Here is a 55,987-nt window from a genome sequence, read left to right as displayed (position 1 = left end):
GCGGGCTGGCCTGTGCGAGCGTGGAGCCGTCGGTGAACTCGACCAGTGAGTGCAGCACCGACTGGGGATGCACCATCACCTCGATGTCGTCGTAGGGCACGCCGAACAACTCGTGCGCCTCGATCACTTCGAGCCCCTTGTTCACCAGCGTGGCCGAGTTGATCGTGACGACCGGGCCCATGTCCCACGTCGGGTGCTTGAGTGCCTCGTCGGGTGTGACGTTCGTCAGCTCGTCGCGACGCCGGTCACGGAACGCTCCCCCGCTGGCGGTCAGGATCAGCCGGCGCACCTCGGCCGCGGTGCCGCCGCGCAGCCCCTGGGCCAGGGCGGAGTGTTCGGAGTCGACCGGGACGATCTGGCCCTCCTTGGCGACCCGGCGCACGAGCGGGCCACCGGCGACCAGGGATTCCTTGTTGGCCAGGGCGAGGATGCGGCCGGATTCGAGGGCGGCCAGGGTGGGGGCGAGCCCGAGGCTGCCGACCACGCCGTTGAGCACCACGTCGCACGGCCAGCGGGCGAGCTCGGTCATGGCGTCTGGACCGGCCACGATCTTGGGAAGCTTGAAGTCGCCGGTCGCCCAGCCGCGGCGCTGCGCCTCGGCGTAGAAGGCGAGCTGGAGGTCCTGCACGACCGAGGCGCGGGCCACACCCACCACCTCGACGGCGAGCTCCAGCGCCTGCGAGGCGAGCAGTTCGACGTTGCCGCCGCCTGCGCCGAGCGCGACCACGCGGAAGCGGTCGGGGTTGCGGCGCACGATGTCGATGGCCTGGGTGCCGATGGACCCGGTCGAGCCGAGCAGTACGAGGTCGCGCATGCCGCCCATCTTCCCGGATGCCCGCACGCGGCCCGCGCTCAGTCCTCGTCGTCCTCGGAGTCCATCAGGTCGGCCGGATCGATCGCGAAGGCGAACGGATCGCTCATGGTGAACGTCGTTCCCGCCGCCGCGGCCACGATCGGCCGGTAGTCACCGTCGATCAGTCGGTGCAGAACAAGCGAGGGGACCTGGTTGCGGAACTCGACGCGCAGGTAGAAAGGCACACCGCCCGCCGCATACTCCCGTGGCCGGTCGATGACGTCCTTGCGCCGGCTGCCGGTCGAGACGATCTCGCCGATCAACACGACCTCGGAGATCGGCATCGTCACGTGTCCGCGACCGGACCGTCGCAGCACGGCGAAATCAGGAATGAAGAGATCGTCGCCGGAGACGACATTGACCTCCGGGTATGCCCACATGCGCGCGGCCCGGGCGGCCTTGTGCAGCAGGAAGGACAGCTGACGCTCGGCGGCCTGATGGTCATAGCCTGCGTGTGGTGTCACGATTACGCTCCCGCGGAAAACTTCGACCTTCGGGCCGTTGTTTTCCGGCAGCAGGTCGATGGCCATTTGAGCGGTCCATGGCTGATCGAGCTTGCCAAGCAGGTCGAACGAGGGTTCGAGCGATCCGAAGGAAGGATCGTGTGCGGGCGCTGCCATGGAACACCTCCGCGAGGGATCGTGCCGGACTCAGAATACCGCCGCGTGCCTTTCCGTCCGGGCTGTGGACAACGGGTCGGCCTGTGGACAACTGGGTATGAAGATCGTCATGACGGGGTGGGTGCGACGGGCCGGACAGACGCTGGCCAGGCCGTTCCGGTCGCTGCAGGGCCGCGATCTCGCCCTGCACGCCGCGGCCGTCACCTTCTATGCCGGCATCGCGGTGGTCCCGATCGCCCTGCTCGCCATCTGGATCACCGGGTGGATCGCGGGCGCCGACCGCGTACGCCGTCTCACCGGCCACACCATCGCGGCGCTGCCCGATCAGATCGGGGCGCCGCAGGCTTTGAGCGCCCTGATCGAGGCCGGGCTGCACCTGACGCCGCTGTTCGCGCTGGCCAGCCTGCTCCCGGCCACCCTGTACGGCGAGGGTCTGCGCCGCGCCTTCGTGTCGCTGCGCAACCGCGAGCCGGGCAGCGAACCGCTCGTCGGCTGGCGGGGCCGTCTGCTCTGGCTGCCCCTGATGGCCGCGGCCCCTGCGCTGCTGCTGGCGATGTTCCTCGCCCTGCCCTCGACCAGTGGGCTCTGGCTACGGGGCGGGTGGTACGCCGTACTGGGCGTGGTGTTGTCCTTCCTGGCCGCCTGGCTCGTGCTGACCCCCGTGGTGATCTGGGTCTACCGCTATGTCGCGCCGGGCCGCCCGCGCTGGCTCTCGACGGTTCTGGTCGGCTCGTTCACCGCGGCCAACCTGTCCGGTTTCCTGCACGGCTTCGTGCTGTTCTGCTCGCTCCCGATCGACCTCGGCGCGCCGTTCGGCGGGTTCGACGCGATCGGCGGCACGGTCGCGGTCGGTCTGTGGCTCTATCTGTTCCACGTCATCGTGCTGGCCGGCTATGCCGCGACCCGCAGCGCGAGCGCCTACCAGGCCCGAGTTGAATCATCTTCACGTACGAACAGTTGATAATCGTTCGAATCGCCACGCGCTACGCTCAGTCGTCATGACCGCTCACCCCGACACCGGACTCCCCACCCGGTCCGACGTTGTGATCATCGGCGCTGGTCACAACGGCCTGGTCTCCGCGATCCTGCTCGCCCGGGCCGGCCTCGACGTCGTCGTCCTCGAGGCCACCGACGTGATCGGTGGCGCCGCCCGCACCGAACACCCGTTCCCCCGGGTGCCCGGTCTCGGCCACTCCACCGGCTCCTATCTTCTGGGCCTGATGCCGCCCGAGCTGCTGCGCACGCTCGACGTCGACATCCCGGTGCTGCGCCGCGATCCGCACTACTTCCTGCCGACGCCGGGCCCGGCCGGCTCGCCCTATCTGCTGTTCGGCCGCGACCACGCGTCGACCCGCGAGCAGCTCGAGCGCTTCTTCTCGCCGCGTGACGCCGCCGCCGACGAGCAGCTGGGCGTCGAGATCGGCGCGCTGCGCAGCGACCTCGCCCCGTCCTGGCTCTCCGAGCCCGGCAGCGTCGAGGAGATCGCCGACCGCTACATCCGCCCGCAGTTGCAGAGCACGTTCATCGACCTCGTCCGCGGATCGGTCGCCGACTACCTCGCCCGGTTCGGCTTCAAGAGCGAACTGCTGGTCAGCATGTACGCGGTGACCGACGGGCTCTCCGGCCTCAACGCGGGCCCCGACGACCCCGGCACCGGCCACAACTTCCTCGTGCACAACATGTGCCGCCTGCCCGGCTCGGACGGCACGTGGATGATCGCCAAGGGCGGCATGGGCACGGTCACCCGCACGTTCGCCGACGCCGCCCGGGCCGCCGGCGCGCGCATCCTCACCGAGGCGCCGGTCCAGTCGGTCACGGTCGACGGCGGCGCCGCCAGCGGGGTTGTCCTGGCCGACGGCCGCTCGATCAGCGCGCGGGTCGTGCTCGGTTCCTGCGACCCGTACCGCCTGATGGACCTCGTGCCGTCCGGCTCGCTGCCGTCGTCGCTGACCGAGCGCATGGCCGCGGTGAAGCGCCCCGGCACCACGCTGAAGCTCAACCTCGCCCTGCGTGGCCTGCCGCAGTTCACGTGTCTGCCGCCCGGCTCGGCGTCCCCGTTCGGCTCCACGATCCACCTGCTGCCCGGTTCGGCCGGCCTGGCCGGTCAGCCCGGCGCCGACTCCCCGATGGCCGCGCTCCGCGCCATGTGGGCCGACGTGCAGGCGGGCCGGCTGCCCGACGAGCCGACCATCGAGTGGTACCTGCACACCACGGTCGACCCGTCCCTGCAGGACGCCGACGGCCACCACTCGTCGGCGCTGTTCGTGCAGTCGGTGCCCTACACGCCGGCCGGTTCGACCTGGGAGGCCGAACTTCCCGCGTACGTCGAAAGGTTGCTCGACATCTGCGAGCGTTACGCCCCCGGCACCCGTGACCTGGTGGCCGACACCATGCCGCTCACCCCGCAGGGCATCGAGCAGCACTTCGGCATCACCGGCGGCCACATCCACCACGTCGACAACACGGTCGCCTTCAACGAGCGGATGCCGTATTTCACGGGCCTCGACGGCCTCTACGCGGGTTCGGCCGGCGCCCACCCGGCCGGGAGCGTCATCGGCGCCGCCGGCCACAACGCAGCCCAGCGCATCCTCCGCGACCTGGCCTGAGCTGACTTTCGTACGCCTGGTGGGCGCGAGACGACAGCGGTGGCGCAGCCCTCGGCTGCGCCGCTGCCGCGTCCAAGACCATGCCGCAGCTCCGGGCCGCGTCGGCGCCGGCGAGCACCGCCTACTCTTGGCGGCCCCACCCAGGGTGGGGAACCTATCGGATTTCGGGCGATCTTGATTTGAGTTGTCCACAGGCCGCCCCGTTGTCCACAGGGCGGCGAACGGGGTTGCGTTCTTGGGCGCGACCGCTCACGCACGTCGCCCGGGTGGCTTTCGCGTTCTGGACGCGTCAGCGGCCAGCGAAAACCGCCCGGGTCCCCGCGGGAGCGACGGTCTGTATCCCGCGCCCCGCCGGGACCTGAAGATCTTGACCTTAGTTTTCGGTCTTCTCGGCCCTGATCTTGTGGCCCACGCTGGTCAGACACCGTCCGCTGGGCAGGTCGAACTTCCAGCCGTGCAGCTGGCAGGTGAGCACGTTGCCGTCGACCATGCCGAAACGGGACAGGTCGGCCTTGAGGTGCGGGCAACGCCGCTGGACCGTCCAGTCGCCGAGCACCGTGTCCTCGGCCTCGACGGCCTTCTCGTGCTCGTCGTACCAGCCCTCGGCGTACTGCAGGCGCTCCTCGCTCAGGCACTTGAAGAACGCGTAGACGTATTCGTTGTACTGCCCGATGCGCGCGGCGGAGAAGCGGCAGCTCAGGAACAGCGAGTTGACCCAGTCGCCCTCGTCGATGTGGATCAGGTGCTCGATCAGGGCCCGGCCGGTCTTGAAGCGGTAGCGCACCTTCTCGTCGGCGTAGGGCCGGACCTGCTTGCCGGGGAAGTCGACGACGATCGACTCGACGACCTCTCCGTCGGGGCCGAACGAGTCGGTCAGGTCGAAGCGGACCGGGCCGCCGACGCCCTGCGCCATGTAGATCGACTCTTCGAGCAGGGGCTCGATGCGCTTCTTGAGGGCGCCCAGCACGTCGATCTCGGGGTGACGCCAGCTCGCCTTCTCGGCGGCGATGACCGGGGCCTTGCGCTCGCGCATCTCTTCGAGATGGGCCTGCTTGTTGGCGAAGAACTCGTCGACGTCGGTCGGATGCGACGTCTCGATGGATGAGGCGGACAGTTCGGACACCGACCCGGGGAGCAGAACCACGCCGTTGGTGCCGCCGACCTTGGCGTACTCGGCCATGAAGACCGACTGGTCGGGGAAGATGTTGCCCTCGTCGCCGAAGATGTCGTTGAACTTCCAGAGCGTGTCGTCGAGGAAGCACGGCGGGCCGGCGATCGGGAAGACGTGGTCGGCCTTCAGGTCGTCGATGTAACGCCACGTACGGTCGAACTGGCGGTCACGCTTCTGCTTTCCGAACGCGGTCTTGGCCGCCTCGGGCAGCTCGTAGACCATCGGGTACCAGATAGCGCCGCTGAACTGCAGCATGTGGGCGTGCACGTGGCCCAGCTCGTTGAAGCGGGTCAGGTCGGTCGGCCGGGCGTCGTTCTGGTTGAGCACCCGGATGCCGTCGTATTCCACCCAGAGCGACGAGTCGCCGATCGGGCCGTCGGTGGGGCTGATCAGCGCCTGGATCATCACCTTGAGGCCGCCGTCGAGCTCGTGCACCTCGTCCGACTTGGTCTTGAGGAAGCTCGTGAAGCCCAGGTCGCGCAGTTCGTCCTCGAGCTGGCTGGTCGGGTATTCCGGCAGCAGCACCGTGGCCTTCTTGCTGATGAACCGCTTGAGGTGCTCGGCGTCGAAGTGGTCGCGGTGCAGGTGCGACACGTAGAGGTAGTCGACGTCGCCCAGGGTCTCCCAGTCGAGCAGCGAGTTGTCAGGGAACGGGAACCATGAGGCGAAATACGCCGGATTGACCCATGGGTCGCACAGAATGCTGCCGGCGGCGGTGTCGATCCGCATGCTCGCGTGTCCTGTGCCCGTGATCCGCACCGCTCTACTCCCTCGATCCGAGAAGCTGACCGCATCGAAGGTACCGGGTCCGGGTTGGTGGGCCGCGCGCGGAGGCGTCGTGCGAGACTGATCCTCAGATGAGATCGACCTTGAGGAAGGACTGAGCCGTGTCTGCCGAATCGGATCCGGTCTACGCCCCCGACCAGCTCAAGCCGGGCAACCGGAAGCGGGCGCGACGTGCGGCGATCATTTCGGCCGCGATCATGCTGCTGTTCTTCTGGGGCAACCACGAGGGCAACACCGAGAACATCTGGCTCGTGGTCTTCGCGGTCGGGCTCGTCGCCGCGGTGATCGTCGACGCCGTGCTGCGGCGCAACGGTCTCAAGCCGGAAGACCAGTAAGCTTTCGCGCAACAAAAAAGGGGCCCTCGGGCCCCTTTTTCGCGTCTTGTCACCGGCGCCGCGTGAGGATGTCCTTCACCTCGCGCAGGGCGGCGTCGACCTCGGCCTCGAAATAGCCGCCCGGCACCAGGCCGAACTGCAGCATGTCGAGATCATTTTCCGGTACGGGCATGGGCCCGCGCCCGGTCATCGCCTGCAGGATGCCCTCGAACAGGCGGTCGACCTGACTCGGGTCGTAACCACTGCCGAAGCGCCGCGGCTGGAACGTGCGCCGCAACTGGTCGACCCGGTAGAGCTCGCCACCGGGCTCGCCCATCGGCGGGGGCAACTGGGGCTGCTGAGGTTCGCCGTAACCCATCGGCGGGCCGCTCATCGGGGCGTTGCCCATCGGCGGACCGCTCATGGGCGGGCCACTCATCGGCGGGCCGCCGTAACCGCCGCGCGGGTCCTGCTGCTCGCGCTGCGGCATGCGGATCTCGGCGGTCATGTCGGCCTTGCCGTGCCGGCCCGCCTCGAAGCCGTCGAAGCCGCCGGTGGGCTGTTCGAAGCTGCCCGTGTCGTAGCCACCGCGGTCGTAACCACGCGGGTCACGCTGTTCGCGGGGGTCACGGTCGTAGGCCGGCGGGCCCGAGGGCCGCTGCGGAAGCTGGGGTTGCTGCGGCTGGCCGTAACCGGTCGGCTCGTCGTAGCGGCCGTAAGGGTCGGGCGGCATCTGGCCGCGTTGCGGCGGGCCCTGCTGGAAGCGGTCGTCACGCACCGGCGGAGCGGGCAGGCGCTCGGTGGGCGGGGCCATCCGGCCGCCCATGCCGCCACCCATGCCCTGTCCGCCCATGCCACCGCCGCCGCTCATGGCCGCGCCGAGGCCCGGCTTGGCCGCGGAGAGGCCGCCGCGCAGGGAGTCACGCATGGGGTCGGGCGGGGGCGCGCCCCGGCCGCCACGGTCCTCCAGCTCGGCCAGCTGTCGCTCGACACGGTCGAGGTGCAGGTCGACCTGCCACTCGTCGTAACCGCCGAACCGGACGCGGAAGACCACGTCGTGCACCTCTTGAGCGCCGACCGGCGGGCCGGTCTGCTCGCCGGACAGGGTGGCCTCGACCCGGTCGAGGAAGGTGTCGACCTCGTCCACCTTGTAGCCACGGCGCAGCGCACGCCTCCGGAAACGTTGCCCCTGACTCGTCACAACGTCTCCCACTCCGCTCGCTGGGACCTGAGCCCAGTCACTGTGCCACCTCCGCGTCGGCGGCGGCGCCCCCAGCGCTCGCCTCCGTGAGCTCGCCCGCGGCCAGCTGGCCGCACGCGCCATCGATCTCCCGGCCCCGGGTGTCGCGGACCGTCGTCGCAACTCCGGCCTCGCGCAGCCGGCGGACGAACTCGCGCTCGACCGGTTTCGGACTCGCATCCCACTTGCTGCCCGGCGTCGGGTTCAGCGGGATGAGATTCACATGCGCCAGCTTGCCGCGTAGAAGCTTGCCGAGAAGGTCGGCACGCCAGGGCTGATCGTTGACGTCCCTGATCAGGGCGTACTCGATCGAGATCCGGCGTCCGGTCCGGGCCGCGTAATCGAACGCGGCATCGAGCACCTCGGCCACCTTCCAGCGCTGGTTGACGGGCACTAGCTCATCGCGCAGATCATCATCGGGGGCATGCAGGGACAACGCAAGGGTCACATTGAGGTCTTCGGCCGTCAAACGGCGGATTGCGGGCACCAGACCAACGGTGGAGACGGTTATGTGCCGTTGCGAGAGCCCGAGGCCCTCCGGCGCCGGGGCGGTGAGCCTGCGCACAGCCTCGATCACCCGGGGGTAGTTCGCCAGTGGTTCGCCCATGCCCATGAAGACGACCCGGGACAGCCGCGGCGGTGAGCCGGTGACGGCGCCCGAGGCGGCCACGCCGGCCAGGTAGACCACCTGGTCGACGATCTCGGCGATGGACAGGTTGCGGGTCAGGCCCTGCTGGCCGGTGGCGCAGAACGGGCAGGCCATGCCGCAGCCGGCCTGGCTCGACACACAGGCCGTCACCCGATCGGGGTAGCCCATGAGGACACTTTCCACCAGCGAGCCGTCGTGCAGCCGCCACAGCGTCTTGCGGGTCGCGCCGTCGTCACAGGCCAGCTCGCGGACCGGAGTCAGCAGGGTGGGAAGCAGGTCACCGGTGAGCCGGGCGCGGGACGCGGCGGGCAGGTCCGTCATCGCGTCGACTTCGCGCACGAGGCGGCCGAAGTAGTGGGTGGAGATCTGCTTCGCGCGGAACGCGGGCTCGCCGAGCGCGCTCACGGCCTCCTTGCGGGCGGCCAGATCGAGGTCGGCAAGGTGGCGAGGGGGCATCGACGGACGGCGCCGGGTGGCGACCGCGTCGGGCTGGTCGAGGCTGGTCGGGATGACCGGAAGAATCGTCATGGCGCATCCAGTCTCGCACGCTCGCCTGTGTGCGCGCCGTTCACGTGTTGGCCCCTATCAGAGCAAACAGCAGGTAAGCGGTGGGAACGGCGAACAGGATGGAGTCGAGCCGGTCCATGAGGCCGCCGTGACCGGGCAACAGGTTGCTCATGTCCTTGAGGCCCAGGTCGCGCTTGAGCATCGACTCGGCCAGGTCGCCGGCGACCGCCACGACCGAGATCAGCGCGCCGAAGAGCGCACCCCAGTACCAGGGGATCTCCAGCAGGAAGTACAGCAGAAGGGCGCTGCCGACGGCGGACGAGACGACCGAACCGGAGAAGCCCTCCCAGGTCTTGCCGGGGCTGATCGACGGGGCCATCTTGTGCTTGCCGAAGAAGACGCCGACGGCGTAGCCACCTGTGTCGGAAAGCACCACGGCGAGCAGGGTGCAGAGCACGCGCCACCGGCCGTCCTCGCCGGCGTCGGGCAGCTGGAGCAGCACGCCGAAGCTCAGCAGGAACGGCACGTAGATCGAAATCATGACGCTGGACACAAGGTCACGGCGGAACGCGGCCGCGCCGTCGGCTATGCGCCAGATCACCGATGCGGCGATCGTCACGGCCAGGCCGAGCAGCAGCGCGTCGGGGCCGTCGTACCAGGCCAGGCCGGTCATCAGGAGGGCCCCGGCGACCAGCGGGATCAGCGGGGCGTCGGAGCCGGTGGTGCGCAGGGCGCGGACCATCTCGTAGACGCCGACGGCGGAGGCCACGGCGATGACGCCGAGGAAGGCGTCGGGCCAGATGACCAGGGAGATCAGAACCAGCAGAACCAGGCCGACGCCGACCCCGATCGCGGCGGGCAGGTTGCGGCCCGCCCGCCCGGGGCCCTTCGCCCGTCGACGTCCGATTTGTGGTTTCTCCTCCGTCGTGGGGATCAGAGGAAGCGGGCCGGTCGGAACGTCCTCGCCCGCGTGCCAGGCCGGCACGCTCGTGTCGTCGCCGGCGCTCTGCCCGGCACGCGGATCGAGGTAGGACATCAGACCTCGAGCAACTCGGCTTCCTTGTGCTTGAGGAGCTCGTCGACGACCGCGACGTACTTGTGCGTCAGGTCGTCGAGCTCCTTCTCGGCCCGACGGCCGTCGTCCTCGCCGGCCTCGCCGTCCTTGACCAGGCGGTCCAGCTGCTCCTTGGCCTTGCGGCGGACGTTCCGGATGGCGACCCGGCCCTCCTCCGCCTTGCTGCGCGCGATCTTGATCATGTCGCGACGCCGTTCCTCGGTCATCTGCGGCAGGTGGATGCGCAGCTGGGTGCCCTCGTTGTTGGGGTTGACGCCCAGGTCGGAGTCGCGGATGGCCCGCTCGATCGGGCCGAGCTGCGACGTGTCGTAGGGCTTCACAATGACCATGCGCGGCTCCGGGATGCCGACCGACGCCATCTGCGTGATCGGGGTGGGCGCGCCGTAGTAGTCGACCAGGATCTTGGAGAACATGGCCGGAGTGGCCCGCCCGGTGCGAATCGCGGCGAACTCCTCCTTGGCGTGCTCGACCGCGCTCTCCATCTTTTCCTCGGCCTCGAAGAGGGTCTCGTCGATCACCGGCTCTTCTCGCCTCCTTGCTTTCTTCGGTGGTTGGCGGGGACGTTAAGGCGTCAGGCGGTGATCAGCGTGCCGATCTTCTCGCCGCTGACCGCGCGGACGATGGTGTCGTCGCCTTGGGCGCCGAAGACCAGCATGGGCAGGTCGTTCTCCTCGCAGAGGCTGAAGGCGGCCTGGTCGGCGACCTTGAGACCCTGCTGGATCACGTCTTGGAAAGTGAGGCGGTCGAGCTTCTTGGCGTCGGGGTCGACGCGGGGGTCGGCGGAGTAGACGCCGTCGACACCGTTCTTGCTCATCAGCACGACGTCCGCGTGGATCTCGAGGGCGCGCTGGGCGGTGACGGTGTCGGTGGAGAAGTACGGCATGCCGGCGCCGGCGCCGAAGATGACGCAGCGGCCCTTCTCGAGGTGCCGGATGGCGCGCAACGGGATGTAGGGCTCGGCGACCTGAGCCATGGTGATGGCGGTCTGCACGCGGGTCTCGATGCCTTCCTTCTCCAGGAAGTCCTGGAGGGCCAGGCCGTTCATGACCGTGCCGAGCATGCCCATGTAGTCGGCGCGGTTGCGGTCCATGCCGCGCTTCTGCAGTTCGGCGCCGCGGAAGAAGTTGCCGCCACCGACCACGACGGCGACCTGGATGCCGCGCCGGATGACGGTGGCGATCTGCCGGGCGATGCCCTGCACGATGTCGGGGTCGACGCCGACCGCGCCGCCGCCGAACACCTCACCGGAGAGTTTCAGCACGACCCGGCGGGGCCGCGCGGGCGGGTTCGGACTGCCAACCGGTACTGCCTGCTCGGTCACCATCGTCATGAGACCCGCCTTCCCTTCGAATGCTCAGCAGAGACCTTATGGGAGAAGGAGGCCGGACGCAGAATCGCGTACCCGGCCTCCCTTGCCTCACATGGCGGCCCGCTTACTCCTGGCCGACCTCGAACCGGACGAAGCGGGTGATGGTCAGCCCGGCCTCGTCCGCGATCTGCTTGACGGTCTTCTTGTTGTCGACGACCGACGCCTGCTCGAGCAGGACGAAGTCCTTGAAGAAGGAGTTCACCCGGCCCTCCACGATCTTGGGCAGAGCCTTCTCGGGCTTGCCCTCCTCCTTGGCGGTCTCCTCGGCGATGCGGCGCTCCGACTCGACGACGTCGGCCGGAACCTCGTCGCGGGTGAGGTAGCGCGGGCGCATGGCGGCGGCCTGCATGCCGATGCCGCGGGCGTCCGCGTCGGCCGCCTCGTCCGACTTGCCGGTGTATTCCACCAGCACGCCGACCTGCGGCGGCAGGTCCTGCGCCTTGCGGTGCAGGTAGACCGCGACGGTGCCGTCGAGGATCACGAAGCGGTTCACGACGATCTTCTCGCCGATCTTCGCGGAGTATTCCTGGACCGTGTCGGCGACCGTCTTGCCGTCGGCCAGCGTGGCGGCCAGCAGAGCGGTGGCGTCGGCCACCTTGTTCTGCTCGCCGAGCTCGACCAGCTGCTGACCCAGCGCGACGAAGTCGGGGGTCTTGGCGACGAAGTCGGTCTCGCAGTTCAGCTCGAGCAGCGCGTTGCCCGAGTGGGCGACGATGCCGTTGGCGGCGGTGCGGCCGGCACGCTTGCCGACGTCCTTGGCGCCCTTGATGCGCAGGAACTCGACGGCCTGGTCGAAGTCGCCACTGGCCTCTTCGAGCGCCTTCTTGCAGTCCATCATGCCGGCACCGGTCAGGTCGCGGAGCTTCTTCACGTCCGCGGCGGTGTAGTTAGCCATGACTCTCTCTCGATGTCAGGTTCGTCGGTGACTTACTCGGCGGGAGCGGCAGCGGCCGGAACCGGCTCGGCGGCCGGGGCGTCAGCAGCAGCCGGGGCCTCGGCGGCCGGGGCGTCGGCGGCCTTCTTCTCGGCGCCCTCGTAGAGGTCGCGCTCCCACTCGGGAAGCGGCTCGCCGGCGGCGACGGTGCCCGGCTCGGGCTTCTCGTCGGCGCCGCCACGGCCACGGCCGGAGCGGGCGATCAGACCGTCGGCGACAGCGGCGGCGATGACCTTGGTCAGCAGCTCGGCGGAGCGGATCGCGTCGTCGTTGCCCGGGATCGGGAAGTCGACCTCGTCCGGGTCACAGTTGGTGTCCAGCACCGCGATGACCGGGATGCCCAGCTTGCGGGCCTCGTCGACGGCGATGTGCTCCTTCTTGGTGTCCACGACCCAGATCGCCGACGGCGTCTTGGTCATGTCGCGCAGACCGCCCAGCGTCTTGGTGAGCTTGGTCTTCTCGCGGTAGAGCTGGAGGGTCTCCTTCTTGGTGTACCCGGCGGCGGTGCCGGTCAGGTCACCCAGGCCCTCGAGCTCCTTCATGCGCTGGAGCCGCTTGTAAACGGTCTGGAAGTTGGTGAGCATGCCGCCCAGCCAGCGGTGGTTCACGTAGGGCTGGCCGACGCGGGTCGCCTGCTCGGCGATGGCCTCCTGCGCCTGCTTCTTCGTGCCGACGAAGAGGATGTGGCCACCCTCGGCGACGGTGTCACGGACGAAGCTGTACGCCTTCTCGATGTAGTCGAGCGTCTGGCGCAGGTCGATGATGTAGATGCCGTTACGCTCAGTGAAGATGAAGCGCTTCATCTTCGGGTTCCAGCGCCGGGTCTGGTGCCCGAAGTGGACACCGCTCTCCAGCAGCTGGCGCATGGTCACGACGGCCATGGTGGTTACTCCTAGGGTCCCTGGTTGTCACGCTCACCGGCGGTAAGCGTCCTGGCGCCCGGTCGCCGGCCACAGTCGGACCCGAGATGATCGAGACCAGGGAGGGCCGTCGCTGCCGGCCCCGGCACAGCGGGAACCTGACAGAGGGCACGCGAGGTCGACCGCACGGGGCGGTCGCCGTCAACCAGCATACGCCAAGCTTCGGCGGAGCCTTCTCCGCGGGCTTCCGCCCGGCCTAGGCGACGGCCAGACCCGCCGCGACGAGCAGGATCAGACCCACCGGGAGGTACGCCGCCGGGGGTCGCAGCCACGTCTCGCGGGTGACCGGGGCCCCGCCGCGAGCCACCGTGAACAGCCCGATGCCGGCGAGCGTGAAGCCCAGCGTGAGAAGGACGGCGGGGACGATCGCGCGGGCGGTCGGGTCACCGGTGAACGTCGCATCCACAAGAAGCCGGACAACCGGGATCATCAGGACGACGGTGACGACAGCCACCAGAATCGACGTAACCGGGCGACGGCCCTGATACACGCTGTTGCGCCGCTCACTCACCGGCGGGACCAGAGTGGTGGGCCCGGCCATCGGCGGGGCCGGCTCGGGAACCGGAGCCACGGAGTCGCCGGTCGGCCGGATCGTCGGGTACTCGGTTCCGCGTACGGGCACCCGCGTCTCCGGCTCGGCCGGGCGGGCGTGGCTGCCGGTCGACGTCACCTGGTCGGGAAGCGCGTACGAGGGGGCCGAGGGCCGCTGCTCGGGAAGCCGGAAGGCACCGCTGGGCCGCTCGTGGATACCGGAGTCGTACGGGTTCACGGCCGGCATCGAGCCGGACACCTCGGGGTCGGTCGATCGGTTGTACTGACCCGCCCCGGAGTACCAGCTCGGCTCGGGGTCATCGGCGTAGCGGCGTCCTTCCACGAGTTCGCAACTTAGGTGACTACGGGCGTGAATGCCACCGCTGGGCCCATAACACACCTGGACGGTGACACAGCGGTTTTCCACAGTTGCGCTCTGTCCACAGATCATGGACCGGGCCGGATGCGCGGGCGCCCCGGACCGGCCACCTTGTCCGCCATGACGACGCAAAGGCGAGAGCTCGGGGCGTACGGCGAGAGCGTCGCGGCCCGGCACCTGCAGGAGCAAGGACTCGTGGTCCTCGACCGGAACTGGCGCTGCGCCGACGGCGAGATCGACCTCGTGCTGCGCGACGGCCACGACCTCGTCTTCTGTGAGGTGAAGACGCGCCGCGGCGGTCAGTTCGGGCCGCCCGCCGCCGCGGTCACCGGGGCCAAGGTGCGCCGGCTGCGACACCTCGCCCTGCGGTGGCTCGACGAGTCCGGCGTACGCCATCGGGAGATCCGCTTCGACGTGGTCGAGGTGCTTCGGCAGCCCGGCGGCCGCGACCGGGTCACCCACATCCGCTCGGCGTTCTGAGCGGGGTCCGGATGAGTTACGCACGCGTTTTGTGCGTCGGCCTGCGCGGCGTGGACGGGCAGGTCGTCGAGGTCGAGGCCGACCTGTCCCAGGGCCTGCCGGCCGTGGTGCTGACCGGCCTGCCCGACGCCGCCCTGAACGAGGCCCGCGACCGGGTGCGGGCGGCCGTGACCAACTCCGGCGAGGCCTGGCCCAACCGGCGGATCACGGTCAACCTGCTGCCGGCGGCGCTGCCGAAGCACGGCAGCGCGTTCGACCTCGCGATCGCCGCGGCGTTGCTGGCCGGCGCGGGTGACCTGCCGCTGGACGCGCTCGACGGGGTGGTGGTGCTGGGCGAACTGGGGCTCGACGGCGCGGTGCGCTCGGTCCGCGGGGTGCTGCCGATGGTGGCCGCGGCCGCCCGGGCCGGGCTGACCCGGGTGATCGTGCCGCTCGAGAACGCCCGCGAGGCCACGGTCGTGCCGGGCGTGACGGTGAGCGCGGTCGACAGCCTGCGCCGGTTCGTGGCCTTCGTCCGCGACCGTGAACCGCTCCTCGAACCGCCGCCGCTCGACGAGACCCCACCGCCCTCCGGTCCCGACCTGGCCGACGTGGCGGGGCAGCAGATGGGCCGCTACGGGCTGGAGGTCGCCGCCGCAGGCGGACACCATATGGCGCTCATCGGGGCGCCCGGCGCGGGCAAGACGATGCTGGCCGAACGCCTGCCGTCGATCCTGCCGGAACTCGACGATGAGGCGGCCCTCGAGGTGACGGCGCTCCAGTCGGTGGCCGGGGTGCTGCCCCGCGACGGCCGGCTGATCCGGCGCCCGCCCTTCCAGGCCCCGCATCACACGGCGTCGGCCGCGGCCCTGGTGGGAGGCGGCAGCAACGTGGTCCGGCCGGGCGCGCTCTCGCTCGCCCACCGGGGCGTGCTGTTCCTCGACGAGGCCGCCGAGATTCCCTCGGCCTCGTTGCAGGCGCTGCGGCAACCGCTGGAGACGGGCCGGGTGGTGCTGGCCCGGGCGCGCGGCACGACCGAGTTCCCGGCCCGGGTGCAGCTCGTGCTGGCCGCGAATCCCTGCCCCTGCGCCAATCCGGCCGGCGACCAGTACTGCGTCTGCTCCCCGGTGGTGCGGCGGCGCTATCTGTCCAAGCTGTCGGGTCCGCTGCTCGACCGGATCGACATCCGGCTCAACCTGGCGCCGCTGAGCGCCGCCCAGCTGACCACGGCCACCGCACCGGCGACCTCCTCGGCCGAGATCGCGAAGCGGGTGGCGAAAGCGCGGGGGGCGGCCGCCCAGCGGTGGTCCGCGGGCGGTGGGTGGCGGGTCAACGCCGAGGTTCCGGGGCCGGTGCTCCGGCGTGCGCCGTGGCGGTTGCCCCTGGCCGACACCACCGACCTGCGGGCCTCGCTCGACAAGGGACTGCTCTCGGCGCGGGGTTTCGACCGGGTGCTGCGCCTGGCCTGGACCATCTCCGACCTGGACGGCCGCGAGCGACCGGCCCGGGCCGAGGTCAACGAGGCGATCCAGCTGCGCATGGGAGACAACCGTGGATGACCGGGCGGCGCGGGTGGCCCTCACCTGGCTGGCCGAGCCGGGCCACCGGGCGATCTGGGCGCTCGTCGAGGAGTGCGGCGCCGAGCAGGCCCTCGTCCGGCTTCTGCGCGGCGACGTGCCCGACCAGTCGTTGCGCGCGGCCGTGCTGGCCAAGACGGCCGACCTGGATCCGCGGCGGCGCGCCGACCTGACGCTGCGACGGGCCGAACGGCTGGGGGCGCGCATCGTGGTGCCGTCGGACGACGAATGGCCGGAACGGGTGGCGTCGCTGGCCACGCTCGCGCTCGAGGGACCACTGAAGATCAATCTGGACGTGCGGCCGCCGCTGTGTTTCTGGGTCCGGGGAGCGCTGCCGCTGGGCGAGACGCTCGACCGCTCGGTGGCGGTGGTGGGTGCGCGGGCGGCGTCGGGCTATGGCATTCACGCCACCACCGAGATCGCTCACGGGCTGGCCTCGCACGGCTGGACGGTGGTGTCGGGCGGCGCGCTGGGGATCGACGCGGCGGCTCACCGGGCGGCGCTGGCGGCCGGTGGGCGCACGGTGGCCGTCCTCGCCTGCGGGGTCGACCGGCCCTACCCGGTGACCAACTCGGCCATGTTCGAGCGGATCGTCGAGACGGGCCTGCTGATCAGCGAATGGCCGCCGGGGTCGGAGCCGCTCAAACACCGGTTCCTCATCCGCAACCGGGTGATCGCGGCCGCCACCGCCGGGGCGGTGCTGGTCGAGGCGGCGGCGCGCAGCGGGGCGATCCAGACGATGGGCCGGGTGCTGGCCCTGGGACGGCCGGCGATGGTGGTGCCGGGGCCGATCACGTCGGCGATGTCGGTCGGATGCCACGAGCTGCTGCGGTCCCGGCCCGACGCGACCCTGGTGACCGGGCTGCCCGACGTGCTGGAGGCGGTGGGGCGCATCGGCGAGTACCCGGGAGCGGTGCCGCGGGGGCCGGAACGCCGGCGGGACGCGCTCGACGAGGAATCGGCGGTGATCCTGGAAGCCGTGCCCCGGCGGGGATCCGTCACGCCGGAGGAGCTGGCCGAGCGGGCCGGGGTGGCGCTGCGGGTCGTCCTGCGGCGGCTGTCCCTGTTGGAGCTGGCCGGGTTCGTGGAACGTCGCGGGAACGGCGTGGCGCTGTCCCGTTCCGGTTCGCGGGCACCATGACGGCGGGCGCCTCGCGGTCGCCCGTCGTCCGGTGCTGCGCCGGCCTGGTCAGTCCTCGGAGTCGTCCAGGTCGCGCCGGTGCACTTTCATCCACGCCTCGACGTCATCGGTCAGCCATACCTTGCCCTGCCGGAGGTCGGCGATGGGCTTGGGGAAGTCGGCGCGGCTGGTGATCTGGTACGCGCGCTGCCGGCTGACCCCACCCAGACGCATACGGATCTCGTGCGCGCCCATGAGCCTGATCGGTTTCACTGCCACATGATCGACCGTAGGCGTGGGTCAATTAGTCAATTATCAACTTGATAGGCGACAGCTAGTCGCTCGTCATCTATAGTAGGCGCATGACTAGACGTCGCCAGTCAACCCCACTGGTCCCCGTCGGCCCCAGCCACCGGCGCGAGTGGCGGTCGCTCTGGCGGCGGTGCAGCTGCGGTCTTCCCGCTCCCTGCATCGACGCGCTCGTCCCCGCCGCGCCGCTCCCCTTTCCTCCCCGCGGCGCGGCTCACCCCTCGGACCTTCCTCCGCACACACCAGCCCCCGCAAAGGAAAGGAGGTACCACTACGAAGAAAATTTGAGACCGGGCAAGACAGAGAGCGATCCCACTGCTCTGTCACGCTGCTGCCCGACGGTCCCCACTCTCCGGCGCGGAGACCCCAGAAGCCGCCGGGCAGCAGCCGGAGCACCGGATCAACGCTCATCGGGGGCGGCCGCCGCTTTCCTGTGTCCATAAGCGGCGGCCGAGCCTCCGGGATCCTCGCCGGCGGGGCCGTCTTCACCAGGCCGACCCCGCCACCGAACGTCCGCATCTCACCGACGCGCCCCAGGCTCAGGCGACCCCTGGCGCGACGCGTCGGCGACTGAGCCGCGCCTCGCTCGTTCAGCACACGCCGGTTTTGTGCAGCGGCACGAGCCGGCTCTCGAACCTGCCAACAGTCCACTTCGACCGCCGGGCTCGGCGTCGATCGGGGTGCTCCGCAGGCCGGCGGGAGGCCCGACTGCCGACACGGCCTCCCGCCGGTCTGCCCAGCACCCCGCCTGAGCAAGGCGGGCGTCACAGGGGGAACAACCATGACCGATCAACAAGATGCACCGCCGGAGCCGTCGACCAGACACGGCCGGGCCCGGCCCCCGGAACATCTGAGCAACCGGCCCGGCTGGGACTGCTCGATCTGCGGCGCGGAATGGCCGTGCGCGACAGCCCGCAAGACCCTGCTCAAGGAGTTCTCGGTTTTCCGGTCGACCCTGATCTATTACATGGCCACGCAGATGTACGACGCTTTCGGCGATCTCGTCTCGGCCGGGCAGCTCGCTCCGGACAACCTGTTCGAACGCTTCGTGGCCTGGGCGCGGTTCGCCCCCAAAGACCCCGACGGGCCGCCGTCCGACCGTTTCCCCGCCTGAAGCAACTTCTTGAGACAGCCACCTGACGCCGGTCCGGCCTCGCCCCGGTCGGCGTGCGGAACCGGGCCTGCGGGTCACCGCAGAGGTGGCCGGGCGCAGGTCCACGATCGACACCCCTCGGGCCGGCGCCCCTCGGACCAGAGCCCGGAGGAGCGGAAGAACGGGCGACGGCTCGGGCCGTCTCGCGGCTCTTTCCGCCGCCCGCCCTGCCGCCCGATCAAGACAAGGCCTTCTCAGTGCGGCGGAATTATCATACCTACATGGCTTCATACGTACAATACGACGGAGCGACGTGGTCACGTAGAATGTGTGCCATGATCGATCCCTCCGCGGACCGTGCGGTCTTCCGCCAGTTGGCTGACCTGCTCCGCAATCAGATCGAGTCGGGAGAGCTGGGCCCCGGCGAACCCCTGCCCAGCGAGCTGCGCCTCGCGCAGGAATACGGGATCAGCCGCACCACCGTGCGCCAGGCGATCGGGCAGCTCCGCACCGAAGGCCTGGTGACCGTCGACCGGCCGCGGGGCACCTTCGTGCGCGTGCCCGAGCCGACGGAAATCATCCCGCTGGCCCGCGGCGAACGCGCCGGCGCCCGCATGCCCACGGACGCCGAACGCCGCAAGTATCGGCTGGGCGAGGGCGTGCCGGTGCTCGTCGTGACCTCACCCGACGGCACCGAGAAGGTGCACCCGGCCGACCGCGTGCAGCTCACCCGCCCTTGACAGATCAGGCCCGGGTGCGGCGGGTGTAGCCCCGGCCCGTGTGCCACGACTCGATGACCAGGTGGTCGGCGGGGACGCCGACATAGGTCAGCACCACCTCGTGGATGTCGATGCGGAACAGTCCCGACTCGCCATGGGGCCAGTCGGCCGGCGGCGGGATCTCGACGGCCCGGCCGGCGAGCTTGGCGTCACCGGGGCCGGACTCGGGGTTGTCGGCAGGCGGCTCGAGCGTGGGTGCGTGCATGGCGATCCGCGGATCGCGGCGGACATCGGCCAGTTTCACCGAATCGGCCATCATGCCGAACGTCAGCTCGCCGTCTTCGAACTTCGCCTCGTTGGCGCTGATGCGCGGGGAACCGTCACGCCGGAGCGTGGCGATCGTCTTGTTGGTGCCCGCCTCGAACAGGGATTTCACCCGTTCGGCGAAGGCCGGCGCTTCGTTCTCGATCTCATGCCAGCTAGCCATGGGAGAACGGTAGGACGGGGGTACGACAGAATCCGGCTCAGAAGATCTCGTACTGCGCCGAGGCGAGCGTGAACCCGTGGCCCGTCTTCTCGTCCTTGCACGTCAGCCCGACACTCTCGCTGTCGCAGCGCACGGTGCCGGCCCGCAACGCCTCGCCGTACTTGAGAGTGCTCTCGGCACTGCCCAGAAGGGTGTCACCCGCGCAGGTGAAAACGACTTTCCCGCCGGTGACGACGAGCCCGTTGCCCCAGTCGAGCTCGCAGTCGGCTGGTTTGACGGGCGCCGACCATGTCTTGCGGACGATGTCGCACCGCACCTCGGACTCGGTCAGGGCGCAGTAGATGTTCTCCGACGGCGTGCGGAACATCGCCTCGTCGACCACCGCGGCGGCCACCGGGGTGGGGTCGGGACCGCCGAAACCGGCCTTGGCCGAGGGCGGGGCGGTGGTCGGTGTCGGGGTCGCGCCGGCGTCGAGCAGGGAACAGCCGGAGAGCACGCCCAACAGGGCCAGCACGAGGATGCCGCGGATCACTGCCATGGTGAGGGCAGTCTAGGAACATCGGGCAAGGCGCGCGTGGCCCCTTGACGATCACCCGCGAAGCGAAGACCGTCGACATGATGGGGACGCGGGAACTGCACGAACGACTGCCGCCGGCGATGCGCGAGGCGGTGGACGACTTCGGCCACCATCTCGCCCGGGTCGACAACCGCTCGGCCGAGACCGTGCGGGGCTATCTGGGTGACGTCATCTCGCTGCTCGACCACGCCGCCGACACGGGCGTCACCACCCTCGCCGAGCTCGACATCGTGCTGCTGCGCGGGTGGCTCGCGGCCCGGATGCGCCAGGGCGCCGCCCGTACGTCGCAGGCCCGTCGAGCCGCCGCGGCGCGCGCCTTCACCGCGTGGGCGTTGCGCACCGGCCGCACCACCAGCGACCCGGGTGCCCACCTGGTCAGCCCGAAGGCTCACCGCCCCCTGCCCACCGTGCTGCGCGCCGACCAGGCCGCCGCCCTGGTCGAGAGCGAGCCGGGCGAGAGCGACCCCGAGACGCTGCGGGACCGGGCCGTTCTCGAGATGCTCTATGCCACCGGGGTGCGGGTGAGCGAGCTCTGCGGCCTCAACCAGGCCGACCTCGACGAGGCGCGACGGGTGGTGCGGGTCTTCGGCAAGGGCGCCAAGGAACGCGCCGTCCCCTACGGCCTGCCCGCCCAGAAGGCCCTCGACGACTACCGCCGGCTCGCCCGCCCCCAGCTGACCACCGCGACCAGCGGCGACGCTCTCTTCCTGGGCATCAAGGGGGGCCGCCTGCAGCAGACCGTCGTGCGGCGGATCGTCGATGCCGCCGCCCGGGCCGCCGGCCTCCCCCACACCAGCCCGCACGACCTGCGCCACTCGGCCGCCACGCACCTGCTCGACGGGGGCGCCGACCTGCGCGCGGTGCAGGACCTGCTGGGCCACTCCTCGCTGTCGAGCACGCAGATCTACACGCACGTGTCGACCGAACGCCTGCGGGCGGCGTTCAAACAGGCGCACCCGCGCGCGTGAGGTCGTACGATCGGAACGTGAGCGCCGGAGAACCGCCCGCCCCCATCCCGGGCGCCCGCCTTCTGTTCTCGATCGATCCGGGTGTGTCCTATCTCAACCACGGCTCGTTCGGCGCCGTCCCGATCGGGGTGCAGCGCGCCCAGCAACGGCTGCGCGACGAGACCGAGTCGAACCCGTTGCGCTTCTATGCGCAGGGCCTGAACGACCGGATCATCCATACCCGACGCCACCTGGCCGCGTTCGTCGGCGCCGACGCCGAGGGCAGCGCCCTGGTGCCGAACACGACGGCCGGGGCCTCGCTGGTGCTCGGTTCGGTCAAGCTGGAGCCGACCGACGAGGTGCTGGTGACCGATCACGCCTATGGCAGTGTCGCCCTCGCCACCCGCCGTCGCTGCCGCCGAGCCGGCGCGACCGTGCGGACGGTCGCGTTGCCGATGCCCGCCGCCGATGGCGAACTGGTCAGCCGGGTGCGCGCGGCACTGCGCCCGGGCCGCACCAAGTTGCTGATCATCGACCAGATCGCCTCGGCGACCGCGATGACCTTCCCCGTACGCGAGATCACCGCCGCCGCCCACGAGCACGACATCCCGGTGCTGGTCGACGCGGCACACGTCCCCGGCATGCTGCCCGTCGACGTGGCGTCGAGCGGGGCCGACTTCTGGGTGGGCAACTTCCACAAGTGGGCCTTCGCCCCCCGCGGCACCGCCCTGCTCTCGGTGGCCCCGCCGTGGCGCCGCAAGATGGAGCCGCTGGTCGTCTCGTGGGAGCAGGACCAGGGTTACCCGCACTCGGTCGAGTTTCAGGGCACCCTCGACTATTCGCCGTGGCTGGCCGCGCCGACCGGGCTCTTCACGCTGCGCACGCTCGGCTGGGATCAGGTGCGGGCGCACAACTCGGCGCTCGCCGCCTATGGCCAGCGGGTGGTGGCCGAGGCCCTGGACGTGCCGGTCGGCGACCTGCCCCGGCCCGCCGACCCCGACCTGGCCATGCGGGTGGTGCCGCTGCCGGCCGGTCTGGCCACGACCCCGCCCGAGGCGCAGGCGCTGCGCAACCACATCTCCGACAAGCTGGCCGTGGAGACCGCGGTCAACGCCTGGGGCGGCCGGGGCCTGCTGCGGCTGAGCGCGCAGGTCTACAACCGGCCCGAGGAGTACGACCGGTTCGCCGAGCGCCTCCCCCAGCTGCTGCACGACTACCGCCGCTGAGCCGGGTCGAGCGGGAGCAGCCGCACCCGGCCGAGGCCGAGCAGCGCCAGCGGATCGAGATAGACCGGGCCGCGCCGCAACCCCCAGTGCAGGCCCGGATGCCCCGGCTCGAGCCGCCCGAGCGGATCGCCCCGGGCGACGACATCGCCGGGCGCGACCGTGGCCGTCACCGGCTCATAGGTGGTGCGGAGCCCGCCCGCATGGGCGACGCTGACCACCCCGCGCCCGGCCACCCGGCCCGCGAACACCACTGTGCCCGCCCCGGCCGAGCGCACCACCGTCGACGGGGGCGCCGCGAGGTCGACCCCGCGATGCCCGGCCAGCCACGGCTGGGCCGGCGGGTCGAAGGGGCGCGTGACGGTGGGCGGCACGACGGGCCACCCGAAGAGAAGCGAAGCGAGCAGAGACAGCAGCACCATGCCGAGGAATCTGCCGCATCAGGACCGCCCGGAACGGCCCTGTGGACAACTCTGGCCTCAGTTGCCGAAGCCGGCGTCGTCGGGCAGGGAGATGTCGGGCTTCTCCAGCTCCTCGACGTTCACGTCCTTGAACGTCATCACCCGCACGTTCTTCACGAACCGGGCCGGGCGGTACATGTCCCAGACCCAGGCGTCGTGCATCTCGACCTCGAAATACACCTCGCCGTCGGAGTTGCGCACGTGCAGGTCGACCTGGTTGGCCAGGTAGAACCGGCGCTCTGTCTCCACCACGTAGGAGAACTGACGGACGATGTCGCGGTACTCCCGGTAGAGCTGCAGCTCCATCTCGGTCTCGTACTTCTCGAGATCCTCTGCGCTCATCGCTTCTCGCCCTCCATGGCCTCATCTTCCCCCACCGACGGCGACGGCTGAGGCTGGTCGCCCGACGCCACGCCGACGGTACCTCCAGGGGTCTGGAGAAGCACGAGGGACGCGGTGTCGGATGCATCAAAGAGTACTGGCTGGGGCGTCACGGGACGGCGAGCCCGCGGCGGCCGGTTGGTGCGTCCCGAGGCGGCGGCCACGTTCACGTACGAGAAGCGGTGCTCGGCGCACGGGCCGTGCTGCTTGAGCGCGGCGCTGTGCTCGTCGGTGATGTAGCCCTTGTGCACGGCGAACCCGTACGCGGGGAACTGGTCGTGCATCTCCACCATGATGCGGTCCCGGGTGACCTTGGCGAGCACGCTGGCCGCGGCCACGCAGGCGGCGACCCGGTCGCCCTTCCACACGGCCAGGCCCGGCACGCCCAGGCCGTCGACCGGGAAGCCGTCGGTCAGCACATATTCGGGGCCGGTGGACAGCGAGGCCAGCGCCCGGCGCATCGCGGCCAGGTTGCACACGTGCAGCCCGCGCGCGTCGACCTCGGTGGCCGGCACGATCACCACCGACCAGGCCAGCGCCCGCTTCACGACCTGTTCGTAGACGCGCTCGCGGGCGGCCGCGGTGAGCAGTTTGGAGTCGGCCAGCTCGTCGATCTCGCCGCGCTTGCCCTCGGGCAGGATCGCGGCGGCCGCCACCAGCGGCCCGGCACAGGCGCCCCGCCCGGCCTCGTCGGCCCCGGCGACATGCCGGAAGCCGCGGCGCTGCAGGGCACGCTCGAGCGCATAGAGGCCGCCCTCTCGGCGGACCACGGTGCGGGGAGGGGCCAGCATCAGAGCCGCCGCAGCATGTCGGGCAGCTCGACCGGATAGATCGACTCGGAGCTGACGTCGATCTCGTCGGCCGACCACCAGCGGTGTGCGGTGATGGTCGCCTTCTCCTCGGCGTCCATGCCGGCGGTGTCGACCTGCCAGCCGGGCACGCGCAGGACGAAGAAGTCTTGTTCCTGGCGGTAGTCGCGGGAGTCGTAGCTGAACTCGACCACGTGGTGCCAGACGGACTCACCCAGGTCGGCCGGATCGACTTTCAGTCCGACTTCTTCCCGGAGTTCGCGGGCTGCGCCCTCAGCGGGCGTCTCGTCGCTCTCCAGCCCACCGCCGGGGGTGAACCACCAACTCGTGCCGGGCCGGGCCGGATCGCCGCCGTGGAGCAGCAGGGCCCGGCCGGCCGGGTCGACGAGCAGCACGCGGGCGGCGCGGCGTTCGACAACGGTCACGCGGGCAAGCCTAGCCCGCTGTCACTGGGCGTCAGGGATCGCCTTGAAGCCGTCCGGCACCGAGAGCCACGTGGCCCGCCCGACCGGCCAGAACACCGTGAACGCGCGCCCGACGATCGAGTTCTCGGGGATCGTCGCCTCGTTGACGTCCTTGGTGTCCTGGTAGTGCTCGAGCGAGTCGCCCGACGCGGACCGGTGGTCGCCCATCACCCAGAGCCGGTCGGCCGGCACGGTGATGTCGAAGTCTTCGTCGGCCGGGGCGTCCTGGGTGCCGTCGGCGTCGCGGTAGATGTACGGCTCGTCGAGCAGCACGCCGTTGATCTTGAGCTTGCCGTCGGAGTCGGTGTACGAGATGTGGTCGCCCGGCACGCCGATGATGCGCTTGATGAAGTCTTCGCCCTCGGCGCCCGACTGCCAGTCGGTGGGCGCCTCGAAGACGATGATCTCGCCGCGGCGCGGGTCGCGGAAGTCGTAGACGAGCTTGTTGACGAGCACCCGGTCGAGCACGTTGAGCGTGTGCTCCATGGACGGCGACGGGATGTAGAACGTCTGGAGCACGAACGCGCGCACCAGCACGGCGACCAGCACCGCCACGCCCAGCAGGATGGGGAGCTCGCGCCAGAAGGAACTGCGGCGCTTTTCGGTCTGCTGCTGCTCGTCAATCACGAGGGGAGCCTACGTCGCCGTGTCCCGAACGGCAGTCCGGAACGCGCGGATAACGCGGCACTTAACAGAAACGGGAGGGCGAACACCTCAGTCACGGGATTGCCCGGGCGCACCGGTTCGAGCACCGGAGCGGCCGCGGTCGGATGGTCGGCGGCGTACGCCTTCCAGACGTCCGGGACGGAGAGGCTGGTGAACCGGTTGCTCGGCCAGACGATGACGAATGCGCGTCCGATGGCGTTGCTGATCGGCACCGGGCCCTGACATCGCGCATCCTGCGAAACCGCGCGGTGGTCGCCCATGACGAACATCTCACCCTCCGGGACGATCACCTCGGTGAAACGCCGGCTGGTGCACTGGTTCGGGTTGGGCGGCTGGTTGAGGTCGGAGTTGAACCCGTCCGCGATGTACGACTCGTCGATGCCCACACCGTTGACGGTGATGCGACCCTTGCCGTCGCAGCAGGCGACCTTGTCGCCGGGCAGGCCGATCACCCGTTTGATGAAGTCACGTTCCCCCGGGCGGCTGACGCCGACGAGGTCGCCGATCGTGCGGCCGAGCTTGGCCGCGAACGTGTTGCTGACCTGCTCGGTGACCTCGGGCGTCCAGTTCTCGTCGCCCCGGAAGACCACGACCTCGCCCCGCACCGGGTCGCGCATGTCGTAGATGACCTTGTTGACCAGCACGCGGTCCTTGACCAGCAGCGTGTTCTCCATCGACCCGCTGGGGATGTAGAACGCCTGCACCAGGAACGTGCGGATCAGAACGGCCAGGCAGAACGCCACCACCAGCAGGAGCGGAAGCTCCTGCCACAGCGGCATCTCCTTGCGCCGGACTATCGACCTGCGCCGTCGTGACGCCGGGCCGTAGCCCTCCATAGGTTCCACGCTTCGCATCTCCCGCCGCCGACCGGCCGAACCACCCCGGATACAGCACTACCGCCCGAGTATTTCCCCTCGCGGGGACTTACGGGCGGTAGGGCTGTAAGGGTTCACACTGATCCCATCCGGCACACGGCAAGAGTAATGCGTGTGTGCTCGGATCGATGAGGATCAGACGGTCTGCTTCTCCCGAAGCTCCTTGATCTTGGCCTTCTTGCCACGGAGCTCGCGCAGGTAGTAGAGCTTGGCGCGGCGGACGTCACCGCGGCTCACGACCTCGATCTTGTCGATCGCCGGGCTGTTGAGCGGGTAGGTCCGCTCGACGCCGACGCCGAAGCTGATCTTGCGGATCTTGAAGGTCTCACGGAGACCGGCGCCCTGACGACCGATCACGACGCCCTGGAAGACCTGGACGCGGGAGCGGTTGCCTTCGACGACCCGGGCGTGCACCTTGAGGGTGTCGCCGGCCCGGAAGGCGGGAATGTCGGTGCGCTGCGACTGGGCGTCGAGATCGTCCAGCGTGTTCATCGCTGCATCCTCGTTCTTGGGGGCGCATCGGGAGTTCGATGCGCGCGTGGGTACTTCTGATCTTCCGCAACCTCAGAAGATCCTCAACGTCGGCCCGCGGCGCGGGACGAAATTGGCAACCTCACTACTTTGCCACATCGGGGGGCGTGATCTGAAATCCGCCCTCGTCCAGCGTCTTCCTGTCCGCTTTGTCCAAATGATCAAACGGATACGCGGTCATCATGTCCGGTCGCCGGCCCGCGGTCCGCAACAGGCTCTGATCCCGTCGCCACCGGGCGATCCGCCCGTGGTCCCCCGACCGCAGGACGTCGGGGACCTCCCACGAGCGCCACGAGGCGGGCTTGGTGTAGACGGGCGCCTCCAGCAGCCCCGCCGCGTGTGATTCCTCGGTCAGCGAGTCCGCGTTGCCCAGCACCCCCGGCAACAGGCGCGTGATCGCTTCCATGATCACGATGACCGCGACCTCGCCACCGAACAGCACGTAGTCGCCGAGCGAGATCTCGCGTACGGGCATCCGGGTCGCCGCGTCGTCGATCACGCGCTGGTCGATGCCCTCGTAACGCCCGCAGGCGAAGATCAGGTGGTCGGCACCGGCCAGGTCGGCGGCGTCGGCCTGGGTGAACGGCCTGCCCACGGGCGACGGCACGATCAACGTTCCCGTCCCGACGGCGTCGAGGGCCTGCCCCCACGGCTCGGGCCGCATGACCATGCCCGGCCCACCCCCGTACGGGGTGTCGTCGACCGTCCGGTGCACGTCGCTGGTCCAGGTCCGCAGATCGTGCACGGTCAGGTCGAGCAGCCCGGTCGTCCGCGCCTTGCCGATCAGCGACAGGTCGAGGGGGGCGAAGTAGTCCGGGAAGATCGAAATGATGTCGACGCGCATCTAGAGGTCCAGGAGCCCCTCGGGCAGATCGACGATCACACGCCCGCCGGCGAGATCGACCGTCGGAACGATCGCGGTCACGAACGGGATCAGCGCGGTGCCGCCGCCCGCCTTCTTGAGCACGATCAGGTCGGACGCGGGCGCGTGCTCGATGCGCAGCACCTCGCCGTGGTCAACACCGTCGGTCGACTCGACCCGCAGCCCGACCAACTGGTGGTCGTGGAACTCGTCGGGGTCGTCCGGCGGCGCCAGGTCAGCGCTGTCGACCTGCAGGAACACGCCGCGCAACTCCTCGGCGAGGTTGCGGTCGTAGATGTTCTCGAACTGCGCGATGCCACGGCCCTGATGCCAGCGGATCTGCTCGAGCGTGAGCTGCTTCGGCACGTCGAAACGCACCCCGGAAGCGGCCGCCGGGCCGGTGCTCACGCGGCGGTCCCGGGGGACCTCCGTCACGAACACCGACCCGGGGACAAAACGTTCTTCCGGTTCGTCGGTCCGCACGACCACCGAGACCTCGCCCCGGATGCCGTGCGGTTTACCGATCTGGCCGACTACGAGAAGCATCGGTCAGTACGCGTCGACGATGTCGACGCGGATGCCGCGCCCACCGATCGACCCGATGACCTGCCTCAGGGCCTTGGCCGTGCGGCCGCCGCGCCCGATGACCGTACCGAGGTCTTCGGGGTGCACGCGGACCTCGAGCCGCTTGCCGCGGCGCGAGTCGACCAGACGGACCCGGACGTCGTCCGGGTTGTCGACGATGCCCTTGACGAGGTGCTCCAGCGCCGGCCGGAGCGCCCCGTCAGCTCGCGTCGGCGCCGGCACCGGCCGGGTCCTCTGCGGTCTCGGCGACGGCCTCGCGGTTCGGCTCGGCGGCCTCGGCGGGCTTCGACTCGGCCTTGGCCTTGTCGGCCTTCTTCGGCGTGGTCTTGGCCGGGGTGTCGGCGACACCGGCGGCGGACTTGGCCTCGGCCTCGTACACCTCGGTGCGGCTCTGCTTGGGCTCCTTGACGAGCAGCGGCGGCGGGGCGGGAAGACCCTTGAACTGCTGCCAGTCGCCGGTCTTCTCCAGGATGCGCTGCACGGCCTCGCTCGGCTGGGCGCCGACGGAGAGCCAGTACTGCACGCGCTCGGACTTGACCTCGATGAGCGAGGGGTGTTCCTTCGGCTGGTAGATGCCGACGTACTCGATGGCGCGGCCGTCGCGCTTGGTGCGCGAGTCGGCGACGACGATGCGGTACTGCGGGTTGCGGATCTTGCCCATCCGCAGGAGCCGGATCTTAACGGCCACGGTTCTTTACGCTCCTGAATGACTGCGTGGTTGAGGGGTGGGCGCGCCCGTGGGGACAGGTGCACCAAAACCTCGAGGACTGGCAACGCAGAGGGGTTAGAGGGCGCCTCACGCGAGCCGAATACCGAAGGACCATTCTGCCAGATGATCCGACGCCACTCCCAATCGGCCTGCGAAAAGCCCCAATCAACATCAAAAGCCAGATGTCGTAGGTGGGTGGTGGGTACAGACCGTCGCTCCCGCCGAGGTCGCTTCGCTCCATCTGCGTGAGCGGTTGCGCTCCCGAAGTCAAATGCGGGCGACTACCGGGCGGTCCCAGCCTGGGGGCAGCTCGGTGGGGGTGGGCCAGGTCGGATCGGGGTGGAAGTCGGTCCACGTGCCGTCGAAGGGGAAATCGCCCGCCTCGATCAGCTTGACGACGCGGAAACCCTCGGCCCAGACCGCGGCCTCGTCGGGCACCCAGTAAAGGTCGGGACGGGCCAGACGTTCCTCGAACTCGTCCTCGTCCTTCCACTGCCACTCCAGACGACCGGTGTCCGGGTCGGGGGCGGCGACGATGTCCAGGTCCTGGTCGACCACGTCGATGCCGGCGGCCGCGCCGTCGTCCCAGCGGACCGCGGACTCCTCCAGGTTGACGTAGTAGTTCTTGAAGAACCCCTCGTCGTCGCGGAAGAGCCACACCGAGTGGTCGGCGCCGGCCGGGAAGAAGCGCAGCACGCCCGGGCCGCGCCAGGTGGTGAACGTCGCCTTCTTCGGCGCCGCCTCCCACTCGACGAACGACGGCATGTCACGGGGACCACGGCCGTCGGTTGTCGTCTCGATCGCGACCACCGAGTCGCGGGCCAGCCAGAGCAGCAGCCCGCGCTCGTCGTCGGAGATCACCCGGGTCGGGTGGACGAAGCCGAGCCGGCCGTGGTGCGTGTCCCGGTGCAGGACGAGCCGGCCGGGCTCGAACCGCATCAGTAGGAGCGGGCCAGGTAGGCGACCAGGCCGGGTTCCTCGTCGGAGTCGGGCATCCCGCCGTCGGGGCGGGTCAGGCAGCGGACCGTCACGGCCTTGCCGTTGGCGGTCTTCTCGCCCTCCTCGCCGACCGCCGACCACGGCACCCGGGCCCAGCCCGTCTGCGCGGCCTCGATCGCCTCGTCCAGCGTCTTGACCTCGACCGTGTTGGCCTCACGGAACGCCAGCGCGTCGTCGTACAGGCGCTGCTGGTCGGCCTTGAGGGCGCTGGTCACCGCGCCCACCACGTCGCCGATCGGGGTCGGGGTCTTCGAGCCGTCGATCCGGCGCGCGATCGTGACGCTGCCGTTGGCCAGGTCACGCGGCCCGACCTCGATGCGGATCGGGATGCCCTGGAGCTCGGCGTCGACGGCGCGGCGGCCGAACGGGATGTCGGCCCGGTCGTCGAGTTTCACCCGCACGCCCGCGCCCTTGAGCTCGTCGCGGAGCTTGCTCGCGGCCTCCACCACGCCCTCGCCCGCCTTGACCACCATGACCTGCACCTGGATCGGCGCCAGATTCGGCGGGAGCCGCAGGCCGTTGTCGTCGCCGTGCACCATGATCAGGCCGCCCACCATGCGGGTCGACGTGCCCCACGAGGTCGTCCAGGCGTGCTCGACCGTGCCCTCCTTCGACGAGTACGTGATGTCGAAGGCCTTGGCGAAGTTCTGGCCCAGCTCGTGCGAGGTGCCCATCTGCAGCGCCTTGGTGTCGCCCATCATGGCCTCGACGGTCATGGTGTTGGTGGCGCCGGCGAAGCGCTCGCCCCGGGTCTTGCGGCCCGGCACGACCGGGATGGCCAGCAGCTCCTCCATGAACGCCTGGTAGACGTTGCGGTGGATGTTGCGGGCGTGCTGACGCGCCAGCTCCTCGGTGGCGTGGGCGTCGTGGCCCTCCTGCCAGAGGAACTCGGTGGTGCGCAGGAACGTGCGCGGCCGCAGCTCCCACCGCACGACGTTGGCCCACTGGTTGAGCAGCAGGGGCAGGTCGCGGTAGGAGTCGACCCACTTGGCCATGAACTCGCCGATCACCGTCTCGCTGGTGGGGCGTACGACCAGCGGCTCGGCCAGCTGCTTGCCACCGGCGTGGGTGACCACGGCCAGCTCGGGCGAGAAGCCCTCGACGTGGTCGGCCTCGCGGCGCAGGTAGCTCTCGGGGATGAACAGCGGGAAGTAGGCGTTCTGCACGCCCTCTTCCTTGATGCGCAGGTCCATGTCGGCCTGCATGCGCTCCCAGATGGCCCAGCCGACCGGCCGGATCACCATCGTGCCGCGGACCGGACCGTTGTCCGCCAGCTGCGCCTTGGAGATCAGATCCTGGTACCAGCGGGGGAAGTCTTCCGCACGGGGAGTGAGCACACGGGCCATGAGGCGACATCCTAGTCGCGCCGGTGCGCAACCCTGCGGGTGGGCATGTCGTGTCCTAGGTGGAAGGGCGGTGGGGATGACAACGACCGAGGACTTCGACGACTTCTACCGGGACACCTCCCGGCGCCTGGCCAGATACGCGTACGGCCTGACCGGCGACCCGGGCGACGCGCAGGATCTCGTGCAGGAGGCGTATGCGCGGGCCTGGCAGCGCTGGCGGCGCCTAGCCGACTACGAGGACCGCGAGGCCTGGTTACGGCTCGTGGTCAACCGGCTGTCGGCCGACCGGTGGCGGCGCATCGGCGTACGCCGGGCCCGGACCGCCGCCGAACCACCACCCCCGCCTGTCCCTCCCCCGTCCGAGAACACGGTGCTGCTGATCCGCGCGATGCGCTCGTTGCCGATGGTGCACCGCCGCGCCCTGGCCCTGCACTACCTGCTCGACCGCTCGGTGGCCGAGATCGCCCACGAGACCGGGGCCTCGGTCGGCACGGTCAAGTCGTGGTTGTCCCGCGGCCGGGCCGGCCTGGCGGCGGCCCTCGGTGAGACACCTGCCCTGGCCACGAACGGAGCCGACGATGCCAACTGACCTCGACGACATCTTCGCCTCGGTGGCCCGTGAGGCCGACCTGATCCCGCTCAGCACGGCCGCGCAGGCCCGCAAGCGGGGGCGGCAGCGCACCCGCAACGGCATCATCGCGACGGCCGCGGCGGTGTGCGTGGTGCTGGCCGGGGTCGGTGTGGCGGCCGGCCAGGGCCAGCGCCGGGCCGACAAGACGGTCGCGCCCACTCCGTCCCCGTCGGTCACCGCGACGACCCCCACCGCCGTCGGCCCGCTGCCGCCGGTGGGCAAGCCGATCACCTACGGCCGGACGCTCGACGAGACGCATCCGACGATCGTGAAGGACCGGATCTACGACGCCTGGAAGGTCGGCGAGCAGATCGCGGTGGTCGCGGCCGACCTGCGTACGGGCGAGGTCATCTGGCGCATCCAGGGGTTCTCCACCGGGCCGGAACTGGGCGCTTTTGTGAGCGCTACGGAAGACGCGGTGCTGGTCGGCAACGGCGGCGGCTCGAACTGGGTGCTCGACCCGGCCGACGGCAGCCAGATGTGGACCTACACGAGCAGCCATCTGGGCGAGGAGCTGGTGCACGAGCGGGTGTTCGTCCAGCGCAACGATCGGACGGGCCAGGTCGACGCCCACGACCTGAGGACCGGACGGAAGCTGTGGTCGATCGCCCCGAGCAGCGACATGGTCGATCAGATTCTCGGCATGCGCGTCTACGGCCAGGAGCTGCCCGGCTCCCCGTTGACCGACGACCGGCTGGTGGTCGTGCGCCGGTCGGGCCAGGTGCAGGTGCGCGACATCGTCAGTGGTGACGTGAAGCGGACGACGACGCCGGTCTCGCCTCCGAACGGCGGGCCCGAGGGCAAGGTCGCGTACGAGGGGAAGTTCTACGACGGCGGGCCCGGGTGCTGCGACACCGAGCCGTACCGGGTGGTCGTCACCGATCTGACCACCGGCGCCTCCAAAAAGATCTTCATCGGGAAGCTCGGGCACACGGTCGGCAGCATGACCGTCTGCGGCGCCAACCGGGTCTGCCTGGTCGACGAGGTGAGCGACACCGAGGCCTGGCTGCGCGCCGTCGACGCGAACACCGGCCAGGTCATCTGGTCGGTGCCGGGGCCGGTCGGCGGGTCCTCGCTCGTCGCCTACGACGTCGAGCTGCTGCTGGGCGGCGACGGCGTGACCCGGCTGATCGACGGGAACGGTCGCGAGGTGTTCCGCACGACCACCCAGGCCGAGGTCGAGTGGTTGGACGGCGGGCGCGTGCTGGTGATGCCGCCGACCACCGGGGGTGAGGTGCAGATCGTGAACACCACCTATGGCACCGTCACCCGGCTCGGCCTTCTGCCCGCACGGGCCGGCACATGCGCTCACACACCGGACAGACTGGTCTGTCCGACCACGAAGGACGTGCGGGTCTTCCAGCTCAGAGAATGACCTTGCCCTTGAGCACGATGCGGCTCGGCGCGCGGACCACTCGCAGGTCCGCGCGCGGGTCGGTCTCATAGACGACCAGGTCGGCCAGGCCGCCCTCGACCAGGCCGGGGAAGCCCAGCCACTCCCGGGCCCGCCACGAGGCACTGGCCAGGATCTCCTCGGCCGGCAGCCCGGCCTCTTCGAGGATCAGCATCTCTTCGGCGACCAGCCCGTGCCGGATCCCGCCCCCGGCGTCGGTTCCCACATAGATCGGCACGCCGGCCTCGTACGCCGCCCGCACCACCGACGGGAACCGTTCCTGCAGCGAGACCATGTGATCGGCGTACGTGTCGAACTTGCCCCGGGCCCGATCCGCGATCCCGCCGAAGGTCCGAATGTTGATCATCGTGGGCACCAGGGCCGTGCCCCGCCGCGCCATCTCGTCGATCAGGTCGAGCGACAGCCCGGTGCCGTGCTCGACCGAGTCGACGCCGGCCCGCACCATGATCTCGACGCCCTCCTCGGAGAACGTGTGCACGGCGGCCCGCACGCCCGCCTCGTGTGCCGCCTCGACCGCGGCCGCCATGGTCTCGGGGTCCCACGAGGGCGCCAGGTCACCGGCGTCGCGCGAGATCCAGTCACCGACCAGCTTGACCCACCCGTTGCCGGCCTTGGCCTGCTCGGTGACGGCGGCTCGCACGTCGGCCACGCCGTCCACCTCGATGCCCACGTCGCGCAGGTAGCGCCGCGGCGCCGCCACGTGGCGTCCCGCGCGGGCCAGCCGGGGAATCCCGTCCTCGTCCTCGAGCTCCGGATACGGGTAGGGCGACCCCGCGTCGCGCAGCGCCAGCACTCCCGCGTCACGGTCGGTGTAGGCCAGGTCGCGCGCCTGATCGAGGCTGGTGACCGGCTTGGCCCCGAAGGCGATCCCCAGGTGACAGTGCGCGTCGACCAGCCCCGGCACGACGAACCCGCCATCGCTGATCGTCTCGGCACCCCTCACGGGCTCGTAGGTGACCGTGTCGCCCACCAGCCAGAGGTCCCTGACTTCCCCGTCCGGCAGAACCGCCCCGCGCACATGAAACGCCATAGGACAGTCCTACCCGAAGGTGAGTCAGACTTCCGGCAAGGAGCCACCAAGAAGCATCCGCCGACGAACTTCGAGGGCCGGCAGATCAACCGTCACCGGAAAGGGCACGTCGGTCTCGAAAACCCGGTGGGTCTCGGTCACCAGCGCATACTGCCCGTCCGAGCCGAGCCGGAACACAGCCAGGACGATGCCTTCCGCATGGAACGGGTCGACCACCCAATAGTTCGGCAGGCCCGCTTTCGCGAGCATCCGTGGTTTCGAATGTAGATCGCGAATGGTCGAGTCGGGCGAAATCACCTCGACCGCCAGCACGGCCGCCTCCACCGGCACGGGACTGACGCTGACCAGCTTTCTGTCGATCACGACTACGTCCGGCCGTGGTTCCGAGCGCGCATCGATCCGCAAGGAGAGGTCGGTGACGACCATGAGGTCGGGCGGGCAGACAGCTTCGAGGGCGAGTAACAGGCGAACACCGAGGTCTTGATGAAGCGGGGTCGGAGACGGCGACACCACGAGCCTTCCGTCGATCAACTCATAACGAAGATCCTTCGGAAGGCTCGCCAGGTCGTCGACGGTCCAGTCCCGCTTCTCATCCAGCGGGCTCGGCAGCTGTAGGGCCGCAGTCATCGGGACCTCCTCAGGGGGTGTCACCAGACTACTGTACCCATGCCTAGATCACCAATCGGTTGTCAGCGCTTGTCCTTGTCGTCCTTCTGCTGCTTCATCAGCTTGTTGAAGTCGAGGTTGGGCAGGTTGAAGCCACCCCCGCCGGCGCCGCCGAGGGCGTTCGGGTCGAGGCCGGGCGGGAGCTGGGGCATGCCGCCCGGGAAGCCCGCGGGCAGGCCACCGCCGCCACCACCCGTACGCGGACGGTTGTTGCCGCCCTTCGTGCCCTTGCGCTTGTTCTTGGGGCTCTTCGTGGCCTTGCGACGGCCACCGCCGGGCAGGCCCATCATGCCGCTCATCTGCTTCATCATCTTCTGCGCGTCGGCGAAGCGGTTGAGCAGCTGGTTGACGTCCATGACGGTGACGCCGGAGCCGTTGGCGATGCGGGCGCGGCGCGAGCCGTTGAGGATCTTGGGATTGCTGCGCTCGCCCGGGGTCATCGAGCGGATGATCGCCGTGACCTTGTCGAAGTGGCTGTCGTCAAGCTCGGCCAGCTGGTCCTTCATCTGGCCCATGCCCGGCATCATGCCCAGGATGTTGGCGATCGGGCCCATCCGCCGCACGGCGATGAGCTGGTCGAGGAAGTCTTCGAGGGTGAAGGTCTCGCCGGCCAGGAGCTTGCCGGTCATCTTCTCCTTCTGATCCTCGTCGAAGGCCTGTTCGGCCTGCTCGATGAGGGTCAGAACGTCACCCATGCCGAGGATGCGGCTGGCCATGCGGTCGGGGTGGAAGAGGTCGAAGTCTTCGAGCTTCTCACCCGTGGACGCGAAGAGGATCGGCTCGCCGGTGACGTGGCGGACCGAGAGCGCGGCACCACCGCGGGCGTCACCGTCGAGCTTCGAGAGCACCACGCCGGTGATGCCGACGCCGTCGCGGAAGGCCTCGGCGGTCTGCACCGCATCCTGACCGACCATGGCGTCGATGACGAACAGGACCTCGTCGGGGTCGACGGCGTCGCGGATGTCGCGGGCCTGCTTCATCATCTCTTCGTCGATGCCGAGACGACCGGCGGTGTCGACGATGACGATGTCTTTGGCGGTGCGCTTGGCGACGTCGATCGAGTCTTTCGCGACCTTGACCGGGTCACCGATGCCGCTGCCGGGCTCGGGCGCATAGACGTCGACGCCGGCCCGGCCGCCGACCACCTGGAGCTGGTTGACCGCGTTGGGGCGCTGGAGGTCGGCCGCCACGAGCAGCGGCTGGTGGCCCTGGGCCTTGAGCCACTTCGAGAGCTTGCCGGCCAGGGTCGTCTTACCGGCGCCCTGGAGACCGGCCAGCATGATCACCGTGGGCGCGGTCTTGGCGAACTGCAGCCGCCGCCCCTCGCCGCCGAGGACGTTGATGAGCTCCTCGTGGACGATCTTGATGATCTGCTGGGCCGGGTTGAGCGCCTGCGAGACCTCGGCCCCGCGGGCGCGCTCCTTCAGGTTGAAGATGAAGGCCTTGACCACGGGCAGCGCGACGTCGGCCTCGAGCAGCGCGAGACGGATCTCGCGGGCGGTGGCGTCGATGTCGGCGTCGGTGAGCTTGCCCTTGCCCCGGAGCTTGGTGAAGATGCCGGAGAGGCGGTCACTCAAAGTGTCAAACACGGTGAGACTTCCCGTTGGTCAAAGTGAGCGGCGATGAGGCAAGCCTAGCCGCCCGGCCGAAGCCTCACCGGTTCCGCATGCGGTAGGTCTTCTGGGCCGCCTCGATCCGGCGCTGCGTGCGCGTGCCGGGAGCGAGGCCCTTCTTGGCCTTTGCGTAGAGGTAGTAGCCGCCGCCGACCGCGAGCGCGCCCACGATCAGGTAGAACAACACCGGGCCGATCAGCGAGCTGACCACCCAGCCGACGGCGATCACGCCGGCGATCAACGCCACCAGAAATGCCACGGCCTTGCCCATCTCGGCCTCCCCGAGTCGAAGCTGCGGACTCCACGATGACTCACCCGGGCAACCCGGCGCATCGGTGGTAACCCTGAACCCACCCCGCCATCGTGTCCGTTTTGCCGCTATACCACCGATTCAAGAGGTACGCGAGGTGACGCGCCGCAACCTCGGCCGGACAACGCCCGTTGAGGGGTCCAGACACAGGTCGTGACCCATCGGACCGGCGGAAGGACGACGGCGTGCGGATCATCCGGCTTCTGCCCTGGCCCGTACGGCGGCGGGTGCTCCATCAGCTGCAGCGGCGGGTCCTGCCCCTGGTGCCGCGCTCGGACCGGCTGCGGGTGGCCCGCCGGATCGTGCCGCTCGGCCCGCGTCCACGGCTCAAGCCGGTCGGGGACGCGCCGGCTCTGCGGCTCCGCACGGCGGCGGGGCGCGTCACGGCCCGGCGTTCCCCGCAGGCCGACCCCGCTTCCGTACGGCGGGAGAACCTCGACCGCGTGCTGGACACCCTCACCAGCGCCGGCGTCGACTGGTTCCGCATCCCGGTGGCTTCCCTCACCCGTACGGGCGTGGCCGTGGACGAGGCCGACCGGGCGAAGACGCTCGCCGCGTTGTCCGCCGTCACGTCCCGCGGCGAGGGCCGGCTCGACAGCGTCATCCCGGGACGGGTCGTGCGGGTGAGCTGGCCCGTGACCGACCCGGCGGGCCGTCTCGCGCTCGGTCCCGCGTACGGATGCGAAGTTGAATTCTGGCGGCACGAGGGCGGAACCCTGACCGGGCCGCGCAGCAACCCGGTGGCCGACGTGGTCCCGGCCGACGAACCCGAGATCGTCGTGGCCGAACCCGTCTTCGGCCCGTTCGGCGCGCCCGGCACCACCCGCCGCTACCGCACCCGCGAGGTGTTCACGATGGTGAGCCCCGACCGGGTCGCGTTCCCGATCGACGCCGTCTACACCTGGGTCGACGGCAGCGACCCGGCCTGGCACGCGCGCAAGGCCGAGGCGTTGCGCGCGAACGGCTGGGTGGCCGGCACCAACGGGCAGGCGGCCAACAACTCCCGGTTCGTCTCGCGCGACGAGCTGCGCTACTCGTTGCGCTCGCTGCACGCGTACGCGCCCTGGATCCGGCACGTCCATCTGGTCACCGACGGCCAGCTGCCGGAGTGGCTCGACACCACCCGCGGCGACCTGACCGTGGTGGACCACCGCGAGATCTTCGGCGGCACCGGGAAGCTGCCCACCTTCAACTCGCAGGCCATCGAGTCGCGCCTGCACCGCATCCCGGGCCTGGCCGAGCACTTCCTCTACCTCAACGACGACGTGTTCCTGGGCCGGCCGGTGGCCCCCGAACTGTTCTTCACGCCGGGCGGGCTGACCCGTTTCTTCCCGTCGGGCGCGCTCGTCAGCTCGGCGCCGCGCTCGGTCGCCGACGCCCCGGCCGACTCCGCCGGCAAGAACAACCGGCAGCTCATCCAGAGCACGTTCGGCCGGGTGCTGACCCGCAAGATGAAGCACACGCCGCACCCGTCGCGGCGCAGCGTGCTGGCCGAGATCGAGGAGCGGTTCGCCGGCGAGGTGGCCGCGACCGCCGCACACCAGTTCCGCCACCCCGACGACATCGCGCTGCTGTCATCGTTGCAGCAGTACTACGCGTACCTGACCGGCCGCGCCGCCCCCGGGCAGATCAACTACCTCTACACCGACCTGGCCGACCCGGCCACGCCGTTCCAGCTGGCCCGGCTGCTGCACCGGCGGCACCTGGACGCGTTCTGCCTCAACGACACCGACTCCGGTCCCGAGGCGATGACCGAGCAGGCGGCGCTGCTGGCCGAGTTCCTGCCCGCCTATCTGCCCTTCCCCTCCCGGTGGGAGCTTTCCGGGCCCATTGCCCGTACGCCGGTGGTCGCACGCCAGCTGAAGCGCGTGATCACCCTTCCCGAGGTGGTTCGATGAGCTGCGACGTCGTCATCCTCGGGCTCGGCTACGTCGGGCTGCCGCTGGCCCAGCAGGCCGTACGGGCGGGTCTGTCGGTTCTCGGTTTCGACGTGCGGGCCGACGTGGTGGCGTCGCTCGCCGCGGGCCGCTCGCACGTGGACGACCTCAGCGACGCCGACATCGCCGCGATGCTGGCCGGCGGATTCACCCCCACCACCGACGAGTCGCTGATCGCGGGCGCCGGCACCGCGGTCATCTGCGTGCCGACCCCGCTGGCCGAGGGCGACGGCCCCGACCTGACCGCGGTCACCGGGGCGACCTCGGCGATCGGCCGCAACCTGCGCCCCGGCATGCTCGTGGTGCTCGAGTCGACGACCTATCCCGGTACCACCGACGAGGTGGTCCGGCCCCTGCTGGAACAGCTCTCCGGGCTGACCGCCGGGGCCGACTTCCACCTGGCGTTCTCGCCCGAGCGCATCGACCCCGGCAACGAACGGTTCGGGGCGCGCAACACCCCCAAGGTGGTCGGGGGATTCACGCCGGACTGCACGCTGCGCGCCGCCGGGTTCTACGGCCGGTTCGTCGACACCGTGGTGCGTACGCGGGGAACTCGCGAGGCCGAGACCGCGAAGTTGCTGGAGAACACGTACCGCCACGTGAACATCGCCCTGGTCAACGAGATGGCGCGGTTCTGCCACGAGCTCGACATCGACCTGTGGGACGTGATCCGGGCCGCGTCGACCAAACCGTTCGGCTTCCAGGCGTTCTATCCGGGTCCGGGCGTGGGCGGGCACTGCATCCCGATCGACCCGAACTACCTGTCCCACAACGTCCGCAGCCGCCTGGGCTACCCGTTCCGCTTCGTCGAGCTGGCCCAGGAGATCAACGCGACCATGCCGTCCTATGTGGCCCGTCGCGCGCAGAACCTGCTGAACGCCGACGGCCAGGCCGTGCACGGCGCCACGATCCTGCTGCTGGGCGTCACGTACAAGCCGGACATCGCCGACCAGCGCGAATCACCCGCGACCCCACTGGCCCGCCAGTTGCAGTCGCTGGGCGCGTCGGTCTCCTACCACGACCCGTACGTGCCGGAATGGATCGTGCCCCACACCGCCGACCTGCTGGGCGCCGTGGCGTCGGCCGACCTGGTGATCCTGGTGCAGAACCATCGCGCGTACGACGCCGACGAGCTGGCCCGTTTGGCCAAGCGCTTCTTCGACACCCGCGGAGCCACCACCGGCTCGTCGGCCCACCGCCTCTGAAACCCGTCACAGCGTTGTGGACAAGTCGTTTTGTCCGGTGGACAGCGGCCGGTTCGGCTTCAAGATCGGCGTAAAATTTCGGCCACCCCCTCCCCCTCCCACTACAGGGTGGGCCGTGCGCTCCGGACGACCCCCGCCTACGCGCCGAGGCAGAACTCGTTGTCCTCGGGATCGGCCATCACGATGTGGTGGCCGTCGACGACGTTCAGGATGCGGCCGCCCGCGGTGACCAGCTCGGCCGCCCTGGCCTCGATCCCGGCCCACGACCCCACGCGGATGTCCATGTGCAGCCGGTTCTTGGCCGTTTTGGGCTCGGGCACGTCCAGCAGGCTCAGCCGCGGTCCGACCCCGGCCGGGTCGTGCAGCCAGGCTCCGCCACCCTCGTCGGGGTCGTCGGCGGACGAGCCGAACGACGCCACCCACTCGTCCCGGGTCGTGAACGGCGCGGGCGGGGGCTCGTCCTCGTAGCCGAGCGCCAGCTTCCAGAACGGGGCCAGCGACTCGGCGTCACGGGTGTCGAGGGTCAGGTCTACGCGAAAAGTCACCGGCCCAGTATCTGGTTCAGCGCGGACCGCAGCGTGCCGGACGGGTCGGAAACCATGTCAGCGCTTCGGAAGGCCACGTGGTTGTCGGGACGCAGCAGCACACAACCGGAATCGTTGATCTCGCGCAGCCGCGCCCAGTCGCCGTAGATGTCCTCGTAGTCGGCGCCGGGCCCGATGACCACGGCGTCGATCGGCAGGGAAGCCGCCGCCGCGACCCAGGCCTCGCCGCCCAGCCCGGTCAGCAACACGAACCGGCCGTGGCCGCCCAGGTCCAGCGTGGACAGACGGGAGCTACCGCGGCCGACCCAGGCGTGCGGCACCTTCGCGCCGGGCCAGGTGGTCGCCAGGTGGTGGAGCTCGTCGTCGCGCGGGTTGACCGGCATGGGGGTTCCGTCGGGGATGACGGCGTCCGAGACGTACCTCTGGTTCAGCTCGACCCCGTGCGTGTTGAACTCGTAGTTCTTGAACGCGATGGCCTCGCGCAGCTCCCGCCGCTGCTTCTCCGCCGCGGGCGTGCTCAGCTTGCGCGCGTCCATGTTGCGGCGCAGCTGCTCGGGGTCCTCGGTCGAGAGCATGCCGAGCGCGTCGAAGATGCGGGCGGTCTCGCCGATGCTGCGGTTGGCCCGGTCGACGATCTGCCGGCCGATCGGGGCACGCTCGGCCGTGTACGAGTCCAGCAGCGCGGGCGAGGCCGACCCGTCCAGCACCATCCGCAGTTTCCAGGCCAGGTTGTAGGCGTCCTGGATCGACGTGTTGGAGCCGAGCCCGTTCGACGGCGGGTGCCGGTGCACGGCGTCGCCCATGCAGAACACGCGGCCGCTCTGGTAGGTCTCGGCGTACATGTGGTTGACCGTCCACGCCGAGGACGACTTGACGGTGACCGGCACCGAGCCGTCGCCGATGAGATGGTGGGCGATCCGGCGGGCGTACTCCTCGGTGAGGTCGGGCGGCTCGCCGTTGATGTCGTAGCCCCAGACGATCAGCCACTCGTGCCACGGCCGGACGCAGCGGACCAGTCCCATGCCGATCCCGCCGACGTCGGAGCCGGTCTGCAGCACCCAGTAAAGCGTGCTCGGCCGGTGCGCGGTGAGCGCGGTCAGGTCGGCCTCGAAGACGATGTTGATGCTGCCGGCGACGCCCATCTTGCCGACCATGGGCAGCCCGATGTCCTCGGCCACCTTGCTGCGGCCGCCGTCGGCGCCGATCAGATATTTCGCGCGGATCCGGTATTCGTCGCCGCGCAGCCGGTCCCGCACGGTCGCCGTCACGCCGTCGGCGTCCTGTTCCAGAGACAGGTATTCGGTCTGATAGCGCAACGACGTGCCCCGGGCGACCGCATTATTGATGAGCACCGGTTCCATCAGGTGCTGCGGCATGTCACAGATGCTCGACGGGGAGGCCAGGGCGTGGTCGGCGAGCCGCGACGGATGGGTGTACCAGGTGTGCAGCCGGCCCAGCTCCTCACCGGCGAGGCTGGAGCAGAAGACCGTGTCGCCCATCAGGTGCTGCGGCGTGGCCTGGGCGGTCACCTGGTCCTCGACGCCGGCGTCGCGCAGCACCTCCATCGTGCGCTGGTTGGTGATGTGGGCACGCGGGGTGTCGGAGAGGCGGCCGTATTTGGTCACCACCATGTTCCGTACGCCGTAGGTGCTCAGCAACAGCGCGGCCGCCCCACCGGCGGGTCCGCTCCCGACGATGAGCACATCGGTCTCGACATCAGGCACGGCCGACCTCCAGGGGCGCGATACGGAAGGTGAACTCGACGGTGCGCGTGCCGTCCGGGGCCGCCGGGAACTCGACGATCAGCTCGTCCTTGACCCCGAACACCGCGTCGGAATCGAGGTAACGGCCCCCGGCCACGAAGAGCTGGGTGATCAGCCGCCGGAAACCCGGTGCATTGATCATGAAGTGGAGATGCGGGGCCCGGTACGGATGCCGCCCGGTCGCCCGCAGCATCTCCCCCACCGGCCCGTCGTCGGGGATCGGGTATTCCGACGGCAGGATCGAGCGGAACCACACCCGCCCGTCGGCGTCGCTCGAGAACCGCGCCCGCAGCACCGGCCCCTCGAGGTCGGGCAGCTGCACGTCGTAGAAACCGTCCTGATTGGACTGCCAGACGTCGACCACCGCGTCCGGCACCGGATTGCCGTCGAGGTCGACGATCCGCACGTCCGCGCGCAGCGGCACACCGGGCAGATCAACAGCAAGATCAGTTCCCGGCGGTACGGCCGGAGGCCCCTCGACATAGAACGGCCCGAGCACCGCCGAGGGCGTCGTCGCCGGCGACCGTGAATTGGTCAACAGGTCGACGGCGCTCGAGACGCCGAGCGTGTCGCTCAGCAACACGAACTCCTGCCGCGTCGGCGAGCACATCTCCCCCGTACGCGTCAGGAAGTCGATCGCGGTTTTCCACTCGTCCTCGGTGAGGTCGTTGTCCGCCACGAACCCGTGCAGCCGCCGCACCAAGTCCCCGAGCAGGTCACGCAGGCGCTCCGAGGAGGCCCCGGCGAAGCTCGCCACCACCTCGTCGGTGAGCCACCCGATGTCAGGCGCGCCACCCGAGGAGAACGCCGCCCCGATGCCAGGCGCGCCACCGGAAACAGGATGTTCACCCGAGAAGGCCGATTGCAGAACCACCAGAACGTCGTCGACGGGCCGCGGATTGGGATAGGGCTTGGCGGTCACCAACTCCGCCGCCGTGGCGAGGTCGGAATCCCGCAATCCGAGCGACGCCAACGACATCGGCGCCCCCAGCCGGGCGGCGAGGTCGACGAGTCCGGCCGGCGCGTCGGTCACGCCGAGAGCACCCGCGATCCGCCGCATCACCGCGGGAACGGCCGGAGCGTTGTACGCCATCACGTGCGGCAGCACGACGGCATGCGTCTCCGAGTGCGGCAGCCCGAACGACCCACCCAGCACGTGACACAGCTTGTGGTGCAACCCCATCTCGACCGCCCCGAGGCAGATCGACGCGAGCCAGGCCCCCACGAGCGCGTCCGACCGGGCATCGGCGTCGTCCGGCCGGTCCACGAGAGCCGGCAACGCCCGGGCCAGACGGGCCAGAGCGTCCAGCGCGAAACTGTCGATCGCCGGGTTGGCCTGCGGCGAATACAACGCCTCCACGGCATGGGCCATCGCGTTGAGCCCACTCGTCACCGACAGCGGAACCGGCAGCCCGAGGGTCAGCTCCACGTCATAGATGACGGTCCGCGGCACCAGGGCCGGGTCGCGCCGCGTCGCCTTCCCGCCGCCGGCGGTCTCCCCCACGACGGGGGTCATTTCCGAGCCCGCGTACGTCGTCGGGACCGCGATCTGCGGAAGCCCGGTGCGCGCGGCGAGCGCCTTGCCCAGCCCGGTCGCCGACCCGCCCCCGACCGACACCAGGCAGTCCGCGCCCGAGGCGCGCAGCAGTTCGAGGGCCCGCTCGGTCACCTCGACCGGCGTGTGCATGGCGACGCCGTCGAACCGCGCCACCGACAGCGGACCGAGGTCAGGCGCGCGCCGGCCCAGCAGCAGAACCCGGGTGGCGCCCAGCCGCGCGACCTCGTCGGGCAGCCGCCCCAGACTCCCGGCTCCGAAGATCACCCGGGACGTGTGCGCGGTGTACTCGAAGGACTCCACCGGTCCATCGTCCGCGCCACCCGGCCGCGGATCCTGCACCTACGCGCTGCACAAAAAGCGCACCATGCCCGGCCCTAAGCGCCGACCGAGACGCGCATCGCGGCCGGCGTCGTGTTGCGGTGGGCGCGCAGCACCCGGGTGAGGTGCTCCTGGTGGGAGAAGCCGCAGCGCAGCGCGACCTCGGCGATCGGCAGGGCGGTGCCGCGCAACAGCCGGGCCGCCACGTCGACCCGGCGCTGGATCAGGAACTGATGCGGGGACAGGCCGGTGCGCGCCTTGAACTGCCGCCCGAACTGGCTGACGCTCAGCCCGGTCACGGCGGCCAGCTCGCGCAGCGGCAACGGTTCGGCCAGGCGTTCCTCGACCAGCTCCCGTACGGCATGGAACTGCCGGTCGGACAGCCCGGAGCGCCCACCCCGCAGCGGCATCGGCACCGGCCGCGCCCGCACGCTGTGCTGCCGGGCGAGCTGGGCCGCCAGCGCGTGCCCGAGATGGTCGACGTAGGTGCGGGCCGAGGGTTCCCAGTCGCGCATCACGCCGTCGAGGGTGAGCAGCAGCTGCTCGACCAGCGGGTCGAACGCGCCCAGCTCCTCGGCCAGCTCGACCGGCCGGGAGGCGGCCTGGCACAGCAGGTCGTCGGTCAGATAGGCGTGCACGGTGTCGAGCGCGCCGCCGAGCTCGACGGTGAGTTCCTTGCCGGCCGGGTGCACGAAGAGACCACCCGGCGGCACCGTACGCGAGCTGGTCAGCCCCAGATGCCCGCGGCGCACCGTGACCGGACCGTTGAGGTGCAGGATCACCAGGTGGCTGGGCGCCCCGCCGAAGCTGGCCTGATAGGGCAGCTCGCTCTGGGTCGAGACGTAGAGCTGCTCCCAGCCGAGGCCGCGGCTCGTCCGGTCGGGGTGCACCCAGGGCTGACGGAGGATGCCGTTGGTGTCGTGGACCGTGAGCTCCGCCACACGACCATGACACCCGTAAACATGATCGAAATCAAGGGACGCGGAAGGTCCAGCGCGAGTTCAGGGCGTAGTTGACCACCGGGATGACGACCAGTGCCACCGCTTGCACCAGCACGAACGGTCCGCCGAAGGCCTCGGTGCCGAGCCAGAGCACGACGCTGTTGAGCGCGAACGCCACGGCCGTCACGGTCAGGAAGCGACTGCCCGCGACCAGGTGCCCGGCCGTCGAGCGGAAGACCCAGGACCGCTGCAGCCCGTACGAGACCCCGACGCTCGCCACGAACCCGGCGCCCGAGGCGATCACCGCCCGGACCCCCAGCCCCGCGGCCAGCCCGAACCCGACGCCGAGGTGGGTCAGGGCACTCGAGGCCCCGCTGAGGCCGTAGCGCAGGAGTTCAGCGCCGCGCACGCGCCCACTGCTCGGGAACCGTGGTGTCGGCGACGCGGCCCGACTTCTCCTGCACCAGATAGCGGGGCCGGCCGCGCACCTCCTCGTGGATGCGCGCCAGATATTCGCCGATCACACCCAGGCCGAGCAGCAGGAACGTGCCCATCACGAGCAGCAGCAGGATGACGGTCGGGAAGCCGGCCACCGAGTCGCCGCCGATCCAGCGGATCAGGGTCTGCGCGCCGAGCAGCACGGCGAACGCCGCGAAGGCCAGGCCGACCATGGTCACCAGGTGCAGCGGGGCCGAGGTGAACGAGGTGAGCCCGTTGACCGCGAGCCGGAACAGCGAGCCGAACGTCCAGCGGGAGCGGCCACCCGCGCGGTGCTCGATGTCGATCTCGATGGCGCTGCGGCGGAAACCGATCCAGCTGCTGGTGCCGCGGAAGAACGACGAGTGCTCGGGCAGGCGCAGCAACGCCTCCAGCGCCGGACGGGAGAGCAGCCGGAAGTCGGTGGCGTCGATCAGGTCGACCTGGGTGAGGCCGGTGAACGCCTTGTTGAACATCCGTCCGCCGAGCCGCCCGACCACGCCCTGGCCGGTGCGGTTGCGCTTGACCGCCTCGACCACCTGCGCCCCTTCACGCCAGCGCCGCACCATCTCGGGGATGACCTCGGGCGGGTGCTGCAGGTCGGAGTCGATCACGATGACGGCGTCGCCGGCCGCGTGCTCGAGCCCGGCCAGCACCGCCGCCTCCTTGCCGAAGTTGCGCGACAGCTGCAGGCCGCGGACCCGTTCGTCGAGCATCGCCTGCTCGACCACGTAGTCCCAGGAGTCGTCGGTCGAGCCGTCGTCGACCAGCACCAGCTCGTGGCTGAGGCCGGCGCCGGCGAGCACCTCGGTGAGGCGGCCCACGAAGCGTTCCACGCCGGCGCCCTCGTTGAAGACGGGCGCGACCACGGAGATCAACGGGCTCGATACGGTCACGCTCGCCCAACGACCACGCGGGCGCAAAAGTTACAAATGGCCCAGCGCCTGTTTCGCAGCCCCGCCCCAGCCGCGAAACAGGCGCTAGCGCAGAAGCTCGGCCAGGGTCGGCGGCTGGGTGCGGTCGATGATGATCGTGCGCACCGACTCGTGGTCGCGGTAGAGGCGGGACAGTCGCTCGGAGAGCACGTCCTCCCACGAGCGGTCCGGGCGGTGCCGCTCCCACGTGGTGCGGTCGGGCAGATACTCCATCAGGATGCCGAGTTCGCGCAGCAGCGGGAACGACGCGCAGTCGGTCATCACCACCGGGCGGTGGTCGGGGTCGACGAGCAGGCGCTGCCGCAGGGTCAGCACGAACTCGCGCACCGCCTCGAACTCCAGCCCGATCACCACGTAGAGGTGGACGGGCGGACGCGGCGCGACGGCGACCGACGGGCGGCCCGGCTCGAGGGCCAGGGGAGCCGGACGGCGGGCCGGGCGCAGCCGGCGCAGCACCGACCGGGTCAGCCGCGGGGTGGCCTCGATCGGGTTCCGCAGCAGCGAGATCAGGCCGGAGCCGATCCGGTAGGACTCGCTGCGGCGCAACCGGTCGGCCCGCCGCCGCTCCCGGTCGCGTTCGCGCATCAGGTCGTCGCCGCGGTGGCGCTCCTCGACGAGCTTGGCCTCCAGCATGCGCAAGCGGCCGGCCATCGCGGCCAGCTCCCAGCGCGCCCGCTGGGCGACGTCGAGGGGTTCGCGTACGGAAGGAATCTGCACTGCGGTCTCGGGCACGTCAGCCTCCGTGTCGGTCGTGGCGGGCCGCCAGCCCGCCGAGCCAGGTCGCGGCCGCCGAGGCGCCGTTGCTGAAGGTCAGTTCCTCGCAACGACGGCGCAGCGCGGCCCGCTTCTCGGGGCGGGCCGCGGCGGCCAGAGCCTTCTCCAGGTCGGTGTCCGGGTCGCCGACGGTGATCGCCACGCCGGCCGCCTCCGCGTGCCGGGCCCGGGCCGCCTGGTCGTCGAGCGCGTCCCCGGGGTCGGGCACGAGCACGGTGGGGATCCCGAAGCGCAACTGCTCGTGGTAGGCGTCGTAGCCGGCCGCGCTGACCACCAGGTCGAACGCGCGCAGGTAGCGGCTCACCGCGGTGTCGCGGACCAGCACCTGGAAACCGTGGCTCTCCAGCAGTTCCGGGATCCGGGGGTCGCCGAGCCGCACCAGCGCGGCCGGCCGGTCGTCCAGCCCGAGCTCCGAGCGGGCCGCCGCCGCCTCCAGCAGGTCACCCGAGTCGAGCAGGGTGATCGGCTCGACCCGGTGGGCCTGCGGCCGCTCGGCCACGGTGAGGCCGTCGTCGGCCAGGGCGGCGAACTCGCCCGGCTCGAGCACGTGGTCGAACACCTTGCCCTCGGTGAGCCACTCCTGCCCCTCGCCGTGCTTCCACATCGCCCGCCGCACCCACACCCACAGCACCTGGGGGCGGTCGCGCACGGCCTCGACGACCCCCGGGAAGGGCAGGTCGTCGACCGCCACGATCTCGGGCCGGTGCAGGTCGACCAGGTGGGTGAGGCGGTCGCGCAGCATCCGGTTCCAGGTCGCCTCGGGGGCGCCGAACGCCTCGCGGGACGGGATGTGCTCGGTGAGGAAACCGTCGTGCGGCGCCGCACCCGAGCGGGTGGCGATGACGGCGGCCAGATCGCCCGGCAACCGGCGGGCGATCGCGGTCAGCCGCGTCGGCGAGCCCACCAGCAGCACCCGGCGGGTGGGCGCGGGCGGCACCGGGCCGGGCTCGCGGGGCGCGGCGGGCGCGCTGATCCGGGGCCGGACACCGAAACCGGCGAGACGCCTGAGGTGCGACTGGTGTCCCGAGGTGCGTTCCAGGGCCCGGAAGCGTTCGGGGTCGTCGAGCCACGAGGCCGACGCGTCGACGATCTCGTGCCAGTTCTGCACGGTCAGCCGGCACAGCAGGGGCATCGCGGCCCGCACCCGGTCGTCGACCGGCGCCCAGTCGACGTCGTCCGGCACCTCCGACCAGACGGGCGCCTGCTCGGCCACCACCAGCGTGTGCTCGGCCCGCACCCGCTCGCGCCCCCGGGCCAGCAGATCGGGACCGCGGGCGACCAGGAGGCGTACGGGAACCGTCTTGTCCTCCCGGGCCAGCGCGGCCGCGCCGTCCCGCAACAGCTGACGGATGTGCGGGGTGAACGGCAGCGGGCGATCGTCGCGCGGCACGTGCACCAGAAGGGTGGTCAGCGCCGCCTCGGCCTGGGCGTGCACCTCGGCCGCGACACCGACCCCGGCGAAGCGGAAGTCGGCCAGGATCGCCACGTCGTGAACGGTCGTGGACACCGTGAAACCCCCTCTCCACTGCTCTCCGGGGCCTAACGATCTCCAGCACGCACCGTCACGGCAACGTCACGGAAACCGGGGTGCGGCAGTCAACCGATCGGCAACCGAAGGGCATCTCCAGTGCACCCGAATATGGGTCAGCGTCACTGCCTCAGCGGCCGAAGAGAACCGTGAACGCGGCGGTAGGAACCGACGCGGACCTCAACGAAAGGCAGTCGATGCGCTCTTCGATCACCAAGCGTCTGGCCCTGATCGCCATGATCCCCGCCACCCTGTTTGTGATGGTCGCGTTCGCGTCTTCCGCCCAGGCCGCCACCGCTGCCGCGCCGAGCGCCGCGACGATGCAGGCCGACATCGTGACCTACACGAACAAGATGCGCGCCGCCAACGGCTGCAAGGCCGTTGTCGCCAGCCCGAGCCTCACCAAGGCGGCCGTCGGCCACAGCACCTGGATGGCCCGCACCGGCAAGTTCAGCCACGTCGGCGCCAGCAACTCGTCGTTCGCCTACCGCATCAAGACCGCCGGTTACAACCGCCCGCTGAGCGAGAACATCGCGTTCGGCTACCGCACCGGCGCCGACACCGTGAAGGCGTGGATGGCCAGCCCGGGTCACCGTGCCAACCTGCTCAACTGCACCGCCAAGGCCGTCGGCGTCGGCGTTGTCTTCTCGGCCAACGGCACCACCTACATCTCGCAGGAGTTCGGTTACTGAGACCGGCTCAACTGCCGCACCACACGTCGATAGGACAGCAGGGCCTCACCTTCCCGGGTGAGGCCCTCTGTCGTTTCCAGCCACCGGCCGTGCACCCCGGCGTCGGCCGCGAAGACCGCGGCGGCGTCGGCCAGCCGCTCGGTGAGCAGGGGCAGCGCGGGGAACCGGGCGTCCGGGCCGGTCGAGGCGGGCGGTCCGTCGATCACCAGCAGGTCGACGTCGTGCACGTCGGCCACTGCCTCCAGGTCGTACCAGGGGAAACTGCGGTCGGCGATCGTCACCGGGCGCAGCGGCGCCTCACGGACCTCGGCCACCCCGACCAGCGCGTGCGTGGCCACCGAGGCCCGGGCCTGCTCGGCCCGATCGGCGTCGTGGTGCAGCGACACGAGCCGGCCGCCGACCTGTTCCATCGCGTAGGCCAGCCAGATCGTCGCCGTCCCGCTGCCGAGCTCGAGCGCGAACCGCGGCTTGCGGGTGCGGATCAGGTGCAACAGGTCGAGCAGGTCGGCCGGCGCGTGGGCGGGCGGCATCGGCGCCCGCGGTGTCACCCGCTGGAAGAGCTGGACGATGGCCTCGATGTCGCGGGTGTGGTCCCGCATCCGGCCGGCCAGCGAGTCGTCCAGTTCCCGGTGCCGGTCGCCCGAGTGCAGCAGCAGCTCCTCCATGGCGCCCAGCAGCCGCCGCTGGGTCTGGTCGAGCACCGCGCGCACGTCGTTCTGCTGGCGGCGCTGGGCCCGGGCCAGCCCGGAGATCCGCCGCGCGATCAGCAGCAGGCCGCCGAACAGGATCGTGAAGAAGACCGCGAGCAGCGTGAGCGCGAGGCCGACGTTCCCGGTGAGCGCCGCCGCCGCGACCGCCGCACAGAGCACGCAGGCACCGGCCGCCAGAATCGCCTGACGCCTGGTCAGGCTGCGCAACCGGCGCATGACAGTCCTCCCCGCTGATCAGAAACCCGTCTGCGTCAACGCGATCCGACCGCAGCGGTTACGCCCGGTCCGAACTCAGCGCGGGCCAGACACGCCGCCCGGTCTGAAGTCAACGCGGGCCGGACACGCCGCCCGGGCCGAACTCAACGCGCGCCGGTCACGCCGGGGCAGAACGCCACGTCCGCCCGCTGCCGGGCCGCGATCTCCAGCGACTCGTCGAACCGGCGCACCGAGAACGGCGAATCGCCGTACAGCGTCACGAATTCCGTCCGCAACGCACACCGCCGGGCCGCCCCCTCGGGACCGGGATCGAAGTCGGCCATCTCAACCGCGACCCGGTCGGCGAGCCGGGCCGCGGGCGTCGCCATGGTCAGGTCGCGCTGGCGCTTGTTGGCACCCGCCGACACCGTGGCCGCCGCCGCCAGCAGCAACACCGCCGTCAGAACGACCCACCGCTTCCGTACGAGGTGGACACCGCCCGCCAGCAGCAGCGCCCCCGCCGTGGTGGTCACGGCCGAGTCGCGCCAGCCGTGCCCCCACTTGCCGGCCGTCACTAGTTGCTGCACGTCCGCGTTGAGCGAACCCATCGCGGCCCCCAGCACCACCAGCGTGCCCGCGGTCAGCACCAGGGCCAGGGCCGCGCGCCGGCCCACCTGCGACAGGCGCGGCAGGTCCCGGATCGCGTGCCAGGCCAGCAGTCCGAGCACGATCAGGGCGACGATCAGAACGAGGCCGCCGATGCCGCCACCGGCCAGGGCGGCACGCCACTGGAGAGGCGGCAACCAGGCGATCGCGCGTACGGGAAAGGCCTCGAACGTGTCCGCGGTGAGCCGCACGTCGGAACCCTTGTAGCAGTCGCCGGTCGAGCAGTAGCGCTGGATGACCACCCGCACGGCGAGGAAGACCGGCAGGAATCCCAGCCACACCAACGCGATCGCCCGCGCCGGGGCCGCCGTGAACAACCGGCCCGGGCGCAGACCGAGCACCAACCATCCCCGCGCGAGGACGGCGACCGTGGCCATCGGCAGGGCCAGACAGGCGATCTCGTTGAAGGCGGCCAGCGCGGCCCCGCCGAGCATCAGCAGCGGCGCCCACCAGAGCCGGAACGGGCGGTCGGGGTCGATGCGGCAGAGCGCCGCGGTCACCACGAGCACCAGCGCGGCCGACGCCAGATAGAGGCCGCCGAACAACACGATCGGGCTGGAGCCACCGGCGGCCACGAACCCGGCCGCGACCGCGAACGGCACCACCGCGGCCACTGTGGACGGTGGACGGCGGAACAGCCGGCCGCGGGCGACGACACTCTCGGCCAGCAGCACGGCGGCCACGCACAACAGCACCGCCGACACGAACGAGACCAGCCGGAAGCCGACGTTCACCGGCAGGCCCAGCACCTCGCTGAGGGCGTACGCGACCGTGTCGAGCGCCTTCTCGAGCATCCGGCCGAAGAGGCGGAAGTTGCCCAGCCGCAGATACCCGGGGAGCGAGTCGACGGTGTGCGGCACGATCCGCAGCGGGTCGTCGCGGAACATCCCGCCGTGCCAGTAGAGGTTGAACCGGTGGTCCCGGCTCGGCGCGAGCGCGACCAGCGGGGCCAGCACCGGCAGCGGCACCAGCACGGCGCGCAGCAGGGCCCGCCGCCAGAGCGCGCCGACCGGCGGCCCCTCCACGACGAAACGCATGCCGACGCGCGGGACGGCGACGGCTGGGGCGTCGAGGGGCGGAGCGCTCATGCCGTGCCAACGACGGCACCGATTGATCAGTAACGCTAGGCCGCACTCTCCAGGAGGCGGGCCAGCGTCGGCGGGTCGCGGGGGTCTATCACGACCGCGCGGGCGGCGTGGTGGTCGCGGCACAGCTGGGCCACCCGGCCGGCCAGCAGCGTCTCCCAGCGTGAGACCGGGTCGTGGCGGGACCAGGTCGCCGGGTCGGGCAGATATTCGAGCACCACTCCGGGCACTTGCAGGCCGCGCAGCGCCGGCTGGTCGGTGACCACCACGGGCAGGTGGTCGGCGTCGACCAGCACCCGCTGGCGCAGCGCGCGGATCAGCGCGTGCGAGCCGGAACGGGACAGGCCGATCGCGACGTAGACGCGGGCCGGCACCGGGGTCGCCTGCGGGGTACGGGGACGCACCGCCTCGATCACCGCCCGCCGCCGCAGCCGCCGGGCCGCCCGGCCGGCGATCGAGGGGCCGAACCGCATCGGGTCGCGGGCCAGGTCGACCAGGGCCCGGCCGAGCCGGTAGGAACGGCTGCGGCGCAGGGCCAGCACCAGCTCACGGTTGCGGTCCCGGTCCCGTACGGCCGCGTCCCGCTCGTCCTCGACGCAGCGCAACCGGCCGGTCAGCGTGGCCACCTCCCACCGGGCCAGCGCCAGATCGGCCGCGTCCGGCTCATCGAACACCGTTGTTCTCCACTTCGGATCGTTCCCGGCAGAACCCGGCCAGCCAGGCCGCGGCGTCGCCGGCGCCGTTGCCGAACGACAGCTCGGCGCAGCGCCGGCTCAGCGCCTCCCGCGCCGCCGGATCGGACAGCTTCTCGAGGGCCTGGGCCGCCGCGTCGTCGTCGGTCGCACAGACCGCCACCCCGGCCGCCGCGGCGAAGCGGGCCCGGGCCAGTTCGTCGTCCCCGGCGGCGGGATCGGGCACGAAGACGGTCGGCACCCGGGCGCCCAGCAGCTCGTGGAAGTTGGTGTAGTCGGCCCGCGAGACGGCCAGCGCGACCCCGGCCAGTTCCCCCGGCGCGGCGGTGACCGCGGTGAACCCGGGCAGGGTGGCCTCGACGCCCCGGCAGAGCAGGGTGTTCTCCGCGAGGCGGCGGCGCGGCTTGCGGGGCAGTTCGGTGATCGGGTCGACCACGCTCACCCCGGCCCGGGCGGTGGTGGTCCAGCCCTCGTCGCCGCCGGCCGCGAACTCGCCCGGCTCGAGGATGCCGGCGAACAGCGCGCCCCGGGCCGCCCACTCGCCGCCGGTGCCGCGACGCCACATCGCCGGGCGCAGCCAGAGCCAGCGCGGGCCCTCGTTCTGCTCGATGGCGGCCACGATCCCGTCGTGCGGCACCCCGCCGACGAGCACCGCCCGCGGGGCGTAGAGCTCGATCAGGTGACGCAGCCGGTCACGCACGAAGCCGGTCCAGCGGTGCTCGGGCACGCCGAGGTCGGCCGCCGACGGCAGATATTCGGTGAGCAAGCCGGCCGCGTGCGCGGCGGGCAGGCCGGTCGATCCGGCCACCACGACCGCCTCGATGTCGGCCGGCAGGCGACGGCTGACGGCCCGGAAGCGGGCGATGTCGTCGCCGACGAGCAGCACCCGCCGGGTCGGGCGGGCGCTCGGGGGCATCCGGTCGCGGGGCAGCGTGGCGGTCCCACGGGTGAGCACACCCAGCGAGGCCAGCCGGGCGATGTGCGAGGCGCTGCCGAAATGCTCGGTGACGAACGCGCGGGCGCGGGCGGCCAGGGCGTCGTACGCGGGCCGGTCCCGGTGCAGCCGCTGGACGAGATCGAGCACGCCGCCCGGGTGCGTGTAGACCGCGGCCTCGGCGAAGATCGACCGGAAGTGCGGGCCGACGATGACCGGCACCCCGCTCGCCATCGCCTCGAGGATCGTCCGGCCGAACGCCTCGACCCACTCGGGGTCGTGGAAGTAGACGAAGAAATCGAGGCTCCCGAGGAATTCGCGGGGCGACTCGGCCCCGAACTCGACGACCTCCCAGCCCTGGGGCCGCCGGCCGAGGCGCCGCACGCCGATCTCGCCGCCGCCCAGGATGCGGACCCGCACGTCGGGCGAGTCGGGATAGGCCTGCAGCAGCTCCTCGGGGTCGCGGGGCCACTTCACCGGGTCGGGCCGCCCGTGCCGGCCGATCACCGGCACCGTCGTGGGTGGACGGCGCTCGACCTGCCAGTCGGCGACGTCGATGATCTCGTGCCAGTCGGTGTCCGGCAGCGGGGTCCCGGGCGCGACGCGCTGCACGTTCTCGCGCACCCGGGCGCTGATCGGCGCCCACACCACGCCCGGGCCGAAGCAGCGCTCGACCCGCTCGCGCACCTCGCCGAAGACGTACCAGCGCTGGTCGTCACCCTCGTCGCCGGGCGGCTGGTTGAGCACGACGATGGTGTGCTCGGCCCGCACCGCGGGCACCACGGCCGGGTCCTCGGTGAAGATGCGCGGCTGGCGGATCAGCAGCACCTTGGCCGCGATCTCGTCTCCCTCGTCGGCGAGGTCGGCCAGGCCGTCGCGCAGGCAGGCCACGATCCGCGACTCGAACGGGCGGGCGTGGCGCAGGTGCGGGGAGGGGACGTGGATCAGGACGGTGGTCAGGCCGGCCGCCGCCTGGGCCCGGACCTCGGCCACGATGCTCGCCGAGTTGCCGCCCGGATATCGCAGGTCGGACAGGATGGCGACGTCGTACACGGCATGGTCAACGACGCGTACCAACCGGGCGATACGGACAATTCACCCGGGCTCCTTGATCGTTGGAACTGTCGTGGGAGACACCAACTCGCGAGCGCATCCGCTCGCCGTCGCCGCCCTGCAGGCGCGGTCGATCGCCGCCCGGGCCCCGCTGGCCCGGGCCGCCGCGGAATCCGGCGACGCCTGGGTCACCGGTGAGCTCGCGCGGGTGATCGCGCTGCAGGACCTGCGGGCCGACGACCAGGCCGACGCGCTGACCCTGCTCGACCGGCTGCGCGCGGTGGGCACGATCACGGGCGCTCATCAGGGGCTGCACTGCCAGATCGCGTACGGCACCGGGGATCTCGTGCTGACCGCGGCGCTGCTGTCGGCGTATCCCGCGGTGCCCGACGAGGTGCGCGCCGCGCTCGCCGTCGACCTGGCTAACCCGTACGGGAAAGGAACCGGCACCTGGAATTTCGCGTCGCTGCTGCCGGCGCCGAGGGTGCTGGTGGCCGACGGACCGGGCGCGCCGCTGGACCGGGTGACGACCGGCCCGGTGCAACGGACCGGGCACCCCCGTCGCATCACCACCGTGGTCACCACCTGGCAGCCCGGGCCGGAACTGCTCGCCTCGGTGCGCTCGCTCGTGCGGCAGACGTGGACCAACCACGAGATCCTGGTCGTCGACGACGGGTCGCCGGCCGAGTTCGACCCGGTGCTGCGCGCGGCGGCCGCCCTCGACCCCCGCGTACGGGTGATCCGGATGCTCGCCAACGCGGGAACCTATGTGGCCCGTAACGCCGGCCTGGACGCGGCGACCGGTGACTTCGTGACGTTCCAGGACTCCGACGACTGGTCCCACCCGCTGCGGCTGGAACGTCAGGTGGCGCCGCTGCTGGCCGACGCCACCGTCTTCTCGACCACGTCGAACGGCATGCGCGTCACCCCGCAACTGGTGGTCACCCGGCCCGGCGTGCCCAGCCCGCGCTCGTACAACCTGTCGTCGCTGATGATGCGGCGGGCCGAGGCGCTGAGCCGGCTCGGCCACTTCCAGCCCGTCCGCAAGGGCGCCGACGCCGAGTACGTGGCACGGGCCCGTTCCGTGTTCGGGCGGGCGGCCATCGAGCACGTCGGCGGCCCTCCCCTGGCGCTGATCCGGCTCTCGGCGGGGTCACTCTCC

General features: G+C 70.8%; 58 protein-coding genes and 1 pseudogene (2 of these 59 only partly in view). 16 read left to right on the top strand and 43 right to left on the bottom strand.

Annotated elements, in window-relative coordinates:
• Positions 1–823: the 5' portion of a 1-deoxy-D-xylulose-5-phosphate reductoisomerase gene (gene dxr / locus JIG36_RS18950; RefSeq protein WP_203377862.1), read on the bottom strand. It extends 386 nt beyond the left edge of the window; 823 of the gene's 1,209 nt are visible here — the first part of the coding sequence; the start codon lies at positions 821–823; its stop codon lies off the left edge, out of view.
• A 29-nt stretch (positions 824–852) separates the two neighbouring features.
• Complete coding sequence (locus JIG36_RS18945; protein WP_203377653.1) at positions 853–1,473, bottom strand: Uma2 family endonuclease; 621 nt, start codon at positions 1,471–1,473, stop codon at positions 853–855.
• Between the two features lie 109 nt (positions 1,474–1,582).
• Here JIG36_RS18945 and JIG36_RS18940 point away from each other — a divergent pair, with 109 nt between their 5' ends.
• Together JIG36_RS18940 and JIG36_RS18935 are read left to right on the top strand one after the other, a co-directional pair.
• On the top strand, positions 1,583–2,434 hold the full coding sequence (locus JIG36_RS18940) for a YhjD/YihY/BrkB family envelope integrity protein (protein WP_203377652.1): 852 nt from the start codon (positions 1,583–1,585) through the stop codon (positions 2,432–2,434).
• A 37-nt stretch (positions 2,435–2,471) separates the two neighbouring features.
• Entirely contained in the window at positions 2,472–4,079 is a 1,608-nt protein-coding gene (locus tag JIG36_RS18935) for a phytoene desaturase family protein (RefSeq protein WP_203377651.1), read from the top strand.
• 373 nt (positions 4,080–4,452) lie between these two features.
• Here the strand turns inward: JIG36_RS18935 and JIG36_RS18930 are convergent, their stop codons facing one another.
• The gene (locus JIG36_RS18930) at positions 4,453–6,009 is read right to left on the bottom strand and encodes a Rieske 2Fe-2S domain-containing protein (RefSeq protein ID WP_203377650.1); all 1,557 of its coding nucleotides are present in this window, start codon (positions 6,007–6,009) and stop codon (positions 4,453–4,455) included.
• Positions 6,010–6,137: 128 nt separating this feature from the next.
• Between JIG36_RS18930 and JIG36_RS18925 the strand changes: the two genes are divergently transcribed.
• On the top strand, positions 6,138–6,371 hold the full coding sequence (locus JIG36_RS18925) for a DUF2631 domain-containing protein (RefSeq protein ID WP_203377649.1): 234 nt from the start codon (positions 6,138–6,140) through the stop codon (positions 6,369–6,371).
• 49 nt (positions 6,372–6,420) lie between these two features.
• On the opposite strand, the gene JIG36_RS18920 is transcribed toward JIG36_RS18925, so the two are convergent.
• From JIG36_RS18920 to JIG36_RS18885, 8 genes are all read right to left on the bottom strand, one after another.
• A complete protein-coding gene (locus tag JIG36_RS18920) occupies positions 6,421–7,551 on the bottom strand; it encodes a DivIVA domain-containing protein (protein ID WP_203377648.1) in 1,131 nt (376 codons plus the stop codon).
• Positions 7,552–7,588: 37 nt separating this feature from the next.
• Positions 7,589–8,767, bottom strand: a complete 1,179-nt coding sequence (rlmN, locus tag JIG36_RS18915) for a dual-specificity RNA methyltransferase RlmN (protein ID WP_203377647.1) — start codon at positions 8,765–8,767, stop codon at positions 7,589–7,591.
• Positions 8,768–8,807: 40 nt separating this feature from the next.
• Complete coding sequence (locus JIG36_RS18910) at positions 8,808–9,782, bottom strand: phosphatidate cytidylyltransferase (RefSeq protein ID WP_203377646.1); 975 nt, start codon at positions 9,780–9,782, stop codon at positions 8,808–8,810.
• Entirely contained in the window at positions 9,782–10,339 is a 558-nt protein-coding gene (gene frr / locus JIG36_RS18905) for a ribosome recycling factor (RefSeq protein ID WP_203377645.1), read from the bottom strand. Before frr ends, JIG36_RS18910 begins: the two co-directional genes overlap by 1 nt.
• A 53-nt stretch (positions 10,340–10,392) precedes the next feature.
• Positions 10,393–11,145, bottom strand: a complete 753-nt coding sequence (gene pyrH, locus JIG36_RS18900) for a UMP kinase (RefSeq protein WP_203377861.1) — start codon at positions 11,143–11,145, stop codon at positions 10,393–10,395.
• Positions 11,146–11,254: 109 nt separating this feature from the next.
• Positions 11,255–12,085, bottom strand: coding sequence for a translation elongation factor Ts (gene tsf / locus JIG36_RS18895; protein ID WP_203377644.1), 831 nt, complete (start codon positions 12,083–12,085; stop codon positions 11,255–11,257).
• 32 nt (positions 12,086–12,117) lie between these two features.
• Entirely contained in the window at positions 12,118–13,005 is an 888-nt protein-coding gene (rpsB, locus tag JIG36_RS18890) for a 30S ribosomal protein S2 (protein WP_203377643.1), read from the bottom strand.
• Positions 13,006–13,240: 235 nt separating this feature from the next.
• The gene (locus JIG36_RS18885) at positions 13,241–13,918 is read right to left on the bottom strand and encodes a hypothetical protein (protein WP_203377642.1); all 678 of its coding nucleotides are present in this window, start codon (positions 13,916–13,918) and stop codon (positions 13,241–13,243) included.
• Between the two features lie 156 nt (positions 13,919–14,074).
• Here JIG36_RS18885 and JIG36_RS18880 point away from each other — a divergent pair, with 156 nt between their 5' ends.
• Genes JIG36_RS18880 through dprA form a run of 3 tightly spaced genes read left to right on the top strand, consistent with a single transcriptional unit; the run spans position 14,075 to position 17,131 of the window.
• Complete coding sequence (locus JIG36_RS18880; RefSeq protein ID WP_203377641.1) at positions 14,075–14,434, top strand: YraN family protein; 360 nt, start codon at positions 14,075–14,077, stop codon at positions 14,432–14,434.
• Between the two features lie 11 nt (positions 14,435–14,445).
• Positions 14,446–15,972 (top strand): YifB family Mg chelatase-like AAA ATPase, encoded by a 1,527-nt coding sequence (locus JIG36_RS18875; protein WP_203377640.1) that lies wholly within the window; start codon positions 14,446–14,448, stop codon positions 15,970–15,972.
• Entirely contained in the window at positions 15,965–17,131 is a 1,167-nt protein-coding gene (gene dprA / locus JIG36_RS18870) for a DNA-processing protein DprA (RefSeq protein WP_203377639.1), read from the top strand. Before JIG36_RS18875 ends, dprA begins: the two co-directional genes overlap by 8 nt.
• A gap of 48 nt (positions 17,132–17,179) precedes the next feature.
• Here the strand turns inward: dprA and JIG36_RS18865 are convergent, their stop codons facing one another.
• Entirely contained in the window at positions 17,180–17,365 is a 186-nt protein-coding gene (locus JIG36_RS18865) for a DNA-binding protein (protein WP_203377860.1), read from the bottom strand.
• 835 nt (positions 17,366–18,200) lie between these two features.
• Here JIG36_RS18865 and JIG36_RS18860 point away from each other — a divergent pair.
• Positions 18,201–18,533: a hypothetical protein gene (locus JIG36_RS18860; protein WP_203377638.1), complete on the top strand. Its 333-nt coding sequence runs from the start codon at positions 18,201–18,203 to the stop codon at positions 18,531–18,533.
• Positions 18,534–18,847: 314 nt separating this feature from the next.
• On the top strand, positions 18,848–19,252 hold the full coding sequence (locus JIG36_RS18855) for a winged helix-turn-helix domain-containing protein (protein WP_203377637.1): 405 nt from the start codon (positions 18,848–18,850) through the stop codon (positions 19,250–19,252).
• Between the two features lie 4 nt (positions 19,253–19,256).
• Here JIG36_RS18855 and JIG36_RS18850 read toward each other — a convergent pair whose 3' ends face one another.
• Positions 19,257–19,718, bottom strand: a complete 462-nt coding sequence (locus JIG36_RS18850; RefSeq protein WP_203377636.1) for a pyridoxamine 5'-phosphate oxidase family protein — start codon at positions 19,716–19,718, stop codon at positions 19,257–19,259.
• 37 nt (positions 19,719–19,755) lie between these two features.
• Complete coding sequence (locus JIG36_RS18845) at positions 19,756–20,256, bottom strand: DUF6636 domain-containing protein (protein ID WP_203377635.1); 501 nt, start codon at positions 20,254–20,256, stop codon at positions 19,756–19,758.
• A gap of 77 nt (positions 20,257–20,333) precedes the next feature.
• On the opposite strand from JIG36_RS18845, the gene JIG36_RS18840 reads away from it, so the two are divergent.
• Positions 20,334–21,263, top strand: coding sequence for a tyrosine recombinase XerC (locus tag JIG36_RS18840; protein ID WP_203377859.1), 930 nt, complete (start codon positions 20,334–20,336; stop codon positions 21,261–21,263).
• 17 nt (positions 21,264–21,280) lie between these two features.
• Positions 21,281–22,468 (top strand): aminotransferase class V-fold PLP-dependent enzyme, encoded by a 1,188-nt coding sequence (locus JIG36_RS18835; protein WP_203377634.1) that lies wholly within the window; start codon positions 21,281–21,283, stop codon positions 22,466–22,468.
• Here JIG36_RS18835 and JIG36_RS18830 read toward each other — a convergent pair.
• From JIG36_RS18830 to proS, 13 genes and pseudogenes are all read right to left on the bottom strand, one after another.
• A pseudogene (locus JIG36_RS18830) lies at positions 22,456–22,854 on the bottom strand (murein hydrolase activator EnvC family protein); the annotation flags it as partial. The gene JIG36_RS18835 and the pseudogene JIG36_RS18830 sit on opposite strands and share 13 nt — an antisense overlap.
• 90 nt (positions 22,855–22,944) lie before the next feature.
• The gene (locus JIG36_RS18825) at positions 22,945–23,268 is read right to left on the bottom strand and encodes a DUF2469 domain-containing protein (RefSeq protein WP_097318465.1); all 324 of its coding nucleotides are present in this window, start codon (positions 23,266–23,268) and stop codon (positions 22,945–22,947) included.
• Positions 23,265–24,098, bottom strand: a complete 834-nt coding sequence (locus JIG36_RS18820; protein WP_203377632.1) for a ribonuclease HII — start codon at positions 24,096–24,098, stop codon at positions 23,265–23,267. The genes JIG36_RS18825 and JIG36_RS18820 overlap by 4 nt, the downstream gene beginning before the upstream one ends.
• Entirely contained in the window at positions 24,098–24,541 is a 444-nt protein-coding gene (locus JIG36_RS18815) for an NUDIX hydrolase (protein ID WP_203377631.1), read from the bottom strand. Before JIG36_RS18815 ends, JIG36_RS18820 begins: the two co-directional genes overlap by 1 nt.
• A gap of 21 nt (positions 24,542–24,562) precedes the next feature.
• Positions 24,563–25,207, bottom strand: a complete 645-nt coding sequence (gene lepB / locus JIG36_RS18810) for a signal peptidase I (protein ID WP_203377630.1) — start codon at positions 25,205–25,207, stop codon at positions 24,563–24,565.
• On the bottom strand, positions 25,204–26,100 hold the full coding sequence (gene lepB, locus JIG36_RS18805) for a signal peptidase I (protein ID WP_203377629.1): 897 nt from the start codon (positions 26,098–26,100) through the stop codon (positions 25,204–25,206). The genes lepB (JIG36_RS18810) and lepB (JIG36_RS18805) overlap by 4 nt, the downstream gene beginning before the upstream one ends.
• Positions 26,101–26,256: 156 nt before the next feature.
• Positions 26,257–26,613 (bottom strand): 50S ribosomal protein L19, encoded by a 357-nt coding sequence (rplS, locus tag JIG36_RS18800; RefSeq protein ID WP_203377628.1) that lies wholly within the window; start codon positions 26,611–26,613, stop codon positions 26,257–26,259.
• A 124-nt stretch (positions 26,614–26,737) separates the two neighbouring features.
• Positions 26,738–27,496 (bottom strand): tRNA (guanosine(37)-N1)-methyltransferase TrmD, encoded by a 759-nt coding sequence (trmD, locus tag JIG36_RS18795; protein WP_203377627.1) that lies wholly within the window; start codon positions 27,494–27,496, stop codon positions 26,738–26,740.
• Complete coding sequence (gene rimM, locus JIG36_RS18790) at positions 27,497–28,060, bottom strand: ribosome maturation factor RimM (RefSeq protein ID WP_203377626.1); 564 nt, start codon at positions 28,058–28,060, stop codon at positions 27,497–27,499.
• Positions 28,061–28,063: 3 nt separating this feature from the next.
• Positions 28,064–28,321, bottom strand: a complete 258-nt coding sequence (locus JIG36_RS18785; protein ID WP_014447131.1) for an RNA-binding protein — start codon at positions 28,319–28,321, stop codon at positions 28,064–28,066.
• Positions 28,299–28,787, bottom strand: coding sequence for a 30S ribosomal protein S16 (gene rpsP, locus JIG36_RS18780; protein ID WP_203377625.1), 489 nt, complete (start codon positions 28,785–28,787; stop codon positions 28,299–28,301). Before rpsP ends, JIG36_RS18785 begins: the two co-directional genes overlap by 23 nt.
• A 288-nt stretch (positions 28,788–29,075) precedes the next feature.
• Complete coding sequence (locus JIG36_RS18775) at positions 29,076–29,747, bottom strand: ribonuclease FAU-1 family protein (RefSeq protein WP_203377624.1); 672 nt, start codon at positions 29,745–29,747, stop codon at positions 29,076–29,078.
• Positions 29,747–31,153, bottom strand: coding sequence for a proline--tRNA ligase (gene proS / locus JIG36_RS18770; RefSeq protein WP_203377623.1), 1,407 nt, complete (start codon positions 31,151–31,153; stop codon positions 29,747–29,749). Before proS ends, JIG36_RS18775 begins: the two co-directional genes overlap by 1 nt.
• Before the next feature lie 76 nt (positions 31,154–31,229).
• On the opposite strand from proS, the gene JIG36_RS18765 reads away from it, so the two are divergent.
• Entirely contained in the window at positions 31,230–31,742 is a 513-nt protein-coding gene (locus JIG36_RS18765) for a SigE family RNA polymerase sigma factor (RefSeq protein WP_203377622.1), read from the top strand.
• Positions 31,732–33,159 carry an outer membrane protein assembly factor BamB family protein gene (locus tag JIG36_RS18760; RefSeq protein ID WP_203377621.1) on the top strand — a complete coding sequence of 476 codons (1,428 nt, stop codon included), beginning with the start codon at positions 31,732–31,734 and terminating at the stop codon, positions 33,157–33,159. The genes JIG36_RS18765 and JIG36_RS18760 overlap by 11 nt, the downstream gene beginning before the upstream one ends.
• Here the strand turns inward: JIG36_RS18760 and JIG36_RS18755 are convergent.
• From JIG36_RS18755 to JIG36_RS18740, 4 genes are all read right to left on the bottom strand, one after another.
• The gene (locus JIG36_RS18755) at positions 33,149–34,228 is read right to left on the bottom strand and encodes an amidohydrolase family protein (RefSeq protein WP_203377620.1); all 1,080 of its coding nucleotides are present in this window, start codon (positions 34,226–34,228) and stop codon (positions 33,149–33,151) included. The two genes, JIG36_RS18760 and JIG36_RS18755, sit on opposite strands and share 11 nt — an antisense overlap.
• Positions 34,229–34,252: 24 nt before the next feature.
• Positions 34,253–34,855: a Uma2 family endonuclease gene (locus JIG36_RS18750; RefSeq protein WP_203377619.1), complete on the bottom strand. Its 603-nt coding sequence runs from the start codon at positions 34,853–34,855 to the stop codon at positions 34,253–34,255.
• 62 nt (positions 34,856–34,917) lie between these two features.
• Positions 34,918–36,483, bottom strand: a complete 1,566-nt coding sequence (ffh, locus tag JIG36_RS18745; RefSeq protein WP_203377618.1) for a signal recognition particle protein — start codon at positions 36,481–36,483, stop codon at positions 34,918–34,920.
• 64 nt (positions 36,484–36,547) lie between these two features.
• Complete coding sequence (locus tag JIG36_RS18740; protein WP_203377617.1) at positions 36,548–36,778, bottom strand: hypothetical protein; 231 nt, start codon at positions 36,776–36,778, stop codon at positions 36,548–36,550.
• A 224-nt stretch (positions 36,779–37,002) separates the two neighbouring features.
• On the opposite strand from JIG36_RS18740, the gene JIG36_RS18735 reads away from it, so the two are divergent.
• Positions 37,003–38,715, top strand: coding sequence for a stealth family protein (locus JIG36_RS18735; RefSeq protein ID WP_203377616.1), 1,713 nt, complete (start codon positions 37,003–37,005; stop codon positions 38,713–38,715).
• Positions 38,712–39,959, top strand: a complete 1,248-nt coding sequence (locus JIG36_RS18730) for a nucleotide sugar dehydrogenase (protein ID WP_203377615.1) — start codon at positions 38,712–38,714, stop codon at positions 39,957–39,959. Before JIG36_RS18735 ends, JIG36_RS18730 begins: the two co-directional genes overlap by 4 nt.
• Positions 39,960–40,096: 137 nt before the next feature.
• Here JIG36_RS18730 and JIG36_RS18725 read toward each other — a convergent pair whose 3' ends face one another.
• The 8 genes from JIG36_RS18725 to JIG36_RS18690 all read right to left on the bottom strand — a co-directional run bounded on the left by JIG36_RS18725 (position 40,097) and on the right by JIG36_RS18690 (position 48,777).
• Entirely contained in the window at positions 40,097–40,504 is a 408-nt protein-coding gene (locus JIG36_RS18725; protein ID WP_203377614.1) for a VOC family protein, read from the bottom strand.
• The gene (locus JIG36_RS18720) at positions 40,501–42,228 is read right to left on the bottom strand and encodes an FAD-dependent oxidoreductase (protein ID WP_203377613.1); all 1,728 of its coding nucleotides are present in this window, start codon (positions 42,226–42,228) and stop codon (positions 40,501–40,503) included. The genes JIG36_RS18725 and JIG36_RS18720 overlap by 4 nt, the downstream gene beginning before the upstream one ends.
• Positions 42,221–44,125 (bottom strand): maleylacetate reductase and hydroxyquinol 1,2-dioxygenase domain-containing protein, encoded by a 1,905-nt coding sequence (locus tag JIG36_RS18715; protein ID WP_203377612.1) that lies wholly within the window; start codon positions 44,123–44,125, stop codon positions 42,221–42,223. The genes JIG36_RS18720 and JIG36_RS18715 overlap by 8 nt, the downstream gene beginning before the upstream one ends.
• Positions 44,126–44,199: 74 nt before the next feature.
• A complete protein-coding gene (locus JIG36_RS54075) occupies positions 44,200–45,084 on the bottom strand; it encodes a helix-turn-helix domain-containing protein (RefSeq protein ID WP_203377611.1) in 885 nt (294 codons plus the stop codon).
• Between the two features lie 31 nt (positions 45,085–45,115).
• Entirely contained in the window at positions 45,116–45,493 is a 378-nt protein-coding gene (locus JIG36_RS18705) for a GtrA family protein (RefSeq protein WP_203377610.1), read from the bottom strand.
• Positions 45,480–46,457, bottom strand: a complete 978-nt coding sequence (locus JIG36_RS18700; protein ID WP_203377609.1) for a glycosyltransferase family 2 protein — start codon at positions 46,455–46,457, stop codon at positions 45,480–45,482. The genes JIG36_RS18705 and JIG36_RS18700 overlap by 14 nt, the downstream gene beginning before the upstream one ends.
• A gap of 84 nt (positions 46,458–46,541) precedes the next feature.
• The gene (locus tag JIG36_RS18695) at positions 46,542–47,228 is read right to left on the bottom strand and encodes a hypothetical protein (RefSeq protein ID WP_203377608.1); all 687 of its coding nucleotides are present in this window, start codon (positions 47,226–47,228) and stop codon (positions 46,542–46,544) included.
• 1 nt (position 47,229) lies between these two features.
• Complete coding sequence (locus JIG36_RS18690) at positions 47,230–48,777, bottom strand: glycosyltransferase (RefSeq protein ID WP_203377607.1); 1,548 nt, start codon at positions 48,775–48,777, stop codon at positions 47,230–47,232.
• Between the two features lie 218 nt (positions 48,778–48,995).
• Here JIG36_RS18690 and JIG36_RS18685 point away from each other — a divergent pair, with 218 nt between their 5' ends.
• Complete coding sequence (locus JIG36_RS18685; RefSeq protein ID WP_203377606.1) at positions 48,996–49,490, top strand: CAP domain-containing protein; 495 nt, start codon at positions 48,996–48,998, stop codon at positions 49,488–49,490.
• Here the strand turns inward: JIG36_RS18685 and JIG36_RS18680 are convergent.
• The 4 genes from JIG36_RS18680 to JIG36_RS18665 form a co-directional block, all read right to left on the bottom strand.
• On the bottom strand, positions 49,484–50,416 hold the full coding sequence (locus JIG36_RS18680; RefSeq protein WP_236047569.1) for a class I SAM-dependent methyltransferase: 933 nt from the start codon (positions 50,414–50,416) through the stop codon (positions 49,484–49,486). The genes JIG36_RS18685 and JIG36_RS18680 overlap by 7 nt on opposite strands.
• Before the next feature lie 143 nt (positions 50,417–50,559).
• On the bottom strand, positions 50,560–52,149 hold the full coding sequence (locus JIG36_RS18675) for a hypothetical protein (protein WP_203377605.1): 1,590 nt from the start codon (positions 52,147–52,149) through the stop codon (positions 50,560–50,562).
• 35 nt (positions 52,150–52,184) lie between these two features.
• Positions 52,185–52,820: a hypothetical protein gene (locus JIG36_RS18670; protein WP_203377604.1), complete on the bottom strand. Its 636-nt coding sequence runs from the start codon at positions 52,818–52,820 to the stop codon at positions 52,185–52,187.
• Positions 52,810–54,825, bottom strand: a complete 2,016-nt coding sequence (locus JIG36_RS18665; RefSeq protein WP_307872788.1) for a glycosyltransferase — start codon at positions 54,823–54,825, stop codon at positions 52,810–52,812. The genes JIG36_RS18670 and JIG36_RS18665 overlap by 11 nt, the downstream gene beginning before the upstream one ends.
• Positions 54,826–54,898: 73 nt before the next feature.
• On the opposite strand from JIG36_RS18665, the gene JIG36_RS18660 reads away from it, so the two are divergent.
• On the top strand, positions 54,899–55,987 hold the start of the coding sequence (locus JIG36_RS18660; protein ID WP_307872787.1) for a glycosyltransferase family 2 protein. The gene runs 1,134 nt beyond the window's last position; 1,089 of the gene's 2,223 nt are visible here — the first part of the coding sequence; its start codon is at positions 54,899–54,901; the stop codon falls past the right edge of the window.

The organism is Paractinoplanes ovalisporus, from assembly GCF_016834655.1.
GTDB classification, from domain to species: Bacteria; Actinomycetota; Actinomycetes; order Mycobacteriales; family Micromonosporaceae; genus Actinoplanes; species Actinoplanes ovalisporus.
The sequence above is the reverse complement of the archived record's forward strand: the minus strand, read 5'-3'. Positions and strand labels throughout refer to the sequence as shown.

Coding starts and splice junctions, on each gene's coding strand:
- JIG36_RS18860 (WP_203377638.1), top strand. CDS start 18,201: ATGACCGATCAACAAGATGCACCGCCGGAGCCGTCGACCAGACACGGC.
- rpsB (WP_203377643.1), bottom strand. CDS start 13,005: ATGGCCGTCGTGACCATGCGCCAGCTGCTGGAGAGCGGTGTCCACTTC.
- JIG36_RS18855 (WP_203377637.1), top strand. CDS start 18,848: ATGATCGATCCCTCCGCGGACCGTGCGGTCTTCCGCCAGTTGGCTGAC.
- JIG36_RS18940 (WP_203377652.1), top strand. CDS start 1,583: ATGACGGGGTGGGTGCGACGGGCCGGACAGACGCTGGCCAGGCCGTTC.
- JIG36_RS18910 (WP_203377646.1), bottom strand. CDS start 9,782: ATGTCCTACCTCGATCCGCGTGCCGGGCAGAGCGCCGGCGACGACACG.
- proS (WP_203377623.1), bottom strand. CDS start 31,153: ATGGCCCGTGTGCTCACTCCCCGTGCGGAAGACTTCCCCCGCTGGTAC.
- JIG36_RS18675 (WP_203377605.1), bottom strand. CDS start 52,149: ATGAGCGCTCCGCCCCTCGACGCCCCAGCCGTCGCCGTCCCGCGCGTC.
- JIG36_RS18845 (WP_203377635.1), bottom strand. CDS start 20,256: ATGGCAGTGATCCGCGGCATCCTCGTGCTGGCCCTGTTGGGCGTGCTC.
- JIG36_RS18935 (WP_203377651.1), top strand. CDS start 2,472: ATGACCGCTCACCCCGACACCGGACTCCCCACCCGGTCCGACGTTGTG.
- JIG36_RS18755 (WP_203377620.1), bottom strand. CDS start 34,228: ATGGCGTTTCATGTGCGCGGGGCGGTTCTGCCGGACGGGGAAGTCAGG.
- JIG36_RS18865 (WP_203377860.1), bottom strand. CDS start 17,365: ATGGGCGCGCACGAGATCCGTATGCGTCTGGGTGGGGTCAGCCGGCAG.
- JIG36_RS18765 (WP_203377622.1), top strand. CDS start 31,230: ATGACAACGACCGAGGACTTCGACGACTTCTACCGGGACACCTCCCGG.
- JIG36_RS18775 (WP_203377624.1), bottom strand. CDS start 29,747: ATGCGGTTCGAGCCCGGCCGGCTCGTCCTGCACCGGGACACGCACCAC.
- JIG36_RS18750 (WP_203377619.1), bottom strand. CDS start 34,855: ATGACTGCGGCCCTACAGCTGCCGAGCCCGCTGGATGAGAAGCGGGAC.
- tsf (WP_203377644.1), bottom strand. CDS start 12,085: ATGGCTAACTACACCGCCGCGGACGTGAAGAAGCTCCGCGACCTGACC.
- JIG36_RS18680 (WP_236047569.1), bottom strand. CDS start 50,416: ATGCGCCGGTTGCGCAGCCTGACCAGGCGTCAGGCGATTCTGGCGGCC.
- JIG36_RS18820 (WP_203377632.1), bottom strand. CDS start 24,098: ATGCTGGCCCCTCCCCGCACCGTGGTCCGCCGAGAGGGCGGCCTCTAT.
- lepB (WP_203377629.1), bottom strand. CDS start 26,100: ATGCGAAGCGTGGAACCTATGGAGGGCTACGGCCCGGCGTCACGACGG.
- JIG36_RS18760 (WP_203377621.1), top strand. CDS start 31,732: ATGCCAACTGACCTCGACGACATCTTCGCCTCGGTGGCCCGTGAGGCC.
- rimM (WP_203377626.1), bottom strand. CDS start 28,060: ATGCTTCTCGTAGTCGGCCAGATCGGTAAACCGCACGGCATCCGGGGC.
- JIG36_RS18945 (WP_203377653.1), bottom strand. CDS start 1,473: ATGGCAGCGCCCGCACACGATCCTTCCTTCGGATCGCTCGAACCCTCG.
- JIG36_RS18740 (WP_203377617.1), bottom strand. CDS start 36,778: ATGGGCAAGGCCGTGGCATTTCTGGTGGCGTTGATCGCCGGCGTGATC.
- rplS (WP_203377628.1), bottom strand. CDS start 26,613: ATGAACACGCTGGACGATCTCGACGCCCAGTCGCAGCGCACCGACATT.
- JIG36_RS18850 (WP_203377636.1), bottom strand. CDS start 19,718: ATGGCTAGCTGGCATGAGATCGAGAACGAAGCGCCGGCCTTCGCCGAA.
- pyrH (WP_203377861.1), bottom strand. CDS start 11,145: ATGGTGACCGAGCAGGCAGTACCGGTTGGCAGTCCGAACCCGCCCGCG.
- rlmN (WP_203377647.1), bottom strand. CDS start 8,767: ATGACGATTCTTCCGGTCATCCCGACCAGCCTCGACCAGCCCGACGCG.
- trmD (WP_203377627.1), bottom strand. CDS start 27,496: ATGCGCGTCGACATCATTTCGATCTTCCCGGACTACTTCGCCCCCCTC.
- JIG36_RS18685 (WP_203377606.1), top strand. CDS start 48,996: ATGCGCTCTTCGATCACCAAGCGTCTGGCCCTGATCGCCATGATCCCC.
- JIG36_RS18875 (WP_203377640.1), top strand. CDS start 14,446: ATGAGTTACGCACGCGTTTTGTGCGTCGGCCTGCGCGGCGTGGACGGG.
- JIG36_RS18825 (WP_097318465.1), bottom strand. CDS start 23,268: ATGAGCGCAGAGGATCTCGAGAAGTACGAGACCGAGATGGAGCTGCAG.
- JIG36_RS18840 (WP_203377859.1), top strand. CDS start 20,334: ATGATGGGGACGCGGGAACTGCACGAACGACTGCCGCCGGCGATGCGC.
- JIG36_RS18880 (WP_203377641.1), top strand. CDS start 14,075: ATGACGACGCAAAGGCGAGAGCTCGGGGCGTACGGCGAGAGCGTCGCG.
- JIG36_RS18730 (WP_203377615.1), top strand. CDS start 38,712: ATGAGCTGCGACGTCGTCATCCTCGGGCTCGGCTACGTCGGGCTGCCG.